This is a genomic window from Comamonas sp. AG1104 (assembly GCF_003350425.1).
Lineage (GTDB): Bacteria > Pseudomonadota > Gammaproteobacteria > Burkholderiales > Burkholderiaceae_C > Comamonas > Comamonas testosteroni.
On sequence record NZ_QQAS01000005.1, the window covers coordinates 461,443 to 516,631 of the forward strand.

Below are 55,189 nucleotides of genomic sequence, written 5' to 3' on the forward strand. Positions count from 1 at the left end.
AAGGCCTGAGCACTGCTGCCAAGGTGCACCAGCCAGGGGCTGAGCTTGCCCTCCTTGCTCGCGCGCGTGAAGGCAAACAAGGCCTCGGCACCGCTTTGCGGCACCTGCGCCAACAAGTCACGGTTCTGTGCCGCATCCAGCAACAGATACAGCTGCAAGGGCTTGTTTGCTGGCTTGCCGGTCGAATTGAGCTGCGACCAGCGCAGAGGCCAGCTCTTGCGTGCAGGTCTTGCTTGCGGCCAGAGCGGCCCGGCGCTCATGGCAACTCCTTGTTCACAAATGCAGAGCGCTGCTGCGCCCGACGTGCCAGGCACTCCAGACACACATTGCGCGGTGCAGCCTGGGCGACAGCCTCTGGCCCACAGGCTGCTGCAGGAAGACTCCATGCACCCAGCCCGCCTAGCAAGGCGGCTGCGAGAAGCTGGCGTCGCGGCAAGTCGTGGGCGGGACCGCCATCCGATAGCGAGGGTGGCGAGCAATCGCAAAAACCAGGAGCTGAAGGCATGGATGTCAACCAATGGCACCAGAAAAGGCACAGGCAAAAAAGCCATCATCTCACGATGATGGCTTGGCTCCCGCCGGGCCGGGGGGCGATCAGGCTGCCGAGGGCAGCTTGTAGTCCTTGAGTTCCTCGCGCAGACGGGTCTTGAGCATCTTGCCCGTGGCGCCGATCGGAATAGCCTCCACAAACACCACATCATCAGGAATCTGCCACTTGGCCGTCTTGCCCTCGTAGAACTTCAACAGCTCCTCACGCGTGATTTCCGCGCCTGGCTTCTTGACCACGGCCACGATGGGGCGCTCGTCCCACTTGGGATGCGGCATGCCTATGCAGGCAGCCATGGCCACGGCCGGGTTGGCCATGGCGATGTTTTCAATATCAATGGAGCTGATCCATTCGCCGCCGGACTTGATCACATCCTTGCTGCGGTCGGTGATCTGCATATAGCCGTCGGGGTCTATCGTCGCCACATCCCCCGTCGGGAACCAACCGTGGCCGTCAGCCCCACGTACCAGGGGGTTGCCGCTGCCTTTGTAGTAGCTGTCGATGATCCAGGGGCCGCGCACCAGCAGGTCGCCATAGCTCTTGCCATCCCAGGGCTGCTCGTCGCCGGCGTCGTTGACGATCTTCATCTCCACACCATAGATCGCGCGCCCCTGCTTCTGCCGGATCTTCATCTGCTCTTCCTTGGGCAGTTCCAGATGCTTGTTCTTGAGCGTGCACAGCGTGCCCAGCGGACTCATCTCCGTCATGCCCCAGGCGTGCAGCACCTCCACACCATAGTCGTCCTGGAAGGCCGTGATCATGGCCGGCGGGCAGGCGGAGCCGCCGATCACCGTGCGATTGAGCTTGGAAAAACGCAGGCCACCCGGCTTCATGTAGCCGAGCAGCATCTGCCAGACGGTGGGCACGCCAGCTGCAAAGGTCACGCCTTCCGACTCGATGAGTTCGTAGACCGACTTGCCGTCGAGCGCCGGGCCCGGGAAGACCATCTTGCAGCCCGTGAGCGCCGCCGAATAGGGCAGGCCCCAGGCATTGACGTGGAACATGGGGACCACGGGCAGCACCGAATCACGGGCCGACAGGCACATCACATCGGGCAGCGCTGCGGCATAGGCGTGCAGCGTGCTGGAGCGGTGGCTGTAGAGCACGGCCTTGGGGTTACCCGTAGTGCCGCTGGTGTAGCACATGCTGGATGCAGTGTTCTCGTCAAACTGCGGCCAGCGGTATTGATCGGACTGACCCGCAATCCAGCTCTCGTAGCTGACCAGGCCTGGAATGCCGCTGTCTGCCGGCAGCCGGTCTGCATCGCACAGCACCACCCATTGCTGCACCTGCGGGCATTTGGCATGCACGGCCTGAATGATGGGTAAGAAGGTCAGGTCAAAGCACAGCACCTTGTCTTCGGCGTGGTTGACAATCCAGGCGACCTGCTCGGGGTGCAGGCGCGGGTTGACGGTGTGCAGCACCCGGCCCGAGCCGCTGACGCCAAAATACATCTCCATGTGGCGATAGCCATTCCAGGCCAGGCTGGCCACTCTGTCGCCCTGGGCCAGGCCCATGGCATCGAGCTTGTTGGCAAGCTGACGCGAGCGCGCCGCCAGATCCTTGTAGGTGTAGCGGTGGATATCCCCCTCGACACGGCGGGAGACTATCTCTCCATCGGCATGGTTGCGTGCGGCAAACTCGATCAGGGAAGAAATCAACAGCGGCTGGCTTTGCATCAGACCCAACATTGGCAGTCTCCTGGATATCGTTGTGAAGATCGGGAAGCATCCTAGCGCGGGCTTCCGGGCCGTCATCTGAGGACTGTCACCAATGCGTAACCTTGGCGACCTTTGTCTGCATCCTCCCTCTGAACGATGTGCGCGCACTCAGGGAAAAACCTAGGCCGCTCTCCAACCGAAACCAACTCAACAACCCTGCAAGCCCTGTCCCTGACGCCGCTCAAGCACAATGCCTGCATGAGCGAATCCCCTGCCCCGCAATGGCGCAAGCCCGGCCGCTTCGAAGCCCTGGGCCCGGCTTTTTTCACCTATCTCCAACCCACGCCCGTACCCGAGCCGCACTGGATTGCCACCAGCGTCAGCACGGCCCGCTGGATGGGTCTGAACCCCCAATGGCTGCACAGCGCCGAAGCGCTGCAAATCCTCAGCGGCAATGCCGTCTCCGACCATGGCAACGGCGGCAGCAAGCCGCTGGCCACGGTCTATAGCGGTCACCAGTTCGGCGTCTGGGCCGGCCAGCTCGGCGACGGCCGTGCCATCCTGCTGGGCGAGACGGAGCAGGGCTTTGAAGTCCAGCTCAAGGGCGCAGGCCGCACCCCCTATTCACGCATGGGCGACGGCCGGGCCGTGCTGCGCTCGTCGATTCGCGAGTTTCTCTGCAGCGAAGCCATGACAGCCCTGGGCATTCCCACCACGCGCGCGCTGGCGCTGACGGGCTCGCCCCTGCCCGTGGCCCGCGAGACCATGGAAACTGCCGCCGTCGTGACCCGAGTGGCCGAGAGCTTCATCCGCTTCGGACATTTCGAGCATTTCGCCGCACGCGACATGCAGGCCGAACTTAAAGCCCTGGCCGACATGGTCATAGACCAGCATTACCCGGAATGTCGCACGGCCGCTGCACTGAACGGCAATCCCTATGCCAACTTTCTGCAGGCGGTGAGCGAGCGCACGGCCCGATTGCTGGCCCAGTGGCAAGGCGTGGGCTTTTGCCATGGTGTGATGAATACCGACAATATGAGCATTCTGGGGTTGACCATAGACTACGGCCCCTTCCAGTTTCTCGACGTCTTCGACCCCGGTCATATATGCAACCACAGCGACAGCCAGGGCCGCTATGCCTTTAACCGCCAGCCCCAGGTCGCCTACTGGAATCTCTATTGCCTGGGTCAGGCCCTGCTGCCGCTGATCGGCGACGAAGAGCTGACGATCGCCGCGCTGGAGTCGTACAAGACCGTCTTTCCTGCAGCCTATGCACGCCAGATGCTGGCCAAGCTGGGCCTGCCCGAGAACGAAGCCGGCACGCCCGCCACTGAAGGCCGCTTTGCCCTGCTGGTCAACCCTCTGCTGCAGATCCTGGCGGACAACAAGGTGGACTACACCATCTTCTTTACCCGCCTGACCGATGCCGTTGCACAGGGGCAGCAAACGAAAATCGACTTTGAGCCGCTGCGTGACATCATTCTTGACCGGGCCAGCTTCGATGCCTGGTCGCTCACTTATTCAGAGCAGCTAGCACAAATGGACAAAGCACAGACCGTCGATTTGATGCAAAAATCCAATCCGCGCTTTGTGCTGCGCAACCATCTGGGCGAGACGGTGATTCGCGCCGCCCAGGCCGGTGACTTCGCCCCGGTACAGCAGATGCTGGCCGTGCTGCAGACGCCTTACGACCCGCACCCGGACCACGCTGACTGGGCCGGCTTCCCGCCCGACTGGGCTTCCTCGATTGAAATCAGCTGTTCATCATGAGCTTTCCCATCCAGAAATCCGACCAAGAATGGCAAGCACTGTTGCAGGACAAGGGAGCTGAAGCCACGGCCTTCCAGGTCACGCGCCACGCAGCCACCGAGCGCCCCTTCACCGGCAAATACGAACAGTTCTGGGCCGATGGCAGCTACCACTGCGTCTGCTGCGGCAACAAACTGTTCGACTCGCATACCAAGTTTGACGCCGGCTGCGGCTGGCCCAGCTTCGACCAGGCCGTGCCCGGCGCCATCACCAATATCGTGGACCGCAGCCACGGCATGGTGCGCACCGAGACGGTGTGCAGCAACTGCGGAGCCCATCTGGGCCATGTCTTTCCCGATGGCCCCACCGATACCGGCCTGCGCTACTGCATGAACTCGGCCTCGCTGGATTTCCACAAGGAACCGCAAAAATAAGAGCTGACAAGGCTGGTGCAGCAAGGGCCTGCGGCTTCCGACCTGGCCCGCCGCCCTGACCTTTAGCATCAGCTTTGATAGCTGAATCCGTCCGGCGTACAAGGCTTTGCCCACGGTAAGGCCCGGGCTTTGGTGCATGATGCGACTTTGCTCGCAGCACCGGGAACCTTGCCGCTGCTGCGCAGTCTGAATTTCAGAACGACTACCATTTCGCGCATGAAGCTGCTGATTGATTTCTTCCCCATCATCCTGTTTTTCGTGGCCTTCAAGGTCTGGGGCATTTACACCGCCACAGCGGTGGCCATTGTCGCAACCGTGGCGCAGATCGCCTATCTGCGCTTCAAGACCGGCAAGATCGAACCCATGCAATGGATGAGCCTCGGCGTCATCGTGCTGTTCGGCGGTGCCACGCTGCTGGCCCATGACGACAACTTCATCAAATGGAAGCCCACGGTGCTGTACTGGCTCATGGGCGGCGCGCTGCTGATCGGCCAGTTGGTGTTCAAGAAGAACCTGCTGCGCTCCGTCATGGGCGCGCAACTTCAACTGCCCGACGCCATCTGGCTCAAGCTCAACTGGGCCTGGACCGCATTCTTCGCCGCCATGGGCGGACTCAACATCTGGGTAGCCTACAACTTCGACACCGATGCCTGGGTCAACTTCAAGCTGTTTGGCGGCATGGGACTGATGGTGGTGTTTGTGATTGCACAAGCCATCTACATGAGCCGCTACCTGCCTCAGGACGGCGTGCCCAGCACGGCCGAAACCAAGGACAAGCAGCCATGAGCGTGACGATCAGCGCCCAGGCCATGGACGCTGCCCTGCGCCAGCGTCTGGCCCCGACCCAGCTCGAAGTCATCGACGAGAGCTATCAGCATGCCGGTCATGCCGGTGCCAACGACAGCGGTGTGGGCACGCATTTCCGCGTCCGCATCGCTGGTCCGGCCTTTGATGGAAAAACCCGCGTGGCACGCCACCGCCTTGTGTATGATGCACTGCAAGACTTCATTGACCAGGGTGTTCATGCCATCGCCATTGAAGTACTTTGAGAACGCACTGTTCTGACCACAGGCTCCTTGACGGGAGCCTGTTGCGTATGGACTGAACTTCACTTACTTTTCTCAATCACAACTCGAATGAGCATGAAACAAAAACAACTGGCCCGCATCGTGGCCGCCGCTGTTCTGGGCGCAGCCGCCCTGTCCGCCTCGGCCCAGAATGTGGCCATCGTCAATGGCAAGGCCGTTCCCATGGCCCGCGTCAACGCCCTGAAGGCCCAGATCGAAGCCAGCGGCCAGCCCGTGGCCCCCGAAATGGACAAGATGATCAAGGACGAGGTCATCGCGCGTGAAGTCTTCATGCAGGAAGCCAACCGCCGCGGTCTGGCAGCTTCCGAGGCCTACAAGCAACAGATGGACATGGCCCGCCAGACCGTGCTGATCCGTGCGCTGTTCGAAGACTTCCAGAAGAAGAACCCCGTGACCGATACCGAAGCCAAGGCCGAATACGACAAGTTCGTTGAGGCCAATGGTGGCAAGGAATACAAGGCCAGCCACATCCTGGTGGAATCCGAAGACCGCGCCAAGGCCATCATCGCCGAAGTGAAGGCCGGCAAGAAGTTCGAGGACATCGCCAAGAAGGAATCCAAGGACCCCGGATCGGGCGCCCGCGGCGGCGACCTGGACTGGGCCAACCCCAACAACTACGTGCCCGAGTTCACCGAAGCACTGATCAAGCTCAAGAAGGGCGAAATGACCGACGCCCCCGTCAAGAGCCAGTTTGGCTGGCACATCATCCGCATGGACGACGAGCGTCAGGCTGAAATGCCCAAGTTCGAGGACGTCAAGCCACAGATTACTCAGCAGCTGCAACAGCAAAAGCTGCAGCAATTCCAGGATCAGCTGCGCAAAAGCGCAAAAATCCAGTAACATGATCTAACGTCAGTACCCAAAAGTACTGGCCAGACCATCACCCAAGCCCGCGTCAAGCGGGCTTTTTTTGTCTCATCGCTGCGGTGTTGCTACATCTTCTGCAGCATCTTGAGCAGACTCAGACTTGACCGGCGGCAATTGTTCGGGCTTTCGTGGACGGCAATGCGGGGATTTGCGTGCCGTGCCCGAGCCCTTATCCGCCCCCTCTGTTGCGGCTTGCCGACGGGCCTCTTCTTCGGTCTGCAAGGGGCACAGCGGCAATTGCGCAGACAGACGAGAGTTTTGTGGTGCCACCGCATCGGCCGTCGGTGCAACAGGCTGCGCAGCGTCCGAACTCCGGGAAAGCGCCCGGGCTGACGGTGCTCTGCTTGCTGCCGCTGCCGCGCTGGAGGCTGGCGCAGCCTCGGATTGCGGCGCAGTGGCCGACGCCTGCACATCCTGGGTATGCGGCGCCTGCTGCGCCTTTGCTGGAGTCCGGCTCTGCCTGGATTTCTCAGCCGGCGAAACCGAACCGGCTGCACTGGCATCTGCGGCCACCGGAGCAGAAGCGATTGCAGGCGCCGGTGCAGACGCCTGTGCAGCCGGGTCTATATCCGCAGGCTGGGCAGGCTCGGCCACGACTTCGGAGCTGGAGCCGGATCCGGCGTCCGGCCCGCTCCACCAGGCACCATGCTGCAGCATCAGCCAGCCCACCAGTCCGACAGCTGCCAGTCCGCCCACAGCATGACGCAGCCAGAAGCGGTCGTTGGCTGCAGGTTTGTCCGTCCGTTCCCGGGGCTGCTGCCCCACACCTGCCACACGCTGGCGTGCGCGCTCAAGAATGGCGGTGCTGCTTTGCGCACTGGGGCCACGGTCCTCTGCCACGGCCTCGTGGTAGAGCTCGCGCAGCGCATCGGGCTTGTCGTCGCCGGACGGGGTTTCGGGGTGCATATTCATGCCAGTTCCTCCAGCGCGGCGCGCAGTTTGGCACGCGCATAGCGCAAGCGGCTCTTAGCCGTTTCCTCGGCAACGCCAGTGGTCTGGGCAATTTCGGCCAGTGTCAGATCAGCCTCGACCTGCAGCACAAAGCACTCGCGCTGCTCAGCCGGGAGCCGGGCCAGCGCAGCCAGAATGGCCTGGGCCATGAGTTGACGATCGAGCTGCTGCTCGGGCTCGAAGCCCGAGGCCGCAAACAGGCTTTCGGCCAGCCGCATGGACTCTGGCGTGTCTGCCGAAAGGCTGATGCCCGGCCGCTGCCTGCGCCAATGGTCGACCAGCCGGTGATGTGCCATGGTGAACAGCCAGGTCGTGAACCTGCTGCGCACCTCATAGCGGCAGGCACTGTCCACCACGGCAAACCAGAGGTCTTGCGCCAGATCGTCGGCCAGCGCCGCATCGCCCGTGTTGCGATAGAAATAGCGCCACATGCGCAGGCTATGCCGGGTATAAAGCGTCTCGAACGCCGTGGCCTGCCCTGCAGCATAGCTGCGCATCAGGGCTTCATCGGCGGGTTGGGGTTGGGCAAGCGGCGGTGCAAGCATGCCCGCGATTATGCAAATTCCGGCGACAGCGCAACCAACTCAGTTGCGGGGCGGATCCGGCACAAAGCCGTTGTCCCCGGGGAAGGGATTGGGCGCGCGCGGCTGGGACGGCCGTGGACGGGGCTCGCGAATCACGCCTCTGGCGACCAGATTGGCATAGCTGTCGTAACGGATGCGCACCATCTGCCGGGGCTGGTCGGTATCGGCTTCGAACTCCACCTGGGTGACTTGCGAACGCTCCACCGCGCCATGGCCCGTGCCCAGCGAAGGGGCCGGTGATGCCTGGGGCGCACGGCGCTCGGCGCTGCGGCTCTTGCTGGCGGCCTGCGGCATGGCACTATCGGCTGCGGCAGGCTCGGCAGCCGATGCAGCGCTCGCGGCGTCCGACTCATAGACTGGCCCTTGGTATCTGGCCGGCTCGGGCAGCTTTTCACGGTACAGAGCCACGCCAATCACGCCCACATCCTGCGGCCGGCCGGTTCTGGCGGCATAGGACATATCGCTTTCGGAAAAATAGAACGCAGCCACGTTGTCATTGCTCTTGCGCCAGCCCCTCACGTCATAGCTGTCGGCCGCATCCAGCACATAGCCGCCTTCGGCGCGGGAGCTCGCCGTGCGGCCGTTGATGGCATTGACCCCGTCGACGCTGATGACGCCCATGATGCGGCGGCTCTCGAGGTTGCGGATGCGCACCGCATAGTTGGCACCGGGGCGGCCCACTACCCACAGCTCCCCCTCGTGACTGTACTGGGGCAGTACCCGACCCGTGGCACGTTCGACGATGCTGATCTGGGCCAGCTTGTGGTTGCCGCGCGTCCAGGCCGAGGCCGGCGCGGCGGCCACCATCGCGGCAGCGCAGAGCAGAGAGGCGCGCAGCAGACGGCCGCGCGACAGCAAGAAACCAGGAACCGGGGGTTCGATACGGACGGACAGCATGGACAAGGCCTCCTCAAGATACAGCCACAGCGGCTGAAACAAACTTGTCGGAGGCTGAAACGCAGCAGCAGAGCCAACGGGGTCAAGTCAGGCGCCCTGATTTGCAAGCATTTGCAACACCATCTGCAACATCATTGGCAACACCGCTTGGCGCCGCATTCCTGCTCCGGCCCGGCATGTCTGGCACAATCGCGCTCGCTGCAGCCCAAGGCTGGCAGCCATGCTGGGGGTGTCCTGACCATGACCGGTCAGGGCTGAGAGAGTCCCTTTGAACCTGATTGCGCAAGCGGTGTCCTGACGACCGCTTGCCCGAGATCATCCTCGCGCAGGGAAGCTGTCCAAGGTGTCATGCCGCGACTGGCCATGTCTTTGCTGGCCCGCCGCGCAAACCATGCGGCCCCTGCTTCGTTTTTCTGGCGGAGCATTCATGAATTCATCTTCTTCCACATCGGCCAATCGGGCCCTGGCCCCGGTGACGGAGCAGGAGCGCGTCTTTGCCTGGCGCGACCATGCCTCGCTGTGGTTCAGCCTGGGCGTGGGCCTGCTGGTCATGCAGATGGGGGCCTATCTGCTGCCAGCGCTCAGCCCGCTGCATGCGCTGATCGCGATAGCCATCGGCTCGCTGATCGGTGCCGGCCTGCTGGGCTGGGTGGGCAAGCTCGGCTGCGACAGCGGCCTGTCCAGCGCCGGGCTGATGCACAGCGTCTACGGCCGCCGCTTCGCAAGACTGCCAATCGTGCTCAACATCGTCCAGTTGCTGGGCTGGGGCAGTTTCGAGCTGGTGGTGATGCGCGACGCCACCGTGGCGCTGGGCAAGCAAGGCGGCATCATGGGCGCTGCCTACTGGCCCTGGCTGGCCACGCTGCTCTGGGGCGGCGTGATCCTGCTGCTGATGAGCGGCTCCATGACCACCCTGGTGCGCCGCATCATCTCGCGCGTGGCCTTGCCGCTGGTGATTGCCTCGCTGCTGTGGCTGAGCTGGCAATTCCTCAAAATGGCCGGCGCCACCGGCCTAGGGACCTTGCTGGCCCGCGAAGGTGCCGGCGGCATGAGCATGCTTGGCGCCGTCGATCTGGTGATCGCCATGCCCATCAGCTGGCTACCGCTGGTGGCCGACTATGCGCGCCACGGCAAAAGCGGCAAGTCCGCGCTGACGGGCGCCTGGACCGGCTTTGCCCTGGCCAATATCTGGTGCTACTCCCTGGGCGTGCTGGTGGCCCTGACCCTGCCCAGCGAAGACCTGGTCACGGCCCTGCTGCTGGCCCAGGGCGGGCTGATTGCCCTGTCGCTGATTCTGATCGACGAGGTGGACAACGCCTATGGCGATGCCTACTCGGGCGCCATGTCGGCCCACAGCCTGCAACCGGGCTGGAGCATTCGCCGCTGGGGCCTGCTGATCGCGTCCCTGTGCACGGCGCTGGCCATGGTGCTGCCCATGCACAGCCTGGAGCCGTTTCTGCTGCTGCTCAGCTCCTGCTTTGTGCCGCTGTTCGGCGTGATGCTGGGTCGCCTGGCCTTTGGCACCGATGCCGTGGAGCTGATGCAAAAAGCGCCCGCCGTGCGCTGGGATGCCGTGGCCATCTGGGTGCTGGGCATTGCCTTCTATCACCTGCTGCCCTATGTCAGCACGGCCCTGGGCTCGGCCCTGCCCACGCTGGCGCTGACTTTTGTGGTGGCCGTCGCCACACGCCAGCTGCAGCCGCGCTCCGTTGCCGCCTGAACAAGGCTCGAATTCAATAGCAACCAGCGCCCTGCAACAGGTCGTTTCAACCTTCTTTCTTATCTTCTATCGGGCGCCCGCCGCCTGCAACAGCTGCACCACGGCCTGCTGCCCGCGCTGGCGTGCATGGGCCAGGGCCGTCACTCCATCCTTGTCGGGCAGGTTCAGATCGGCCTTGGCATCGATCAAGGCCTGGATGATGGCCTGATGGCGCGGCCCGCCATCGCTGAGCACCACGGCCTCCATCAGGCAGGTCCAGCCCAGCCGGTTGACATGGTTCACATCCACACCTGCCGTGATCAGCGCCTGGGCTGTTTCCAGATGGCCGCGCTCGCAGGCCGGAATCAGGGCCGTGCCGCCATAGCGGTTGGTGCTCTTGAGATCGGCGCCATAGGAAATCGTCATGCGCACAATCTCCAGCCGGCCCTGCGCGCCGGCCAGCAGATAGGCGCTGTCCTGCATCTGGTTCTGGATATTGGGGCTGGCACCATGCATCAGCAGCGAACGTGCGACCTCGATATGGTTGGCCGCCGTGGCCAGCAGCAAGGGGGTATTGCCCCGGGCGTCCTGCACGTCGACAGGCGCGTTGCCGGCCAGCAGATTGCGCACCGCCACGGTATCGCCCTGCGCGGCAGCGGCCAGCAATTGCTGGCCCAGCATCTGCGGGTCCCCGGCTTTTGGCGCCGCAGCGGCGGCAGGTGTTGCAGCCGGAGCATTCGCCGACGCCCTACTCTGGCAGGCCGTGAGCAGCGTTGCTGCGGTCAGAGTCGTCAATGCAAGCGTCAATCGGGTGGTCAACGAGGCACTCCCGTGGGCGCTGGTTGGCTGTTTCATGGCATTCCTTCATGGCTGTCGGGTGTTCAGCCCCTGTCAGCTTTCTACAGGAACTATAGCTAGCCACGCAAGTCCGATGAGGGTTACAGCCTGTTTTCAATCGATAAAAGGAGAATCTGCCCCGTGCCTTGCAACCGCTGGATCCGCACCGCCGCCACTTCAAGCCTGATCGCGCTGGGTGCGCTCACCGCCGGCCTGCTGCCGGCCCTCGCACAAGCCCAGGAATTTGTCAGCATCAAGGGCAAGACAGTGAATGTGCGCGAGCAGCCCAACACCCGCTCCGCAACACTCTGGGAACTGAGCAAGGGCTACCCGCTGCAAGTCACCCAGCGCAAGGGCCAGTGGCTGCGCGTCAAGGACTATGAGTCCACGCTGGGCTGGGTCCACGCCCCGCTGACCAGCAAGAGCCCGCATATGGTGGTGACAGCGCGCACGGCCAATCTGCGCTCCGGCCCCGGCCAGAAGCACAACCGGGTAGGCAAGCTGGAGCAGCATGAGGTGCTGCAGACGCTGAAAAAGCAAGGCAGCTGGGCCCAGGTCCAGCGCAGCAATGGCCAAAGCGGCTGGGTGGCCAAGAATCTGGTCTGGGGCTGGTAAGCCCGGCAACAAGCACACCCCAAAAGCAAAGGCCTGCAGCTGCAGGCCTTTTTTGCGGGAGCCGGAAATCAGCCTTCGACGATCAGCTGTGCACGCGGCGCATAACCATGATTGAGCGGACCGTGACCCTGGCCGGTATAGACCTCGGCACCCGCCTCGATGGCGCCCAGAATATAGCGCCGCGCCTCGGTCACTGCGGCCTCCAGCGCCAGTCCCTGGGCCAGGAAGGAGGCAATCGCCGACGACAGCGTGCATCCTGTGCCATGGCCGTTATGGGTGACGATGCGCTGCGACTGCAGGCGCAGATAGTCGCTGGCCTGCTGGCCTTGCCGGCCCAGCACATCCATGACCAGATCGCCGCTCAGATGCCCGCCCTTGAGCAACACCGCCGGCGCCCCCATGGCCAGCAGATCGGCCACGGCCGCATCCAGCGCTCCAATGCCGTCGATGTTGCGACCCAGCAGCAAAGCTGCTTCATCCAGATTGGGGGTAATCACCGTCGCCAGCGGGAACAGCTCCTGGACCAGCGCCTGGGCCGTCTCGGGAACGATCAGGCGGTCGCCGCTGGTGGCCACCATCACGGGGTCCAGCACCACGTTCCTGATCCGATGGCGGCGGATCGCATCCGCCACCACGCTCACCACATCGGGAGTGGCCAGCATGCCGATCTTGACGGCATCGACGCCTATGTCCTGCACAACGGCATCGATCTGGCCGCGCACGGTATCGAGCGGAATGCCGTGAATGCCCGTCACGCCCAGCGTGTTCTGCACGGTGATGGCCGTGATCGCCGTCATGCCGTAGCAGCCCAGTGCCGCACAAGTCTTGAGGTCGGCCTGGATGCCGGCACCACCGCCGCTGTCCGAGCCGGCAATGGAGAGCACGCGCGCATAGCGCTTTTTTGCGGCGCCGGAGATGGAGGAAGAAGCAATCACTGTCATGGCAAAAATTATCGCCCATGCGCATGGTCAATGCGTGCTGTTTGCGGTTGTGCTGTAATGTCCAACGGACGAAACAGGGGTGTCCCGCAGGCAAGCAGCCTGTGTGGACTGAGAAACACCCTGGGGCAGCGCCAGCCACCGGCTGCGCACCAGAGCACCATCCGTGCCCTGTGCCCCCTGCACCCGATCCAGGTCATGCTGGCGTGGGGAGTTTCACAAGCCGCAAGGCATGCCGCGTTTTGTCCTGCACATGGCCCTGTTCCTGTGTCCGGATGGAAAACGATTTGCACATGTCATTGCTACAAGCTTCTTCAAAGATCGCAATTCTCGGCGGCGGCCTCATGGGCCGTCTGCTGTCGCTGGCCCTGGCCCAGCGCGGTCATGCCATCGACCTCTATGACGCCCATGGCCCGCAAGGCGATGGTGCTGCGGCGCGCGTGGCGGCCGCCATGCTGGCTCCGCTGGCCGAGTCGGCCATTACCGAGCCCGGCGTGGTGCGCATGGGCCAGCATGGGCTCAAGCGCTGGCCCGAGCTGATAGCCCAGCTCGAGCAGCATGTGTTCCTGCAGCAAAACGGCACGCTGATTCTCTGGCACCGCCAGGATCAGGGCGATGCGGCACGCTTTTTCGGTCTGCTGGAGAAAAACCGGCGCATCAACCCCAGCCTGCCGGCCATGCAGGAGAAGACCGGCGCAGCGCTGCAGGACTGCGAGCCCGCGCTGCAGGGACGCTTCAACCAGGCCGTCTATCTACCCGGCGAAGGCCAGCTGGACAACCGCCAGCTGCTGACAGCGCTGGTCGACAAGCTCACCGCCCTGGGCGTGCGGCTGCACTGGGACAATCCTCGCGAGGTTGGCGACTTCCGCCCCGGCGAGGCTGGTCAGCCCGACTTCGTGTTCGACTGCCGAGGTCTGGGTGCCCGCAGCCAGTGGAAGCAGCTGCGCGGCATTCGCGGCGAAGTGGTTCGCATCCATGCGCCCGAAGTCACGCTGCAACGCCCCACACGCCTGATCCATCCACGCTACCCCATCTATATCGCGCCCAAGGAAGACCATCTGTTCGTGATTGGCGCGACCGAGATCGAGTCCGACGACATGTCGCCGGCCAGCGTGCGCTCCACGCTGGAGCTGCTGAGCGCGGCCTATACCGTGCACTCGGGCTTTGCCGAAGGCCGGATTGTGGAGATCGCCACCCAATGCCGCCCCACCCTGCCCGATAATCTGCCCGCCGTGCGCCTGCTGACTCCGCGCGTCATGGAAGTCAACGGCCTCTACCGTCACGGCTTCATGATCTCGCCCGCCATGCTGGACGTGGTGCTGGAGCTGCTGGACCACAACGACTCGCCGCTGGCGCGCGAGTTCGATGTCGCCGTGCATCGTGGCTGAACTGCGAGCCCGAACTTTGGCGCACAGCACTTGCACCCCCGGCGCACGCAAGCACCGTCGTGCAGAGGTTTAACTTAGCACCCGCTTTATTTTCCGTTTCCATGCCATGAAGATCACTCTCAACCAGCAAGCCGCCGAGCTGCCAGCCCATGCCACCGTGGCCGATGCGCTGGCGCAGATGCAGGCCAAGCCCCCGTTTGCCGTGGCGGTCAACACGGTGTTCGTGCCCAAGACGCAATACGCCGACCATGCGCTCAATGAGGGCGACAGGATGGAAGTCATCTCTCCGGTGACTGGCGGCTAGACATGAATCCCCCTGAGTCGCTACGCGCCTTCCCCCAAGGGGGACGACACCTGCGCTGCGAGGCGGCTCTTGCTGGGTGTCTCTCACTTGGCAAATGCTCGTTTGAAGTCCATTTAGCTTGACGAGCATTGCGGTACACAGACAAAAGATAAAGACAGACCATGAATACAAAAACTACCGACGACGCCCTGGTTCTCTACGGCCAGCGTTTTGAAAGCCGCTTGCTGCTGGGCACCTCGCGCTACCCCTCGCCGGCGATTCTCGAAGCCGCTGTGGAGCGCTCAAGGCCCGCCATGGTCACGGCCTCGCTGCGCCGCCAGGGCAGCAATGCCGCCGAGACCGGCGCCAGCTTCTGGGAGCTGCTGCGCAAGCTCAATGTGCCCGTGCTTCCCAACACGGCAGGCTGCATGACCATCCAGGAGGCCGTGACCACGGCCCAGATGGCGCGTGAAGTCTTCGACACCCCCTGGATCAAGCTGGAGCTGATCGGTGACGACTACACGCTGCAGCCCGACACGCTCAATCTGGTGGAAGCGGCCTCCATCCTCATCAAGGACGGCTTCCAGGTGCTGCCCTACACCACCTACGACCTGGTGCTGTGCCAAAAGCTCGTCGACGTGGGCTGCCAGGCCGTCATGCCCTGGGCTGCGCCCATCGGCACCGGCCGCGGCCCCATCAATCCCTATGCCATGCAGATGCTGCGCGAGCGCCTGAAGGTGCCGCTGATCGTCGATGCCGGCCTGGGCCGTCCCTCGCATGCCTGCACCGTGATGGAATGGGGCTATGACGCCGTGCTGCTGAACACCGCCGTGGCCCTGTCCGAAGATCCCGTGGCCATGGCCGGCGCCTTCTCCGATGCCGTCAATGCCGGTCACGCCGCCTGGCGCGCAGGCGCCATGGCCGAGCAGAACGCCGCCCAGCCCAGCACGCCCGTGCTGGGCACCCCTTTCTGGCATCAGGAATAAAGGCCGCCCCATGGACTCCGCTGAAATCAAGGCCCTGGCGCAAGCCATCATCCACCAGCACAGTGCCAACTTTGGCGCCCAGTTGCACCACGATGCCAACTCGGTCGAGCTGACGCCCCAGCCCGTACCGCCCGCGCTGCGCCAGGACCCAGCCTATCTGGCTGCGCTTGAGGCCTGCAGCGAGCTGGGCTTTATTGCCGTGGATGCGCAGACTCTGGCCCAGGCCTGGCAGCACCAGAGCGAGCGCACCGACCAGTTCGATGTCACCCACTGGCCCGACGACCCACGCGACTTCGGTCTCGGCAAGGCCGACCCGGCCCTGGCCTTTGCCCATTGCCCGCGCGAGCTGGGCCTGTATGGCGTGCTGCCCACGGCCGAATGGGTGGGCCGCATGGCCCGCGCGGGTGTGCCCACGGTGCAGCTGCGTTTCAAGTCCGGCGACAGGGCCGCCGTTGCACAAGAAGTCAAGGCGGCCGTTGAAGCCGTCAAGGGCACGCAGGCACGCCTGTTCATCAACGACCATTGGCAGGCCGCACTGGATGCAGGTGCCTACGGCATCCATGTGGGCCAGGAAGATCTGGACGTGATCGGCCAGCGCGATCTGCAGACCATCCGCAGCTCGGGCACCCGCCTGGGCGTCTCCACCCATGGCTACGCAGAGATGGTGCGCGCCCATGCCGTGCAGCCCAGCTATATCGCCCTGGGTGCGGTCTTTCCCACCACGCTCAAGAAGATGGCGACGGCCCCGCAGGGACTGGCGCGGCTGGCGGCCTATGTGCGGCTGATGCAGCAATACCCGCTGGTGGCGATTGGCGGCATTTCCGAGGACCTGTTCCCCGCCGTGCGTGCCACGGGCGTGGGCTCGGTGGCCGTGGTGCGCGCTCTGGTCAACGCACCCGATCCGGAAGCTGCAGCCAGGCATCTGCTGGCGCGCATGCAAGCTGCTGCGTAAATCCACGCACTACTAATTCAATAGCTTGGAACGACTGATAGATAAGAGCTGCCAGCTATTTTCACTTAAAGCCACAGATCCATCGCGCCTGAAAAACTCGGCGCATGAAATACCGCAGATGACAAGACTGAATGCCCGCAGCCCGCGGGCGTTTTTGTTTTCCGTCGCGCCGCAGCCCGCATGACTGCTGGGTTTTCTTGATCGGCGCAAGCCCTCTTCGCGTTAGAAGCGGACACACAGGTGACAACCCTGAGTCCCGCAGTTGCAGCACAGCCGGTCCCACACGCGACAATGGGGCGGTTACCAGTCACGCATAAGACAGAACATGGACGAGCCAATTCTTAGTATGGAAGAACGTGAGGCGATCAACTCTGGTCGCTGGTTTTCATCCCTTTCGCCCTCTTTGCGGCACGACATTCTTCGATGCGCTTACGTCAAACGATACAAAGATGGCATGCTCATCTGCGCTCGCGGCGAACCGCCCGAGGAGTGGATTGCCTGTGCACGTGGCGCGGTGCGAGTCAGCTCCACCTCCATCACCGGCAAGCAGATCACGCTGACCTATGTGGAGCCGGGCATCTGGTTCGGGGATGTCGCGATTCTGGATGGCGACAAGCGCACGCACGACGCCTATGCACATGGCGAGACCACGCTGCTGTGCGTATCCAAGGCGGACTTCAAGCGCATTCTGGCAGAGCATGTGGAGTTTTCCGAAGCGATCCTGCGCCTCAACGCACGCCGAGTACGTCAGCTCTACGGTCTGGTGGAAGACCTCAACACCTTGCCGCTGCGCGCGCGCCTGGCCAAGCAGCTGCTGCACCTGACGCGCAGCTATGGCGTGATGAGTCTGTCGGACAGCAACGAGATCCGCATAGGCCTGCATCTGGCGCAGGAAGAGCTGGCGCAATTGCTGGGCGCCTCGCGCCAGCGTGTGAACCAGGAGCTCAAGTCCATGGAGCGCGAGGAAGTCATTCGCATCGAGCCGGGTGGCCTCATCGTGCGCGACCGGGTGACGCTGCTGCGCATTGCAGACACCGACCACTAACCCCCCTGAGCCGCTTTGCGGCTTCCCCCCAAGGGGGGACGACATCTTCGCTGCGGGGCGGCCCTTGCTTGATGTCTCGCTCTTGGGCTGCGCCTGCTTTTGAGGCAGCTAGCTTTGGCCGTCCTCAGCGTTCACGCTTTCTTGCATCTTCGCCGCGTTCTGCGGCAACTCACCCCCATTTCACGCATTCGCTCGCTGCGCCTCCGGTGCGGCACGGCGGGCTGCGCCTTGCCCATCACAAATCGAACAAAGGACTGAGACAGCATGAGCACTTTTGACCATTTCGTCGGCACCCGCGCGGTTTCCGATCAGCATGCTTTTGACACCGATGCCATGGGTGCCTGGATGAGCCAGCATGTCCAGGGCTTTGAAGGTCCGCTGCAGGTGGAGATGTTCAAGGGCGGCCAGTCCAACCCCACCTACAAGCTGATCACGCCCGGCCGCAGCTATGTGATGCGCGCCAAACCCGGCCCTGTGGCCAAGCTGCTGCCTTCGGCCCATGCGATCGAGCGCGAGTACCGCGTCATGAAGGGCCTGGCCGGCACCGATGTGCCCGTGCCGCATATGTATGCGCTGTGCGAGGACGAATCCGTCATCGGCCGCGCCTTCTACATCATGGAGTTCATGGAAGGCCGCGTGCTCTGGGACCAGTCCCTACCCGGCATGACGCCTGCCCAGCGCGCCGAGATCTACGATGAGATGAACCGCGTGATCGCGGCCCTGCACAGCGTGAAGTTTGCCGAGCGCGGTCTGGCCGATTACGGCAAGAGCGGCAATTACTTCGAGCGCCAGATCGGTCGCTGGAGCAAGCAGTATGTGGCCTCGGTCACCCAGCCCATCCCCGAGATGGACAAGCTGATGGAGTGGCTGCCGGCCCATATGCCGGCCAGCGCGCGCGACGAGGGCCGCGTCTCCATCGTGCATGGCGACTATCGCCTGGACAACCTGATGTTCCACCCCACCGAGCCGCGCGTGATCGCCGTGCTGGACTGGGAGCTGTCCACGCTGGGCCACCCGCTGGCCGATTTCAGCTACCACTGCATGAGCTGGCATATCCCTGCCGAGCTGGGCCGCGGCATTGCGGGCCTGGATATCGCGGGCCTGGGCATTCCCGCCGAGCACGATTACATGCAGCGCTACTGCCAGCGCACCGGCATTGCCGATGTGGCGACACTGCAGCGCGACTGGAACTTCTACCTGGCCTACAACATGTTCCGCATCGCGGCCATCCTGCAAGGCATTGCCAAACGTGTCGAGGCCGGCACGGCCTCCAGCGCCCAGGCCAAGGCCTCGGGCGACACCGCCCGCCCCATGGCCGAGCTGGCCTGGTCCTTCGCCCAGCGCGCCTGACTTTCATCCACCACCACGCAACTTGACCGTCCCACAATAAAAGGAGCACTCATGGACTTCGACTACTCGCCCAAAACCAAGGACTTGCAGCAACGCCTGCTCAAGTTCATGGACGACTACATCTACCCGGCAGAAAAGGAATATGCCGACGAGATGCAGGCCAACACGGCCGCCGGCAAGCGCTGGACGCCGCTGCAAACCATTGAAAAGCTCAAGCCCAAGGCCCAGGCCGCGGGCCTGTGGAATCTGTTCCTGCCCGTGGACAGCGCCGAAGCCTCGGGCTACCACGGCGCAGGCCTGACCAATCAGGAATACGCACCGCTGGCCGAGATCATGGGCCGCGTGCCATGGGCTTCCGAAGTCTTCAACTGCTCCGCGCCGGACACCGGCAATATGGAGACCATTGCCCGCTACGGCAGTGCCGAGCTCAAGGAGCGCTGGCTCAAGCCCCTGCTGGAAGGCAAGATCCGCTCGGCCTTCGCCATGACCGAGCCCGAAGTCGCCTCCTCCGACGCTACCAATATCTGCACCCGTATCGAGCGCCAAGGCGACGAATACGTGATCAACGGCCACAAGTGGTGGATCTCGGGTGCCGGCGATCCTCGCTGCCAGGTCTTCATCACCATGGGCAAGACCGACCCCGAAGCGGCCAAGCATTCGCAGCAGAGCATGATCATCATCCCGGCCGACGCCAAGGGCATCCGCATCGCGCGTCCTCTGAACGTGATGGGCTATGACGATGCACCCCACGGCCATATGGAGATGTATTTCGAGAACGTGCGCGTTCCCGTCGGCAACATCCTGCTTGGCGAAGGGCGCGGCTTCGAGATCGCCCAGGGTCGCCTCGGCCCCGGCCGCATTCACCACTGCATGCGACTGATCGGCCTGGCCGAGCGTGCGTTGGAGCTGATGTGCAAGCGTGCCAGCAGCCGCGTGGCCTTCGGCAAGAGCGTGGCCCAACAGACCGTGACGCAGGAGCGCATTGCCGAAGCACGCTGCAAGATCGACATGGCGCGCCTGCTCACGCTCAAGGCAGCCTGGCTGATGGACGTGGCCGGCAACAAGGTGGCCAGGACCGAGATCGCCATGATCAAGGTCGTCGCCCCCAGCATGGCCTGCCAGGTCATCGACTGGGCCATGCAGGTGCACGGCGGCGGCGGCATGTGCGACGACTTCCCGCTGGCCTATGCCTATGCCGCAGCACGCACGCTGCGCTTTGCCGACGGCCCCGACGAGGTGCACCGCAACGCGATTGCCAAGTGGGAGCTGGGCAAATACGGCAGCTACGGCAAGAACGCCGAAGTGCCCATCACGCGCGGCGGCTGAGGCGAGGCAGCAGGAGCACATCGCGCCGCTCCTGCTCCCCGGAAACAAGAACACCCCGTCAGCCACGGCTGCGGGGTGTTCTTGTTTCGAAGGCAGACTTGCTGCCAGCTATCAATAAAGAAGCTTATACCGCCCTCTATCAAATAATTTCAGATACAAAACATCTTGAAATTCAATGATTCCAAGCGATAGAAGCTTCTTAATCAATAGCAGCATAGCTAGCGGCACCGAACCCGGCACCTCGCGCCCGCACCGGGCTTAGAAGCTCTCCCACTCTCCATCGTCTGCCGTTGCGGCCTTTTGCGACTGGGGCGCTGCTGCGCTTTTCGCCGGGCTCAGGACCGGATGCTTGCCTGCAGCCGACATTGCGGGGCGCTTGAGCGCAGTTGACTGGGCCCTGACCGGAGCCGAGACCTTGATGGCGGCCCTGGCAGGCGCGGGCTTGAACGTGGCTGGCGCCAGGGCCGGCGCGGCCTGCAGGCCGGACTGGGCGCTGAGCTTGAAGAAGCTCACCGTCTCGGCCAGCGCAGCGGCCTGGCCGCGCAGCGCATCGGTCGCGGCTGCAGCCTCCTCCACCAGGGCAGCGTTCTGCTGGGTCATCTGATCCATCTGCGTCACGGCCTGCGTGACCTGCTCGATGCCCGAGGTCTGCTGGTGGCTGGCCACCGAGATCTCGCCCATGATGTCGGTGACACGGCGCACGCTCATCACGATCTCATCCATGGTCTTGCCGGCCTCGTCGACCTGGGTGCTGCCTTCCTGCACCTTGCTCACGGAGTCGTCGATCAGTTGCTTGATCTGCTTGGCCGCCTCGGCCGAGCGCTGGGCAAGGGTGCGCACTTCGGAGGCCACCACGGCAAAGCCGCGACCCTGGTCGCCCGCACGGGCCGCTTCCACCGCCGCGTTGAGGGCCAGGATATTGGTCTGGAAGGCAATGGAGTCGATCACACCGATGATGTCCACGATCTTGCGCGAGGACTCGTTGATGGCCGACATGGTCTGCACCACCTGGGCCACGGTGGCACCGCCGCGCACGGCTACCTGGGACGCTGCAGACGCCATCTGATTGGCCTGTTGGGCATTGCCCGCGTTCTGCTGCACGGTGGCGGTCAGCTCTTCCATGGAAGCTGCCGTCTGCTCCAGCGAGCTGGCCTGCTCTTCGGTGCGCGAGGACAGATCCTGGTTGCCGCTGGCAATCTGGCTGCTGGCCGAGGCAATCGAGTCCGTGCCCTGGCGCACCTGGCCCACGATGCGCTGCAGACTTGTGTTCATCTCCTTGAGAGCCTGCAGCAGCTGGCCCACTTCATCGCGGCTTTGCACCGTGATGCTGGCGCTCAGATCGCCAGCAGCCACAGACTGCGCCAGCTGCACAGCCGACTGCAAAGGACGCGAGATGGAACGTGCGATCAGCACCGCCAGCGCCACGCCGATGACGATGGAGCCCAGCAGCAGCGCCATCACCCACCAGCGGGCAGCGGCATACAGGTCGTCGCCCGCCTGATTGGTTTCATCGGTCGCCTGCTGGTTGATCTCGCTGAGCGCCTCCAGACGCGTGTTGATGCTGCGGCTGATCTTGAGAGAGTCGCCGCGCAAGATTTCGCTGGCGTCATCGTTGAGCAGTTGGTGCGACAGATCCACCACCTTGGCCGTCTGCACGGCATAGGCCTTGAGCTCCTCGCCGATTTCGGCCAGCAGGGCTCGTTCCTTGTCGGTTCTCACGTACTTGGCATACGACTGCTGATTCTGGACCAGCTCGTCCCAGAGCTTGGGCATGCTCTTGTCATAGACGGCCATTTCCTCGGACGACTGGGCCATCACATGCTGCATGGTCTGCGAGCGATAGCGCTGCAGCTGGTAACGCATGTCCTGCAGGTTTCGGGCCGCCGGCAGCCACTGGCGCGCCAGATCGGTGGCCGTGGCATTGACGCGTTCCATCTGGACCAGGCCGTACAGACCCGATACCGCACTGATCAGCAGGATCAGCACAAAAGACACCAGCAGCTTGTTAGCCAGCTTGAGGTTGCGAAAGAAGTTCATGGGGGAATTGGGCGCCTGGGCGACCTGCAAGGTCTGGCACCTGCGAGAGGGGGAATAGGGGAAACAGCCTGAAAAGCGCGTACACACTGCGCGCGCCTGCGAATTCTATTCAGAATTTGTTACTTCGAGTAACGGCATCCATGAATAAAACCGATGGGGGCATCAGGGGCATAGCTGGGCTCAAAAAGACACCCCGATGAAGCACTCAAAAACCCTGTCGAAGGCCATTGCATCCTTACAGCCGTCCGGCATGAGAAAATCAGCCCTTATTTATCAGCAAGAACAACGGATTCACCATGGAAGCAGAACGCGTCAACTCTATCGGCAACACCCTCCAAGATCTGGCCGAGCGCACGGCAGATCTCCGGAGGTATCTTTGACTACGATGCCAAGTACGAACGCCTGCGCACGGTAAACGCCTCGCTGGAAGACCCTGCCGTCTGGAACGACCCCAAGAAGGCACAGGAGCTGGGCAAGGAAAAGAAGTCGCTCGACTCCGTCGTGCTGACACTGGAGAAGCTCACCACCGAACTGGCCGACAATTCCGAGCTGTTCGAGATGAGCAAGGAAGAAGGCGATGATGCCGGCCTTGAAACCATCGAAGCCGAAACCGCCAAGCTCAAGCCGCTGATCGAGGAGCTCGAGTTCCGCCGCATGTTCGGCGGCGAAGCCGATCCGCTCAACTGCTTCATCGACATCCAGGCCGGCGCCGGCGGCACCGAAGCCTGCGACTGGGCCAGCATGCTGCTGCGTCAGTACCTGAAGTACGCCGAACGCAAGGGCTTCAAGGCCACGGTCGAAGAAGAGACTCCGGGCGACGTAGCCGGCATCAAGAGCGCCACCATCAAGGTCGAGGGCGAGTATGCCTACGGCCTGCTGCGCACCGAAACCGGCGTGCACCGCCTGGTGCGCAAGTCGCCCTTCGACAGCTCGGGCGGCCGTCACACCAGCTTTTCCTCGCTGTTTGTCTACCCCGAGATCGATGACTCCATCGAGATCAACATCAATCCGTCCGACGTGCGTACCGACACCTATCGCGCATCCGGCGCGGGCGGTCAGCACATCAACAAGACCGACTCTGCCGTGCGTCTGACCCACATCCCCACGGGCATCGTGGTGCAGTGCCAGGACGGTCGCTCGCAGCATAGCAACCGGGACGTGGCATGGCAGCGCCTGCGCTCCAGGCTGTACGACTTCGAGATGCGCAAGCGCATGGAAGAACAGCAAAAGCTCGAGGACACCAAGACCGACGTGGGCTGGGGTCACCAGATCCGCTCCTATGTGCTGGACAACAGCCGCATCAAGGACTTGCGCACCAACGTCGAAGTCTCCGCCACCCAGAAGGTGCTGGACGGCGACCTGGATGTGTTTATCGAAGCCTCGCTCAAGCAAGGCCTCTGATCCTAGAAAGGAATCGATATGCTGCAACTGCGTGACGGGCAAGCCCCGGCCACCGCCATTTACCGTGCCGACTACGAGGCCCCGGCCTGGTGGATCGACACGGTGGACCTGACTTTTGATCTGGACCCAGCCAAGACGCGCGTGCTCAGCAAGATGCGCGTGCGCCGCAACCCCGAGGTGCCGGCACAGGCGCTGCGCCTGGACGGCGACGAGCTGAATCTGGCGCGGGTGATGGTCAACGGCGGTGGAACCTCCTTCAAGATGGACGGCGACCAGCTGGTGCTGGAGAACCTGCCCGAGGGCAACGAGCCCGTGGAGCTGGAGATCTTCACCACCTGCGCCCCCATCAAGAACACCAAGCTCATGGGCTTGTATGTGAGCGAGGACACGTTCTTCACGCAGTGCGAGGCAGAAGGCTTCCGCCGCATCACCTACTTCCTGGACCGTCCCGACGTGATGGCCATGTACACCGTCACGCTACGCGCCAGCAAGGCCCAGTATCCGGTGCTGCTGTCCAACGGCAATCTGGTGGAGTCCGGCGACCTGGAGGACGGCCGCCACTTTGCCAAGTGGGTCGATCCGCACAAAAAGCCCAGCTATCTGTTTGCGCTGGTGGCCGGCAACCTGGTGGCCCGCGAGCAGAAGATCAAGAGCCGGGCCGGCCGCGACCACCTGCTGCAGGTCTTTGTGCGCCCCGGCGACCTGGAAAAGACCGAGCACGCCATGAACTCCCTCATGCACTCCGTTGCATGGGACGAGGCCCGCTTTGGCCTGAGCCTGGATCTGGACCGCTTCATGATCGTCGCCACCAGCGACTTCAACATGGGCGCCATGGAGAACAAGGGCCTGAACATCTTCAACACCAAGTATGTTCTGGCCAGCCAGGCCACGGCCACCGACACCGATTACGCCAATATCGAGTCCGTCGTCGGACACGAATACTTCCATAACTGGACGGGTGACCGCGTCACCTGCCGCGACTGGTTCCAGCTCAGCCTCAAGGAAGGCCTGACGGTGTTCCGCGATCAGGAGTTCAGCATGGACATGGCGGGCACGGCTTCGGCCCGTGCCGTCAAGCGCATCGACGATGTGCGCGTGCTGCGCACCGTGCAGTTTCCCGAGGATGCCGGCCCCATGGCGCACCCCGTGCGCCCCGACAGCTATATCGAGATCAACAACTTCTACACGGTCACGATCTACGAAAAAGGCGCGGAAGTCGTGCGCATGCAGCACAACCTGGTCGGCCGCGAAGGCTTTGCCAAGGGCATGAAGCTGTACTTCGAGCGTCATGACGGTCAGGCCGTGACCTGCGATGACTTCTCGCAAGCCATTGCCGACGCCAACCCGGGCTCTGCTCTGGCCCAGCATCTGCAGCAGTTCCGTCGCTGGTACAGCCAGGCCGGCACGCCTGTGCTCAAGGCCGTGGGCCAGTACGATGCCGACGCCCGGACCTATACGCTGACGCTGTCGCAAAGCTGCGCGCCCACCGTGGGTCAGGCCGAGAAACTGCCATTCGTCATTCCCGTGCAAATGGGTCTGCTCACAGCCAGCGGCCAGCCCATCGCCCTGCAACTGCAAGGCGAGGATGCGGCCCAGACAGTCACCAGCCGCATGCTGGTGCTGACCGAAGCCGAGCAGCGCTTTGTCTTCAGCAATGTGAGCGAAGCCCCCGTGCCCTCGCTGCTGCGCACCTTCAGCGCCCCCGTGGTGCTGGAGCATGAATTCAGCGATGCCGATCTGCTGACCCTTCTGGCCCATGACAGCGACCCGTTCAACCAATGGGAAGCCAGCCAGCGCCTGGGCCTGCGTTATGCCCTGAAGGCAATCGCTGCCAGCGGCGAAGCCAGTGCCGAAATCCTGCCGGCAGACTTTATCGATGCCATGCGCCGCGTGCTGCGCGACGACAAGCTGGATGCGGCGTTCAAGGATCTGGTGCTCACGCTGCCGTCCGAGAGCTATATCGCCGAGCAGCTGGCGGAGGTGGATCCGCAGCGCGTTCATGCCGTGCGCGAAGCCATGATCTTGCAGCTGGCGACCGCGCTGCAGTCCGAGTGGGAAACCGCCTGGGAGGCCAACCGCGACACCGGTGCCTACCGCCCCGACCATGTCAGCGCCGGCCGCCGTGCTCTTGCAGGCCGCGCCCTGTCCATGCTGTGCCTGCAGGCAGCCCGGACTGGCGACACAGTATGGCCCGGCAAGGCCTACCAGCGCTGCAAGGACGCCGGCAATATGACGGACCGCATGGCCGCCCTCTCCGCCCTGGTCTACAGCGCCAGCCCCCTGGCCGAGCAGGCGCTGCAGCGCTTCCACGCTCTGTTCAAGCAGGACGCACTGGTGCTGGACAAATGGTTTGCGCTGCAGGCTGCCGCAAGCGACCGCGGTGGCGATGTGCTTCCGGCAGTCAAGGCGCTGATGAAGCATGCCGACTTCCAGATCAAGAACCCCAACCGCGCACGCAGCCTGATCTTCAGCTACTGCAACAATGCCGGCGCCTTCCACCGCGCCGATGCGGCGGGCTATGTGTTCTGGGCCGATCGCGTGATCGAGATCGACGGCATCAACCCTCAGGTGGCCTCCCGTCTGGCCCGGGTGATGGATCGCTGGAAAAAGCTGGCCGAGCCCTACCGCTCTGCCGCCCGCGAGGCCATCGCCCGTGTGGCTGCCAAGCCCGATCTGTCCAACGACGTGCGCGAGGTCATCACCCGCGCCCTGGCGGACTGATGGACCTGCACATGCTTGCTCGACACGCGGCTCGGGGCGTGAAGGCCCTTGCCGTCGCTGCGGCGAGCATGTCGCTGAGCACTCAGGCTGCAAAGCCTGATGCGGGATTCGAAGCCCGTTTTGCGCCCCTGTATGCCACTGTCTTCAGCGAAGGCGGCAGCTTCAGCGGGCGAGCCATGAGTGCCGATCTGCAGGCGCTGGAGCCGCTGTTGAAAAAGCCAGGGTTCGCTGCACGCGATATCTTCCGGCTCTACTACACACAGGCCAGTGTCTACGCCCGCCGAAGCATGCCCAAAGAGGCAGCCGGAGCAGCGCAGACGGCACTGACGGCTTTGTCCGGCACTCAGGACCCGGAGCTGTCATACGCTCATTTTTTCCTGCGCTACTCAAGCATCCGCTGGCTGGCGGAGGCAGGGCAGCATGAAGCGGCGCTCAAGTGGGTCAAAGCCTTTGAGGCTTTGTACCCGCTGCCACAGATTGCCGGCCTGCCCGCCGAGATGCGCTGGGACGAGAGCGTGAAGCCTGCACGGGCTCTGGATTTCCCGAGCCAGATGCAGATTCTCGGCGTCTATGAGGACGATGGCTATCTGCTGCATGAGCTGGGACGATTTCGCGAGGCCAGGCAGGCCAACGAGCGGCTGCTGCCCGTGGCGCGTGAACGCCTCAAAGCCATGGGCAAGCTGCAGCAAATACGCGGTGTACTCACCAATATTGCGCAAAATTGCTATGAGCTGGGCGACCTGAAGCAGGCTGGCGCCTATCTTCAGGAACGTCTGCAGATTGCGCAGGCAGCGCAAGACCATGACACCGTCTACGACAGCTATTTCCAGCTCATGGTCCTTGCCCATGAGCAAAAGCAGGAACCGCAGGCCCGCCAATGGCTGGCCCGCTATGAACAATACGCGCTGAACCAGAAAGACAGCCAGCAGCAAACCCGTGCAAAGGAACTGCTGGCAGAACTGGAACAACGCAATGCAGGGCGTCCTGGCAAGTGATCGTGCCACCCTGCTCTCTGTCCATTTCAGATTTGCATCGAATTTCAAGGAGTTGAAACATGAAGAAAAACATCAGCCTGACCCGCTATCTGGTCGAGCAGCAACGCGTGGACGGGCTCATCCCCGGCCAGTTGCGCCTGCTGCTGGAAGTGGTGGCCCGCGCCTGCAAGCGCATCAGCTTTGCCGTGAACAAGGGTGAGCTCGGCGATGTCATGGGCACAGCCGGCAGCGAAAACGTACAGGGCGAAGTACAGAAAAAGCTGGACATCATCGCCAACGAAACCCTGATCGAAGCCAATGAGTGGGGCGGCCACCTGGCGGCCATGGCTTCGGAAGAAATGGAGGGCATCTATGTGGTGCCCAACCGCTATCCCCAGGGCGAGTACCTGCTGATGTTCGACCCCCTGGACGGCTCGTCCAACATCGACATCAACATGTCCATCGGCACCATCTTCAGCGTGCTCAAGAAGCCTGAAGGCCACCCCGGCGTGCACGACAGCGACTTCATGCAGCCCGGCACCCAGCAAGTGGCTGCCGGCTACTGCATCTACGGCCCCCAGACCACCCTGGTGCTGACCGTGGGCGACGGCGTCTCCATGTTCACCCTGGACCGCGAGCAAGGCTCGTTCGTGCTCATCGAGGAAAACGTCAAGATCCCCGAAGACACCAAGGAATTCGCCATCAACATGTCCAATATGCGCCACTGGGATGCCCCTGTGAAGCGCTACGTGGACGAATGCCTGGCGGGTGCAGACGGCCCGCGCGGCAAGAATTTCAACATGCGCTGGGTCGCTGCCATGGTGGCCGACGTCCACCGCATTCTGTGCCGCGGCGGCATCTTCATGTACCCCTGGGACAAGCGCGAGCCGCAAAAGGCCGGCAAGCTGCGCCTGATGTACGAAGCTAATCCCATGAGCTGGCTTGTCGAGCAGGCCGGCGGCATGGCCACCAACGGCCGTCAGCGCATTCTGGACATTCAGCCAACGCAATTGCACGAGCGCGTGAGCGTCGTCCTCGGCTCCAAGAACGAAGTGGAACGCGTGACCAGCTACCACCTCGAGGCCGATGAAAAAGCGCTATAATCTATAGCTTATCGCCGGTGTAGCTCAGTCGGTAGAGCAGCTCATTCGTAATGAGAAGGTCGGGTGTTCGATTCATCTCTCCGGCACCAAAATACTACCAATTCATTGGGTTTCAGGCAAAAAGTGGGCGCTAATTGGGCGCTGAGAAAAAAGCAGCGTCAAACAGCTCCCACGCAAAGCCGCCCTGAAGAGGAACACAAAAAAGCCTGCAATCGCAGGCTTTTTTCTTTTACAGCAGAAAGTCGCTCCACCGAATGCTGCCGTGGCCCCACTTCAAGGCGCAGGAGACTCAAAATCCCCCGCCGCAAGGCGTGCCGGTTCGATTCCGGCCCCGGGCACCACGGATGTGGCGCTATAACTTTTGAAGACGTTCCGGGAGATGTTCCGGCATGTGTTCCGGTTTTTAGCAAAAAGATTGCCTGCACGATGACTCATCTTGCAGCCAATTTTTTTACAGCTTCCAAAGTTCAAGACTGCAGATACCCAAGCACATTGATCATGCATTGGTAAGCCGCTGATCGAAGTGCCGGCGCGGCTCTTTTGAGACGGTCAAAAGTCGCGCCGACACAAAGCCTATCCCTTACCTACTTGCTTTCAACCAGCGCCTCAGAGTTCAGGACTGGCGCAACTGTTTCGGACTCAGCAGCTTTGCGCTGAGCCTTCTCAGCCTTCTTTTTCTTTTTCTCGAGCTCCCGCTGCCTTTTTTCGAATTGGTAGTTGGGTTTTGGCATCAGGCGATTCCTTAGTGGTTTAAGTTACCCACCATAACCGATGAACCGTCCTGGAAAGCCTTAGTTCGCCTGGAACTGTTGTTCGTTTGGCTTCCTGCTCAACTTGACGACCTGCATGCTGATGCCAAGGATGAGCGTCACAAGCATGTGATGTTGCGACCTTGCCATCAGCCCGCGCAACCACAAGCTAGACCTAACACGCTGCATTCCTCAAAACCCGCACCTCATAGAAGGCCCGCGAGCAGTCTGCAAGCCGTAGCAATCGGCCCACTCACTGAAACAAAAACGCCCTCGAACTGAGGGCGTCTTCTTGAGTTCGCAACTAGATCAGTAGCCGCCGCCATAGCCATCGTTGCCATAGCCAACATTGGGACGAGAGCTGGCACGAAATTCGCGGTTGCCACCGAATCCACGACCTTCTTCACGAGGTTTCGCAAGATTGACAACGATCGAACGTCCATCGACGGACATGCCATGCAAACCCGAAATAGCTGCCTGGCATTCGTCCGCAGACGTCATTTCTACGAACGCAAAGCCCTTGGAGCGTCCAGTCTCGCGATCTATCATGACTTTGGCAGAGGTTACCGTTCCGAACTCTGCAAAGTTGCTTCGCAGGCTGGAGTCGGTCACGGAGTAAGGCAGGTTGCCAACGTAAATTTTAGTGCTCATGGGAGCCTTTTCTAGTGGTGACGCATCAAGGATTGACGCATCGTTTGAATGTGGCGGCGCTAGTGGGAATCCACAGCAACCGGATTAAGTGGAGAGCTCGTTAGCGGCTCAGCACGCAGATGGCTGCATGGTGGTATGCAACCAACCTTGGGTTACAGCAAAGATCTTTGCCGCTTCGGTCGAGGCAAATTTTTTGTCAAAGCGAAAAACACGGCAGTAGTTGCTGTTTTGCCTTGTGCGCTGAAGTGCGAAGGAAGCTTGAAAGCGACCGCAATTGGTCTTGTGTGATGTGGGCGTAACGAAGTACTTGCCCATGGCGATAGGAGTCAGTGGAATCTAGTTCAATCAGAGCAGGCCGATCGACCCGCATGAGCTTTCGATAACTCGATTGGCTGCTGCTCTACAACCAACGGTGCGAGATGTCTCGCGAAAGTTTTCTTACCGGAGGATTTTTTGCCTTCTGGAAGACGCTGCGAGAAGACTAGCTAAGTCTGCAGCGGAACTTATTATAATACTTTTATATAAAAAACACAACTTTTATTATTTTTGGCTTTAATTTGCTGTGCTTGATGCGCTGCACATCTGCAGACTACTGCTCCAGCCTCAGTGGCTCCCGCGTATCGAGCCTCTGCCGTTGGCCAGTTGTAGCCGATCATCAGGGATCTAAAGCTAGGCTGAGGCTGCATCAAATATGCCGAATGGCGCCAACACCAACAACTGCTCAGCTTCCTTCACTGTCCCTTCCAGCAGCAACCCTCCTTGCCTTGTAGTGGACACATCAGATAGCAACGCCCTGACTGTCAGCCTGAGAGAAGCCTGGGTTTCTTACTAGGGATTGGCGGCACACACGCTACTCCAAAGTACCGCAGCAACTTCTACCTCAATGCCTATGCATCACATGGAACTATTCCGTTGACAGAGCAAGCGACGTATAAACGGGCCACTCCCAATTCTTCTTCTCCGAATGTTCAACTTGAACATGAATGTGCGGAGGCTCACTGATCACGCTGCCAAATATGGTTGCGAAAGCCACATCTGCGGCATCCCGCCCTGTTGCAATTCGCATCAGCCCCATGGGAATTGACGTTCCTGATGGGTCAAAAATATACCAGCGATATCCCAGATAAACTTCCACATAGGCGTGGAAATCGCTTGGCCCTAGAGCCGGATCAGCACCATAGTCAGTACCTGTCACAAATCGCGCAGGTAAGTTGATTGCTCGGCAAATTGCTATCATTAAATGAGCGAAATCACGACACACACCTACCCGCTCGATCAGCGTGTCGACTGCTGAAGTTGTACCAATGGACGTATTCGACCGAAATGTCACGTTTTGCCTCACCCAATCACAGATCGCTTGGGCTCGGGCGTAGCCTTGCGGCAGATGACCAAACCGGTCGACCGCAAACTTCGACAACCGGTCCGACTGACAGTAGCGGCTGGGATAGACATATTGCAGCACCTCTAACGGCAACCGCCGAACAGGCACCTCTGAAACGTATCCTGGCTCAGCTTTATGGTGAGAAATCTCTACGATTGCCTCGTAATGCACAGTCAGTGTGCCAGGCATAGCACTGACCCTTAGACAACGTTGCGTGACGTCTTGACATTGTTGAATCTCCCAGTCAGCACTTGCCTCACTTAATGTCAAATGCTCAGATGACACTTGTTGATGAGAAGTATTAGCAGCATGTATGTAGAAGAAAAAATCTGCACCGTGCTCTAAAACTTGGTAGTTCAACTTCAGTTGAAAATTAAGTCTGATCATTGCAATCCCGGGCACCCAGAACATCAAGGAAAACTCCTGTCGCTGATCAAGCATTCATCTGCGCCGCGCATTCTGGGTTGCCATTGGAATATGCGCTTCAAGCAGTAGTTCCGGGAATGCCTGCAGCATGCCAGGGGGATATGAAAAAACTTTTCGGCAGAAGATCACCTCCTAAACCCTCCACTTTTACCAAGAGCAATATTTCTACATTGAATCTCAATGAACGGTAGTGAAATCAATAAATCCACGCTCAACCGAGGTAGAAACAAGCTTTACCTTCACTTTTTGACCCACATTAAGACTAGGGAGGTCTCCCTTCAAGCGACCTTCTACGGGAGGTGTAAAAATACGCACCCAAGTTCCGCGCTCCCCTACGCCAATGATGAGACCAGCAAATATTTCACCTATTCGATCATGCAATAACAGGGCAGCCTCCGACTTACGCACCTGCCTTTCTACTTTTTGAGCCGCATCCTCTTGAGTGGTGCAATGCGTGGCAAGAGCCTCCAATTCATCGTAGGTATAGGGAGGCTTTTCCCCAGCAAGTGCAGATTTGAGTAGACGCAAGGTAATAAGGTCTGGGTAACGTCGATTAGGGGCGGTCGAATGCATGTAGTCTTGCACCGCTAATCCGAAATGGCCGATAGATTGCCCGCGCGGGCGCTCAACTACATATTCACCTCGCCCCATCAACTTTATGATCACCAACGATAGATCCGGAAATCTCAAGGGATCTGCCTGGTGCTGCATTGAAAGAAATGCCTGTAAAGCCTCTCCATCAGGCTCATCTGGCAAGCTCCAGCCGTAGTTTTCAGCGACTTCGACAATTCTCTGCCAACGCTCTGGTGAACGGACTACCCTTCGCATTGAAGCGGTGCCTTGCGCGGCCAAGAAGCGCGCCGTGCAACCGTTAGTTGCAATCATCAACTCCTCAATCAATTGACGAGCCCGATTGTGTGGCTGTTGGCGAATGTCGATGATGATGTCGCCGTCAAACACAGCATGAGGCTGAAAAGTTTCTAACTCCAGCGATCCTTGCGATCGCCTTAGCAATCGCAGTTTCTGAGCGAGTTCATCTTGCATCCTCAGCTGGGTATCCATCCCCGCAACGTTCTGCGCTGGCTCTGGCAACTCCCCGACTCCCTCGAACCATTCCGACACTGCGTCGTATGCAAGCTTTGCTTTGTTCCGCACAACTGCCCGATATATGTTCGATTCAATCAGAAGACCATCGCCACTGAAAGTCATCTCTGTGATAAGAGCCAGGCGATCTTGATCTTGGTTCAAAGAGGTGAGATCTGTACATAGCTGCTCTGGCAGCATGGGAAACACTCGAGCAGAGCTATAGACAGAAGTTGTATTTAGCCTCGCATGCTCATCAATCGGAGAGCCTTTCTTGACCACGCTGTCAACATCAGACACGGCAACGAAAACCCTAACATTGCCCTGCTCTAGCTGCTCAATTGATGATATTTGGTCAAGGTCGCGTGAGTCATCGTTATCAATTGAACACCACAGCAGTTGAGTCATCTGATGAATTCCATGGCCAGACTCTTTAGCGTGACCAGATAGGAGAGACAACTGTTCGAGAACGCTGTGCGAGAACTCTGCTTCCAAGCCTCGGCTATACATGGCCCAGGCCGCGAGGGTTGAGATATTTTCTCGGTGATTCGATAGAACGTCTTGCATAGTGCCTTGACCTTCCATTTTTTCAATACATTTTGAACCGAAATAGCTCATTGTCAAAGATATATTTAATTATCTATAACACTACTACAGCCATTAGCAGACATAAAATTTCTAATTGAGAGCAATCCATACAATATTCAAACTCAAAATTATATAAACTCAAAAAATCAATACTTAAAAGGCTAAACAACTATCTTCAAAATGTATTTTTCACGCTAAAAATTAAATAAAAGTAATATTTTGTATTATTTTTATTTAATTACAAGAAATGGAGTACCCTAATAAGAAAAAACAAAATAACTTTCAATAAAAGATAACATTCAAAAACTGAATTTAATTCAACCGAGATAAATCATGCGCATCCCTCAATTCTTATCCAGCATAGATACTGAATATGGGAAACCGTTTGAAGGTGGATTCTACGGTGGATTAATAAACATTAACTCAAACATTTATGCGATAGTTTGGGCTCCAAAATCCACTCAAATCAAAGAAAAAATTGACGTTGAAAAAGCAAATGCATTTGATCCTGCTGACAGCAGCAGCAATACTATCGCTTTAGCAGATGCAGGAAGCCCGCTTGCTAAAGCTGCACTTGCAGCAAACATCAATGGATATAACGATTGGCTGATACCAGCACGTGACGTATTGGAGCTGGGTTATCGCATGCTAAAGCCATCTCGAAATCGTAACTATGCGAACTATTTTGATGGTGTGAACCACAATAGTCTTCCCGAGGGAAAGCACTACTCTGATTCTTTCCCCGCTCAAACCATCGCACCAGATTTCCTTGACGGAGGATCTGAGTCTTTTGATCTTGCTTGGTACTGGTCTAGCAGTCTGCACTCCGGAGGTGTAGCGTTCTGCCAGCATTTCGAAGATGGCTATCAAAGTCACTATCACTCAGTGTCAGCGGTCGGCCTCGCTAGGTTTGTGCGCTTGGCCCAAGTTCCTGTCCAAGCCCTGACAACTACGCCCATAGACGCACAGCCCATCAATTTGCACCATTGACTTATGGGAATTGGCCGAACGGCGCGACAGGTTGCCTTATCAGTTGCGTGTGCATCTACTGAGACACTGTTCGCGTAGCTTGCTGACGATGCGGACTTGTCTGCTTGAAGACCGGCATGGCTACTGTGGCGCTCCAGTTCTCTATCCAGAGGCTGTTTGCAAAGTAATTCCAATGAGGCGTCACCATTGAAATCGTCCCCAACGTGATGCGTGCGGTCGATGGGCTGGAAATACCTTTGGTCGATGGCTACTGATCAAGCTCCAAACGCAAAAAGGCGCCCCGACACCAATCAAGGTATCGGGGCGCTTTTAGTTCATCTGCTCGAGCAGCGTTCGGTCGGCTGCGATCTGTCCGCGCAACAGGCTCACCTGGGCGTCTCGCTTTTGGACCAGGCTACCAAGCTCTCCAACCAGGCTCGCGCCTTCTGCAGCAAGGGCCGCGAGTCGCTGGTGCTGATCTGCGAGATCTCTGCAGGCAGCGGCGTCATCGGCAAGCTGGGCGTTGCGGGTGGCGGCCCTCCTGATGTCGTGCTGCAGGCCTGCAATGCGGGCAGCATCAGCAACGCGGCCAGCCTCCAGGCGGGCCATTTCTTGCGCGTAGTCATGGGTGTTTTCCTGTTGAGCTGCACCGTGCGCGATCACGGCTTTCGCTTTCTTTTCGATAGCTGCTTGCGACTGCTGGGCCTGTGCAGAGGTCTGCTTTGATTGAGCGACCTCCACACGAGCAATCCGCGCATCGGCGCGCCAACCATTGACGAGCCAACCTGCAGCAAATGCGAGCACGAGCAGTAGCCCGTAAGCGATAGCCGGAGCGCGGGCCTGCATCAGTTGTCCTCCGCTGCGAACAGCAGGTTGTCGGCGCCGCGGTTCGTCCAGCCACGCCCGAAGGTGTCGAACTTGGCCAGGCTGGCCCAGAACTTGAAGCGGTATCCCATGAAGCGCAGCAGCACATCGTTATGGCCTCGCAGGTTTTGCATGCCATCAAGCGCCGCCTGGGAACGCGGCCCCCATGCGCCATCGTCGGCCACCTGAACGGCACGCTGCAGGATTCGAATGGCGTTTCCACGCCCATGATTGACGGCTGCATCGAAGAGCTGGAACTTGATAGACTCATGGGCTTTGCCAATCACATCCCAGAAGTCCTCACGGTAGACAGCCTTGGCCTGCTCTACGGTCAGATTTTTGATATCCAAGTGCGGATAGGTGTTGGCAGCAATGCCGAACTTGGTGCCCTTGAGCTCACCCCTGCCCTGCTTTCCGCCTGTCCAGTTGCCATCGTCTCGCGGATCTGCAGTGAACTTGCCCTCATGGCCGATCAGCCGGCCAAATGCTTTATCGAAATCCATCGCGCACCTCCTGTGCAATTTCGTCAATCCCCTGCCCTTCGCGTTTGCGGATCGCATTGAACGTCCAGCGCACCAGGGCCCAGCCAGGCAGGCCACAGGTAAAGCACAGACCGAGTAGAGCAATCAGTCCAAAGTGGCTGTTTGCCCAATGCTGGATGCCCAGGTACTGCACAACTGCAGAGCCCCCTGCAAAGCTGGCCATTACCGTGCTGATGAGTCCTACGGCCCACTCCTTGGGGTCGCGCGGCGTAGTGATGCACATCACGACGATGGCTGCCAGGCCTGCGCCGATTGCGCCCAGGCCGGCCAGGCCGCCGATCAATTTCCAGCCTGCGATGCCGGCTGCACCGGTGCTTGTTGTTGGTTCCATAAGCCCTCCCTGGGCCGTTTGTTTGAGATTGAAATCGATGCTATGGAGAGCCCTTGGCGCGGCCGCGGGCAACAAAAAACCGCCCGGAGGCGGTTGGTGGTGAAACGCTTATCAGGCTTGAGGCCAGCCCTGAGTCTCGTCATAGCTGCGCAAGGCTTCGAGATCCTGCAGCGCCTCGATTGCGTCCTCATGCGCCTGGCGCGCGCCTGTGAGCTGCCCGGAAATAAAGCGGTAAGCGGAATCCTTGGTCAGGATGCGCTGGGCCAGCTCGCTGCACTCCAGGCCGCGCTGGGCGGCACAGGCATCAATCCAGGGCGTTGCGGCCGCAGGATCTGCCGCCAGGGCCTGAGCCTCCTGCAGCTGTATGGGCCAGGACTCGCGCTCATATTGCGGATAAGGCAATGCCACCGCACTCATGCGCTTGGCGTATTGCTCATTGACGAGCCTGTGGAGGCGGTCTCTTTCCACCTGCAGCAGCTCTGCGGCCGTGGGCGCGGCCTTGCGCAGCGTCCAGTCAATCTTGCTCATGAGACTCCTCCTCTACAGGTTCCGGCGACTCCTCCTCCACAGGCTCCGGCTCTACTACCGGCCCGGAAAAAACGGGCGGCGGGGGCGCGTCATGCCCACTGTCTGGCAGCTGCACTGGGCCATCCTGAATGACCGTGATCGGCACGGGAAAGCGCGCGGTCTCTTCGGCATATGCGCCATGAGGAAACAGCAGAGACACATGCAGCACGCCGCCAACGCGCGTCACATCACCAGCAAACCAGGGCGAGTCGATGGCTGCACGCGGCAGCGTGTCACCGTCCTGCAGAGGCGAGAAATCAAATACCTCTTCATTAATTGAAATAGTATTCCCATTCACTGAAACGGAAATACTAAAATCGCTCCGAACGGGGCTTAGATTAATAATCATTATTTCCAACTTCCGATTGCAATAGGTTGTAGCGCTACCGAGTTAATATCTGAAGCAACGAATAGCTGTGTAGACAGACAGGACACTGCAGCTCCATTACTGTCAATACTATATGCCGTTGTGAGATGAGCCTTTGCTACTGCAAGATCACCGCCAACCTCATTAACCACTACGTTAGGAGCATATATAAATGGTGAAGGGAATGTCCACTGGAACAGCAGATTACTGGAATTTGCAAATGTAGGCCTGCGGGAAGCAAAACAGAATTGACTTCCTCCTGCAAATTTGACGTACTCGCCGTTGGCGTTGCTGCCGCGCTCAATGATCGAACCAGAGGCAATAGCTCCAACTGCAGAAGTGGTATCGATCACCTTATCCCATGGGCCTTTAACGCCGTTGTTAGTTACTCTTTTGAATGAAGTACCTTCACCAACTGCTCTGCATGTCTGGATCATGTAAACATCATCAATCCGCTCCACAGTGAGATAACCATAGAACGAAACGTATGGGCCATTAGATGCATTGTTTACGTAGTAATGAGACACACCAGTTGGGTATTGAGTAATGGCATTCATGTCCATATTGCCAACAATAGTAGGCTTACCCAAACCAAATGCACCTACGGCCATCAGATGCCCAGCCGTAACGTCAACCTGACTTGACTGCACGTTACGAGAAGCAGCAGTACCTGCATCGCTGATAGTGGACAGAGGCTGCGTACCGTACATGTTCGTCCGATGCGTAGTCTCCCTCCATGGAGACCATGTATCTGCACCAGTTGCATAGCAGGTATAGCGACGACTATCCGTACTCTCAAAAGAGCGCATGACACCGTAGCCTGCCGTGGCGTCGAGCCATTGAGCGTCAACCCTACAAATGCCGAATCCCATTTCAGGGATACCGACTTCGGAACCGTGGGCCAAACCAACGCAGCTACCCTTATTGAAGAAAGCACTAGGAGGCAGTCCGAACGGCACTGGGTCGTGGTTTCGCATCGGATTGGCTATACCGAACCCATTGAAGCCGCCTGTATGGTTGGAGCGCTCCAGCAGCACAGCATCAGCAAGGTTCTTAGTTGCCAGCGCCTGGATGTTCTCCAGCTTGACGCGCTCGTCATTCGTGAAGTTGTTGGACGACAGGCCCATGCCCGCGACCTTGTCCACCTTCCCCTGGTCCAGATAAACAAAATTCGCCTGCGACTTGCGCATGGCTTCGCGCAGGTTGTCGCCCGTGCCGTCATTGGCTGCTGCGCCATAGTTGATGGGTTCAAGTGCCATGAAAAGCCTCACAGACCCGTGATGTCGATCAGGATGATTTGCGTCACCCCGTCGTTGAGGAGGTACGTTTCATCCAGGATCGGGCCAGTGCCTGTTTGGACATAGCCGACACGGATGTTGCTCCCCTCAAACTGCACGCCCTCAACAAATAGCGGCAGCGGCGCCGGCACGCCTACGTACTGAAACCGTGCCTTGGGCGAGGCAATGCATGCAGCAACCCCAGCCGGCACGGCCTGAATCACATCACCACGCATGCTGGTCGTCTCAGGATCTGCAGGCGTGGTCACGATGCTCTTGATGCGCATCTCGCTGGCGTTGCTGTTGTAAGCCAAGCGACCAGAAGCGTCATAGACACTAATGCCCGGGCCGACATCCAAGGTGGGCCGGCCAGCATCGAACACGAACCAGTCCACCGTCGCCGGGCCATCGCTGCGCAGCGTCCACTGCGTCGTGCCGCCCTTGGCAAAGCTCATGCGGTCGATGACCACCTTGTTTCCCGTGGGGCGGATGCAAAGCACCGGCGCCAGTGAATTGGTGGTGCTGACCGTCACCCCCGCACTGCCAACTGCAGATTGCCCGCGATTGACCAGGAGATAGTTGAAGTAATCCTGGTCGATCTGTAGCGTCCCGAAATCATTGACCGAAGAAAACCCAGCCGGCATGAACCCCTCCTTGTATTGATTGGTGGATGCAGCTGGCTGCTCGACCTGCGGCGCCTCGCTCTCACCACCGCCACCGCACGCGGCCAAGCTAATAGACGCCAATAACGAAATAGCCATCAGTCGGATACTGCGTTTGCCATTTCCACCAGTTGAACGTCGCCCCTGAAAAATTGAACCGAACATGGTGTCCTCCCTGCGTCGGAATAAAGATTGCGAATGGCGTGCCGCTTAAAAGCAGCTCGCTGTAGAAAGAGCCGTTGACGGCCGTGCCCACATAGACCGAGGTGATCACCCGCGACAAGCGCGCTGTGCCATCGACCTTGATGGCCGTGTTTGGATAGAAGACTTGGAAGCCGCCCTGCATCACCAGATCCCCAAGCGCACGCGCAGCACGTTGTTGGCATCGAAGACCTGAATCAGGTTGTTGGTCAGCGTCATGCGCCCGCCGCCCGAGACAGGCGCATTGAGCTGGATCTCCCCTGTGCGGAAATTCAGTCGCAGCACCGGCACCCCGCCCGGCCCCTTCGCGTCCGACTCCAGCCAGTCCGCAAACTTGGCGCTGCCGATGGATGCCGTCTTGATGAAGGCCGAGTTGATGTAGGTCACCCCGTCCTGAATCACGAATGGCACGCTGGTGGAGCCGTTGGCCTCGTTGAGCACCGCAACCCGCTGGGCGGCCAGCAGGATCTGGCTGGTGATCACGCCCTGGTTGTTTTCCACCCCGACACCGATGCCGGCCATGTACGGCTTGCCATCCACGGTCAGCTGGGTCTTGATGGTGTACATGGCCGCGAGAGCGCTCTTGAGCGCCTCCACCTCGACCAGGGAGCCGTCATCACTCTCGATCTTGTCCAGCAGCGCCTGAGAGAGCTGGGTCTCCGTGATCTGGTCCCGGAGATAGTCCAGGATCAGCGATGCATCCGAGCTGGCCTTGCCCTGCACGCCCGATACCGTGGGATACCACGGCCCGGCCAGGCCGTTCTTGTCCACCAGCCGCGCCCAGAAGAAGAACGCGGCGCCGGCGGCCAGGCCCATCATCGTGTGCGTGTTCTGCGGGTAGGAGAAGTCGCCCAGCTTGATGGCCTGCGCCAGGTTGTTGGTCTGGCTGTACCAAAGCTCGGTGCGCTGGATGATGTTGGCGCCTTCCGGGAAGCCCCAGGACAGACCGATACCGAACACTTGGCTGACGGCCGTCAAGTTGGTGACCGCTGGCGGCGCCGACAGAATGCCGGCCAGCACCGTGGGCGCCGATTGCGTCCAGGCGCTGGGCACCTCGATGGCGTTGACGGCACGCACGCGGGCCACATAGGTGCCCGCATAAGCGCCGTCGATCTCCAGGCCCGTGGTCGTGGTACGACCAGCGCGCACCCAGTCGCTGTCATTGCGGCGCCACTCCACCTCATAGAGCACTGCGGACTCGGCCGCCTCCCAGCGGATGGCGGCTGTCTGCGAGCTGATGCCCTGGCGCACCACATTGAAGCTGCTGAGCGTGACGCTGCCAGGCGCGGGCTGCACCTTGGGCGGCACCACCGTGATGGGGCGCGGGTCCAGGCGGGTGCCGTGGTCGATGGCAGAAAACTTGCCTGGCTCGTGCTGCACGGCCGTCACGTCAAACGTGATGCCCTCGCCTTCGGTCACGCTCATGACCGTGTAGACCTGGGTCTTGAGCGTGGGCGCCTCCAATGCCCAGACCGACTGCGCACGCGGCGCGGCCGAGAACTGAGTCTCTACCTCCACGGTCATGGTCGTGCCTGGCAGCGAGATCATGTCGGCCGTCAGCTCCGAGCTGTCCACGGTATAGCTCGTCATGTCACTCGTGAGCAGCACGCCGTAGGCCTTGCTGACCTTGCGCGTCTCGGCCACGCCCGAGGGCAGGATCACGGTGAGCTCGTCACCGTACTGGATGCCCAGCTCGGCATCGATCTCGATGGTCGACTTGGTGGCGGAGCGGATGCGGCCGCCGATCCGGCGACCGGCGCGCATGTTGTCGGCAATGCGAATGATCTGGCCAGGGGCGCACAAGGTGCCGTCAAGCCCGACCGAGAACGAGACCGATTGCGTCTCGCGCTTGGCCGTGAGCAAGGCCCACTGGCCCACGCGGTAGGCCTGAGACTCGCTGGTGCAGCCAAAGGCCGAGATCTCGACCTGGCGCACGCCATAGCGGGCCACACCTTCATCGTCCTGCACATAGACCAGCTTCTGGCGCGCCATGTCGTCCATGTCGTTGTACGACACCAGGGCCACGGTGTTGCGGTCCTTGCGACGGCTGCCTGAGTAGACAAAACGGCCGTCGATCACATTGGCCTGTGTATACGTGTACACAGGATCGCGCGGCATGTCGGCCACGGGCACGGCCGTGCCGGCAGCCCAGTACACCATGCCCCGGAACACCGAGCACAGATCCTGCAGCACGCGGGTGGCATCGCCGCGCTGCTGCAGGTAGACATTGCAGGTAAAGCGCGGCTCCGTACCGCCACGGCCATCGGGCACCAGCTCATCGCAGTAGGCGGCGATCTGGTACAGCGCCCACTTGTTCAGCCAGGCTGCGGGGATGCGCTTGCCCAGGCCGTAGCGCTCGTTCAGCACCAGGTCATAAAACACCCAGGCCGGATTGTTGCTGTAGGCCGTCTTGAAAGTGCCATCCCACACGCCCGTGTAGATGCGCGTGGCGGGATCATAGTTAGCGGGCACTTTGATGATGCGACCGCGCACATGGTAGGCACGCGCCGGTACAGCATTGAACTGGCTGGCATCGATCTGCAGACCGATCAGGGCCGACATGGGGTAACGCAACCTGGCATCAATCACCTCGGCCAGGCTGTCGATCACCGTGGTGTCGCTGATCTTGTCAGATGTGGCATTGGCCGTGAGCCGGCGCACGCGCACCACCCAGCCGCTGGCAGCCACAGGCAGATCAATACGGTGCGTGCGGCGATACTGGGCCGTGGTCTTGCCGCTGAAGGAAGTGTTGATCACCTCCACCCAGGCGCCGCCATCGGTTTGCAGGTCGATGGCGTACTGCACCGAATAGCCATTGATATCGCCCGTACTGGTGTCCACCGAGCGCAGGCCGTTGACTCCCAGAGTCACGCGCACGGCCGACAGGTTGCGGTTGTTGACCGCACGCACCCAGGGCACGCCGAACTTGAGCTCCACATTCACGCTGGCCGTGGACTCCGAGGCCGGAAAGCCAGGGACAGGATCCTGCCACTGCGTTCCTGCCCGGAAATCAACCTGCACCCCTTCAAAATTCATGCTGCCATCGGCGTTCTGCAGCGGCGTCTCGTTCAGGTAGATGCTTTGCAGGCCGTTGACCAGGCCGGAGATCTCGCCCTCGCTGAGCAGATCGAGCACGCGGGCATAGCTGGTGCTGTGCAGGCTGTCGGCCGCTTCCACGGGCTGGCGAGCGCTGCCGCCGCCCTTGCCTTTGTAGCCGCGCAGGCTCCAGCCGCCCTGCACAGGCCGAGGCCCGGAGCGCACCACATCGAGAACGGTCATTGCTGGTCTTCCGCAAAGATGCCCGCGCTGATGGCGGCCGAGCCAATGATCAGCTCGCCATACAGCAGCGGGACGGGGTTGCCTTGGGCCGAGGTGTTGACCGGCCCGTTGAAGTTGTAAGAGGCCCCGTTGTCGGGGCCATCGGCCGTGGACAGGCCTTTTTGCTGAGGAGAGAGCAGCTGGGTGACGCCCGAGAGCATCAGCAGCTTGCCCATGCTGCCAACCCCTGCGCCGAACACCATGGCCCCGCCCTCACCCAGCAATCCCGCCGTGGCGGGGTTGACCAGATACGGCGCCGCAAAGAACAGCGCAGCCCCGAGCACCAAAGTGAACAGGCCACCACGCTTGGCGCCCTGCACCATGGGCGCAATGCGAATGTCTTCCTGGCCGGCGAGATCAAAAAGCTGATCGTCCGCAAGATTGCGCCGCCCCAGAAAGCAGGCATAGCCCACGCCGCGATCCTTGCTGGTCATCAGTTCCCGCTCGAAGCCCGGCAGCAGCACGCACAGCGCCTGCACGGCCTCGGCGCAGCTGGCAACAGCCAGGCGATGCACCCGGCCGAACTGAGCACCCAGGTAGCCATAGAGGCGAATGGTTCGCAGCTGGTCACTCATGGGAGAAATCCTTATGAGCCATGTCCTTGTGACGGACCACGGCCCGCGTGCATTCCTGCCAGTAGCCGCCATAAACCACGCGCTCAGACAAGCGCCCATAAAGGTGCTGCAGCATGGCGTTGGGAACGGGGTGCAGACCAGGGGCCTCGGCCAGCGGCCGGCTGCCCAGGTAAATGCCGGCGTGATTGGCTACCGGCGAGCGCACGGCCATCAGGATCACGTCACCAGGCTGGATCTGCGCTGCATCGGGAATGCGAGAGAAGCCGGCCTGAGCGAACTGCTGCATATAGAGGTCTTGGCACTGGTTCCACCAGTCGTCAGCACGCTCAAAATCCGGCAGCTCGATCCCTGCCTCCCGGCGATACCAGTCCCGCACCAGCGTGTAGCAGTCCAGAACCCCATGGAAGAACTGCCTCCCCAGCAGCGGTGCCTGCCAGCCCGTGGGCGCGAACTGGTGCAGCTCCTCGAACTGACCCTCGCGCACGCTCACAATCACCCAAGGCAGGCCCGTGGCCTCGCAGGATGCGCGGTCGGCCTCGCTGGGCTGGGCGGGCGCGTCTGGATGGCTATGCACCACGGCCAGGATGCGGCCGGCGTCCTCGGCATCAGCCCAGTCGTCGGGCGCCATGCGGAATTGCTCGGTGCCCTGCGCCAGATTGACGCAGGGGCGGTAAATCTCTTTACGACCCTGAGCGATCAGCAGGCCGCAGCACTCGCGCGGATACTCAGCCAGGGCGTGCGCCTTGATGGCGTCTACCGTCTTTTTATGCAGCATCAGTAGCCTCGCAAGGTATCGGCGCTGGGGAAGCCGCCGAAGTTGATGGGTTCCCACTCGCCAAAGCGCTTTTTGCACGCGCTCACTAGGCCGGGACAGCGGTCCTTGGTGGGGTCGGTGACGGGATTGCCGTCACGGTCAAACATGGCTGCGCCGGTGTAGCCGCAGTACGGCCCGCGATAGCCGCCATTGCTCAGCCAGCCGCAGAGGTTGGCTACGATCTGGCGGCCCGGCAGTTGCTGACCATCGAAGTCCAGAGCACTGGCCAGCTCAAACTCGACCGTTTCCTTGTCCTCATGGGTCTTGCACTCCACCAGCCAGATCTCGGGAGCCAATTCCTCATTGGGGTTAGCCGATGGATTGCCCTCGGCAAAGTTGCGGGCGTCCAGGTACTGCGCAAAGGTGCGTCGGCGCACCACGCGGGCACCGACCAGGTCATCGAGTGCAATGCACAGCGCCGAGATCACGCCGGAGACCATGCCGCCCTTGCCGTCGGGGCCGATGTTGCCCACGCGTAGGGTCGGCGTGGGCTGCTGGCCAGTGCCGTTGCGGGCAAAGCCCTCGGTCTCGATGGCCCAGGGCTTGTATTCCTGGCCCTGCCACCAGATAGACCCTGCCTGCGAGTAGCCGTGACAGCGCCAGATCTCGTCGCCCAGCTCGCTCAGGTCCAGCTCAAAGAGCTGCACCAGCTTGCCCGGCTCCAGGCCTTGGATGTCTGCTGTGATCATGGTCGAGGGGCCTCCTTAAACGTCACCGAAAGCGTGTAGCTCTTCATCAACCGATGACCACCGTGGGGCTGCAGGCGATAACCTTCCTTCGCCACGTAGTGGCCCTGCACGCCCATGGGCGGCGTCCACAGGAAGGCCCTGGCGCCGGCATGCTTGTCGAGAAATGCCTTGATCGGCTTGATCTGCGATTCGCGGCCGCGAAACACCAATGGCCACGACTGCTGCAGGTTGTTGATGCCATCCTCAGCAATCTGGGCATAGCCATCCCCAAACTGAGCGCTCAAGATGGCATGCGTAAAAACGCCCTCGGGCTCAGCCAGAGGGCGCCAATGGAACAACTCAGGCATTACGCCCTCCCGTTTTGTCTTGCCCAGATCAAGCCGCCAGGGCGCATTTCTTTTGCGATGGCCTCTTTGACCGCATTCCCGGCCAACTTGCCCAGCTGGGTCATAAAGCCTTCGGTGCCGGTCGCATTGACTTGCCCCGAGCCGCTTTGCTGCAAATGGACATCCACATCGACCAGCATCGAGGCCGCAGCAGGAGCGACCAGGCCAGTGCCTGCAGCCGGCCCACCCACCAGCCCGCCCTCGGCGTAACCATTGAGGCGATTGAGCAAGCCGAGGCCGACACGCTTGGTGCTTTCAGCATTGATGACGTACTCGCCACGGTGCACCACACCAGCCGGCTCATACTTGCCACCGTCGCCCGTGTAGCCACCCGTGGCAAAGCCCAGAAGGCCGCGCGCGCCCGTAGCCAGTCCCGCGAGCATCTGCCGAGCTTGAATCCGCACCAGGTCAGCAATGATCGAATTCGCCAAGGACTTGAAATCCAGCTTGCCGGTCATCACAAAGTTGACCAGCGCATCCTCCATGCCCTTGAACGCATTGGTAAATGCATCAGCCGTCTGCTGCGCCACGTTCGCAGCTTGGTCGACATAGTTCTGCAAGGCGAAGCTGGCACCCAACTCCCACCTTGTCTGCAGTTGGTCCAGTTCTGCATAGGTGGCCTCAGCGATGCGGATGCGCTCTTCCTTCTCCACCTTTAGGTCAGCTAAGCGCTGGTCAATCTGTGCCTGCTGCTCCTTGGAGAGGTTCGGTGTGTACATGCGCCGGTCCCGCAAATTGCGCTCTTCGGCAAGGTAGCTGTCCTTGATGCTCCATATGCCTTCAGCACGCTGGCGATCCTTGGTGCCCATCCATGCCGAGCTGATAGTGCGCTGCTGCTGCTCCCGCATCTGCTCCATGGCACGCTTGTGCGACTCCGCCAAAGCCTCCATTGCCATGCGCTGGCGATCAGTTGCCAGGGTTTCCTCATGGGCCAAAGCCTTGAGCCTCTCGCCCGTCTCCAGGCGCTTGGCGGCCAGCTTGGACTCGGTATCCGCAATCTGCTTCTTGACGGCCAGGGCATCGACTCCCTTGACCTTCTCCTGTTGCAGGCGGGTGATCTGCTCCTGCAGGGCGGACTCCTCGACCTTGCTGGACTCCTCGATCAGGGATCGTCTCTGGCTGTAGTAGCCCTGGTCATCAATCAGCCCTGACTGGCGCAGGCGCTCCAGATCCTTTTGCTTGCCGTCGATGATGCGGACTTCTTCACGGGCGGCATTCTGGATCTCGGAGAGGTCAAGGCGACGGGAAGCGGGTGCCGTGCTGCCCCCCTTCTTCTCCTTCTCCTCGTACTTCTTATTGATGCCAACAATGACAGTGTCATATTGCTTCTGCGCCTCTGCGCTGGTCTTGGCCGCCTCTCCGTATTTCTTCTCGGCAGCAGCAAGCTCCAGGCGCTTCTGAGTCTGCTTGTCATAGTGCTTGCTGGCTTCAGCACTCAGATTGATCAATGCCTGCTCACGATCACGAGAGCCTTGCACATAGGTGTTGGCCGACTCGGAGAGGCCCAACATCTCGCGCGCTTTGTCGAGCCTGTTCTGCCGGGTCTTGAGGCCCTTGGCATAGCTGCCTGTACTCTCGGTCACAGAGTTGGTCGGGCCACGGTCCTGGTAGTCGTTGACCTCTTTCCGCAGCCGTTCCACCACAGCATGCATGCCCTCCTGACGGCCGAGAGACTTGATCATGTCGATCACCTCGGCGCCCACATTGCGAATGGCAATCCAGCCCTTCTCAACTAGGCCCAAGTTGGCAGTGATCGTGCTGGTAGCGCCGGCAATGGCCGAATCGTAGGCATCCTGGGCCACGCGGGCGGCATCCGTCTCGCGCCCCACTTCCTGCAGTGACTTGATCTGCTCGAAGGTTGCCGACGTCAGGAAGTCCATTTGCTTGTTCAGCTCGAGCACCGCCTTGACGGGGTCTTCGCCCAACTTCTTGAAGTCCTTGGCCACCTCCTCCACGGATTGTCCGGTGGCACGCTCCCACTCAATCGCTGTCGTGGTGTAGCGCTGCAGGCGTTCAGCACCAACGCCAGCATTCGCTGCAAATATGACCAGGGCCTCAGCCGCTTTGGCCTGGGTAATGCCTGCCACGTCATCCATGGCAGCCGACATGTCCACCAGTTGCTGGACACTGGTGCCAGCCTGGTTGCCAGTCTTTTGCAGCACGACCAGGAATGCATGGGCCTCCTTGGCGCCTGAGTACAGGCCGTAAGCCAGTACGCCAGCTGCTGCGGCAGCAAGCGTGAACGGGTTCACCATCCCCAGCACATAACCGCCCAGCGCCTTGGCGGCCTCCCCTGCACCACCAAACATGGACATCAGCTGAGAGCCCTGCTGCAGGAATACCGTCATGGCATTCTGCCCGCCCTGCAGCGACACGATGATGTCTTGGAACTGTGCAGGCACTCCACGCATCGCTGCAGAGTGAGCGCGGTCACTCATGACGTACTGTCCAGACTGGCTCAGGCGCTTTTGCGCTGCCTCGGCCTGACGCAACTGGTCGATATAGGGCTTGAGCACATCACCCGAGATACCGCGCTGCTTGGCCAGAATCTCGTAGTACTCCGAGCCGGCCTTGCCGCCCGACTGCAGAGCCACGGTGGCGCGCTGGATGCTGCCCACCATGTTCTTCTCGGCCCGAGACATGGCAGCAGCAGACTGCTGCGACTGAGTCTCCAGAGGCTTGAGGCCAGACGCAGCCTTGCGTCCAGCCTCCTCCACGCCAGCAGCCATGCCCTTGGCTGCCGCCACGGCATCGGTGGCGCCTTCGCGCACGCCGGTGGCGTCCAGCGAGGCCTCAATCTGGACTTTACGGCGGTCGGTATCGCTCATTTTTCAGCCTCAGCATAGATTTCTTGAAGTGCGGCAGCCTCCATGACGCGAACCTCGGCGCGCAGCCGGTCGTGGTCTTCATGGGGGATTTCGCGGGCGCGAAGTTCATCGGCCAGCACGCCGTAGTCCAGCCCCACCACGCCGCCGGCGCCGACGCGCCACTGCGTCTGCAGGGCATCGAAAAGGCACCAGGCAGTCCAGTTTTCGGGCCAGACCTGGACACTGAACATGTCGGCGTACTGGCTCACCGGCAGCCCCCATTCCTTGAGGTACTGGGCATCCGGGAGCTGCATGTATCGCGCACGCGCTGCCGCAATCAGTTTCCCAAGCGGCCCTCCATGCACAGCTGCTTGTAGGTGTTCATCACGGCCTGGGTCGCTGCTGGCAGTTCGCTTGCCAGCTGGATGCAGTTGTCCAGGGTGAACGGTGCATCCAGCCCCCATTCAAGTAAGCACCCATGGATGTACTGCCCGTTGATCTGCACCACGCCGCGCTGCTGCTGAGTGGACGGCTGGCCTGCGGTGGGATCAAAAGCCGGAGGCTCCACTGAAAAGAGACCGTCAAGGAATGCACCGAATTCCACGCGGTCTCGGTATCGAAAGGTCACGGGAAGCAGACCATCGGTGCCATCCGGCATGGCGACCTTGAGGGAATGGACGATGCCCTTGGGCCGCTGGCCCAGCACGATCTGGCGTGCAATCTGCTCGCTCATAATCAAGCAGCCTTAGCCAGAGTGGTCGGAGCGCCACGCAACAGCACCGTGGACTTGGTAGTCATCTCGGCACCCTTCTCGGTGCTCGGTGTGTCGTCATAGGCCAGCTCGCCCACGTAGTAGCTGGCGGAGCCGTCCTTGAAGTCCAGACGATGCACAGACTCCATGCCGTCAGACGCCTTCAAAGCAGCACGAGCCGCACCATCCTGTTTCCAGCTGTTGGTGTATTCCAGGCGGCGCGCCGAGCGACCCTGACTGAATTCCTGCTCGTCTTCAACATCCAGATAGCTGCTGCTGCCAGTCTTGAGTTCACCACCGCTCAGCGCGAAACTGGGGACATAAGGCAGGCGCTGCCAATCGTTGGCAACCAGAGGGATCAGCGATACCTCTCCACCCATCGGAAATTTTGTGAGATCGCTGGTATCAACACCGTCCAGAGTCACGCTGTCAGCCGTCGCGGCCTTGACGCGGGCCACGCGCCCCTCCAGCTCCGGGTAGTCCTCGCTGGTGATGACGACTACAGCCTTAGCCTGCAAAGTATTGGCCACTGTCACCATCGCATGTGCTGCATTGGACATTGCACCAGCGGCCAAGGCGGTAAGAGCCGCGGTGTAAAGATTGAGTTTTGCCCCATCGGGCAGAGGAACTTTGCGCATGGTTGTGCCCCTTTCAGGCAAAGAAAAACCCGCCTGGTTTCCCATGGCGGGTTGTTTGGCCCTTGCGGGCGTTGAAGTCAGTAGCTGACGCGGATGTCCTGGTCAGCTGTGTAAAGATCCATGTCGTGGTCGTAGTCGTCGCTGAAGTTGCCTATCGGCCGGACAACGAGATCTCGGTGGGCGCGCAATGCGCTGACAAGCAGCTGCATTAGCCGCTTCGGCTCCAGAATATCTGGGCTGAAAATCCGGATCTGCACATCGGCAGCATCAACCTGAGAATCCTCGTTGTCCAGGTATTCGCTGGTATCTCCACCAAAGCGCTGCCAGATCACATAAGGCGTTTGCGCGTTAGCCGGGGCCACAGTGCCGTAGCAGCTCGGGATTACGGCCGCAATGGCTGCGTGTAGAGCTTCGTCCATCACTTCACCTTTTCCAAGGCTTGCCAAAGCACATCAGCCGAGGCCAGCACAGCAGCCGGCTCCGCGCGCTGCGACCCGCGCATGAAGGCCTTGCCCGGTATGTAGACCGGCCCACCCGGGCGGGGCAGATAGTACGCATCCTTCTCGGCCTGACTGGCTCTGCGCCGCGGCTTCTTCTTGCCGGCGCTCTCCGGCCGCGCCAGCGTCACCCAGCCCTTTCGGGTCATCACCACCTGATAGCGCTGCCAATGGCCGTTCTCCAGCAGCTGACCATGCGGCGCAGTCTTGGCGTTCCAGCTGATGTGATACTCGGCAACACCCTGCCCGCTGTTCTCTGGCGAGAAAGCCTGATAGATGGCCTTGTCCAGGTTGCCCGAGAGCTTCTTGATCCTGGCGACGTTGGCCTTCGCTGTGTCGTAGAACACCTGGGCGGCGGCCTGTGCCGCCGGCCTGGCCGCCTCCTCTGCCGCGTCACCCAGATCATCAAACAGCGACTCAACCCCCGAAAGATCGATAGAGGCAATGAGTGAATTGCTCCCCCTAGCCATTGGTCACCTCACACACCAGATCCACATACTCGCGGCGCTGCCGCTCTGGCAAAACGGCCTTGATGCTGTATTCCACGCCTGCACAGACAGCACGCATGTCAGCCTTGATGTCCGTGCGCCATCGAATTCGGATACTGGCCTGAGCTTTGCTGGCCACCTGCCCCGCGCGCACGGTTTCGCTGCCCGAGGCAAAGCGAATGTTTGCCCAGACCTTTGCAACCTCTTCCCAGTTGTTCGATAGCTGGCCAAGCCCGCCACCAGTCAAGCGGCGCTGGATGTGTATGCGGTCTCGAAGACTTCCTGCGTCCATGGTCAAAACCCCGGTTGCACGTTGATACTGGACAAGAGAGCGGCGCTGATGTGAGGAGGAGCCTTCGCCCCTTCGCGCTGTCCCATCAGCTCACGATTGGCATACAGCCAGGCGACAACCAGCAGCATCCAGGCGCGCACGCCGGCGTGCACCGCGATGTCGATACCCGCTGTGTATGTGATTTGCGCTGCCTTGCCGACAAATCCCGATGCCTGAACCAAGGTGCGCCGGCCACTCTGCGCAACGACAAAAGGCACAGCGTCGCCATTGACCGTGACAGCCTCCACCTCAATCACGCGGCCGCGGGCAAGCACCGAATAACCTGCATCAATGGCCTGCTCGATGTAGCGCGCCTTGCGGATGGCCGCGCCGCTGACCTCTTCTGCCAACGCGCGTGCGGCCGGGATAAGGATGCCTTCAAAGTAAGCATCCTCTTCATCACCATCCACTCGGCATTGCAGCTTCACCTCGGCAAGTGTCAAAGGCTCATCGCCAAGGTACTGGGAAATCATGCCTTGGCGCTCTTGGGTGCTTTGCCTGCTGGCTTGGACTGCGGCTCGGAAGCCAGGAGCGCTTGCTGCGCTTCCGCTGCAGGGTCCTGCTCGGGCGCCGGCTCCTGCAATTGCTGCTCAGCAGCAGCGCCAACGTGGGCAGGCTGGAGACCATCCAGCTCTTGCTCAACTTGGTCTGCATCGGGTTCAGCATCAGGCCTGGCCACACCCAGATTCCTCAGGTGCTGGGCGGCGTCCGCATCAAAGCCCGCACGATCGCCTTTGGCGTAAGCCCCGAAGGGCTTGGTGAATAGCACGACTACTTTTTTCATTACACACTCCTTGAACGCCCCGGCCAGCGGCCAGAGCAGATCAACACAAGGCGGGCTTAGCCGAAGCTGGAGCCCCACTGAACGTCCTTGAGCACCACGATGGATTCGACGTGGCGGGGGCCAAAGTCGTGCTTGGCGATCACGCGAATCAGCGTCTGGTCGCGCTGGAAGGCGGAGATCACATTGCCCTGGCCGTCCTTGTAGGTGGCCTCCTTGGAGTAGTCGATCACCAGACCTTCGTCTTCGCCGATAAAGCAGTCACCGAAGTCGGCTAGGTACAGTTCCGAGCCGTTGGAATCCGCGCCCACGGTCAGGTTCGCCGGAATCTGCGTGGTGAACGCCACGGCATAGCCCTTGAGGAAGCCGTTATCCAGCTCCGGGTAGGCCTTGTTGCCATTGCCATCACGGATGGAAGCCAGGAAGCGGAAGGTGCGAGGGTTCATGACCCAACCGACGCTGGTCATGTTGGCATTGGCGTTTTCCAGGCGGAACAGAGCCTTGTTCAGGTCAGAATCCACCTCTGCCAATGTCGGCGTGGCCGAGGTCGGTGCAAACACATTGGCTGGCAAGGCCCAGTGGCGCAGGCCCTTGGGCGTGTTGGAGGTGCCGTCGTCGCGCAGAAAGGCCTTGTCTTCACGGGCCGCCAGCGCGCTGGTCAGGTCGCCCACCACGATGGCGTCCACATTCGGGTTGGCCGAAGAGTTGGCCAACAGGTCATTGCTGATGGGCACCAGTGCCGCCAGCTTCTTGCCCGACAGTTTCAGGTCGTCGAATTCGCCCTGGGTTGCAGGCACGTCGGAATCAGAGCCGATATAGCCAACCACCGCACCACCCTTGAGGCGCGGGATGGTCATATTGCCGTTGTTCAGAGGCAAGGGCCGCGTCCCCATCTTGCGCACGGTGGACTTGGGACGCAAAAGCTCAATCACCTCGCTCGAGAGATTGGTGGGCACCAGCACACCGCCGGCGGCCGAGGTCAGCGTATTCAGCGAAGCAGCGATTTGCTCGCCGTAGCCGCGCTCAATGGCCAACTGCGCTGCAGCCTGGCGATTGCCTTGGGCTGCGGCCAAGGCAACTACCATCTTGGCCATGCCGGCGCCAGGCGCTTCAGCCTGCTTGGGTTGGGCGGGTACGGTCTTGGTTGCAGTCACATCCACAGCAGCAGAGACAGGCACTGCGGCCGCCGCATTCATGCGTTCGGCAGACTCCAGGCGTGCGATCTGACCGGACATGCTCTCGAACTGCGCCTGCAGCTCGCCAAACTCGGCCTGCTGCTCGGAGGTCAGAGAGCCGTTTTCGGCCTCCTGCTTGGCCAAGGCTTGCACGCGGTCGTTGATCTTGGCGCGCTCGCTACGGATTTCATGGATTTTGGACATAACGTCTCTTTCAATAAGAAAACCCGCTCCAGGCGGGTTCAGTGATGCCCATGGCGGGCGCAAGTAAAACTGCCAGGGCAGTAAAAAGGAGGAAACGACTGCGACGTACAGCCTCTTGTGAAGCGGATGCCGAGAATTAAGACTGCATCTGACAGTTCATAGCGGCCGCACGCGCGCTAAAACTACGTACAGGCTGTGGCTTACGGCTGGAGTGAACGCTTGCAGCAATACGATTGATGGCTGCTTGCGGTGGTTCGATGTGGTCAGCAAGGCCCATCTCGATGCCCTTGGCACCAAAGTACACACCAGCCTCGGTGCTGCGCACCGCAGCCACGCTTAGCCCACGATTACGCGCTACCAGCTCTGTGAACTCCACATAGTTCTGCTGCACCAGTTCATTGAGCCACTGCGCCGCCTCCGTACTCAGCGGGGCATCACTGGCCAGATCCGCCTTGCGCGCGCCGGCAAAGATGGTGGTGACCTTGATGCCCTGCTCTTCATAGCGCTTGCTCATGTCCACATGGCGCGCGATGACGCCGATGGAGCCCACCCCCGAGGAGTTGCTGAGCACGATCTCGTTGGCCGCGCTGGCAAGGCCGTAGGCCGCTGAGTAGCAGGAGAAGTTGACGATGGCCGTGATGGGTTTGATGGAGCGGGCCGCAAAGATCTCTTCGGCCAGGTCAGTCATGCCGGTGGCTGAGCCGCCGGGGCTGTCCACATCCAGCGCAACATGTTCCACCGCATCATCAGCCAGCGCGGCCTGCAGCTGGGTACGAATGCCTTCGTAGCTGGTCATGGTGGTGCACATGTCCATGTGCGCGGAGCGCGAGACCAGGGCGCCATGAATGGGCAGGACGTAGACACCGCTCTCTCGGGCTGCGTTGAGGCGGCGCTCTGCCGGCGAGATGGCGTTAACTGGCTCGTCATCCTCCATGGCCATGATCTGACCGCCGGGGTTGAGGTTGACGATGTTCAGGTTCATCGCCTGGTTGGCCCAGTTCACAGCCATGTCCAGCCAGTCTTCGCGCACCATCTGCGGGGTGTTGAAGATCATGCTGGCGATGCGAGGGAAGTTTTTCATGTCAGGGCCTTCTGGATATCGCGGACTTGCTCGTCCGATGCATCAGTGAATTTTTCCGGCATCTGCGTGCCGGCCCCGACCATATTCAGGGGCTGCAGGTACACATCGCCGCCGGTGACTGGCGGCAGGTTTTCCAGGCGGCGGATGTCGTTGACCGACAGCCAACCCCACTGGCGGGCCACGGCGTACGCCTTGAAGCGCGCTTCCTGGTTACCGCGCAGCAGGCCGCCGATGTTGAACTCGATGTAGTAGCGGCTTCGCTCGGAGGGCAGCAGCAAATCGCGCTGCAGCGCCTGCTCATGGCGGCGAAGCCATGGCATCAGGGTGTAGATCACGAACTGGATCTGGAGGTTTTCCACGTTGTTGTACGTGGCTGCCTCCATCATCCCGACCATGGGCGGCGGCATCTTGTAGATGCGGGTGATATCCACCGCGGCCAGCTTCAGCGCGCCGATCAGCTCTGCGTCCACGTTGTTCATGGACAGGGCTTTGAAGGTCATGCCCTCCTGCAGCAGGGCCACCTTGCCCGCATTGGGCGCGCCACCGAACTTGGCCTGCCAGTTGTTGGTCAGCGCATCAATGGCACTTTGCTCCTTGATGGCAGCAGCTTCCTTAGGACGCTCCAGTACCCCGGACAGCGCCGTGCCATGCAGAAAGGACTTGCTGCCGTACTCTTCCAGCGCCAGCGCATAGCCAATGCTGTTGGCGTGCAGGGCGATGGGCGACAGGCCGGTGTACTTGTCCAGCGATACCCAGCGCACGTGGTGAACAAAGCGGGCAGGCACTGGCTCCTTGCCGTCAATGGAGTAATACGGCTTGAGGTCAGGCCCCTTGAACACCTGAACATCACCCGGGTTGAGCGGGATCAGCGCCGTGGGGTTGCCGCGGCCGTCGCGCTCAATGAAGCTGTAGGCGTTGCCGCGCAGCCCCAACGCTGTTTGCGCGTACTCACGTGACTCGAACGGCGTCTGCCAATCATTGGGGGCGAACTTGAGCAGCGCATAGGCCGGGTGGGCATCTGCAGGCTTGCGGGAGCCGTCCTCCAGGCGCTCAAACACCTCCAATGGCAGTTGCGCCACAGACTCAGCCAGCAGCGACACACAGTTCTGCAGCACAGGCAAAGCCAAGGCCGTCTGCGGCGTAACCAGCTGGCCGGCGGCCGACTGCTTCGCTCCACCAATGATGGACGACAGCCAGCCAACGCGGGTGCCCGCCTGCTCGGCGGTTTCTCGTTTGTTGAACAGCATCAGCTCATCCGATCAATGGCAATGCCGGCAGCCAGCAGCAGGCCACCGCCCACCATGGCCGCGACCGATATAGAGAAGTGCGCTGCGATACCGCCCATCAGGCACGCAAAGCCCACCGCCATGAAGGCCAGGCCCACGTGCTCGCGGGTTATGAGGTTGAGGAGGTTTTTCATGGCGACGAGGGAGAAGCTGCCGAGGAGCTAGCGCGGGCGGCGGGAATAAAAAAGCCACCCGAAGGTGGCTACTGGAACTGAAGCGAAGGCTGGATTCGCGACATCAGTACATCTGCCGCTCGCTGTAGCGGCGGCTTCCTAGT

General features: G+C 60.8%; 59 protein-coding genes, 2 tRNA genes and 1 riboswitch (2 of these 62 running past the window's edge). Of the genes, 21 read left to right on the forward strand and 40 right to left on the reverse strand.

Going from position 1 to position 55,189, the window contains the following annotated elements; translation table 11 throughout:
• Positions 1-260, reverse strand: partial view of a DUF4123 domain-containing protein gene (locus DFO48_RS16800; RefSeq protein WP_114864156.1) — the beginning only. It extends 763 nt beyond the left edge of the window; only the first 260 of its 1,023 coding nucleotides appear in the window; it begins with the start codon at positions 258-260; its stop codon lies beyond the left edge, outside the window.
• A gap of 334 nt (positions 261-594) precedes the next feature.
• Positions 595-2,238, reverse strand: coding sequence for a 3-(methylthio)propionyl-CoA ligase (locus DFO48_RS16805; protein ID WP_114864157.1), 1,644 nt, complete (start codon positions 2,236-2,238; stop codon positions 595-597).
• Between the two features lie 228 nt (positions 2,239-2,466).
• On the opposite strand from DFO48_RS16805, the gene DFO48_RS16810 reads away from it, so the two are divergent.
• The 5 genes from DFO48_RS16810 (at position 2,467) to DFO48_RS16830 (ending at position 6,319) form a co-directional block, all read left to right on the forward strand.
• Positions 2,467-3,978 (forward strand): YdiU family protein, encoded by a 1,512-nt coding sequence (locus DFO48_RS16810; RefSeq protein WP_114864158.1) that lies wholly within the window; start codon positions 2,467-2,469, stop codon positions 3,976-3,978.
• Positions 3,975-4,391: a peptide-methionine (R)-S-oxide reductase MsrB gene (gene msrB / locus DFO48_RS16815; protein WP_114864159.1), complete on the forward strand. Its 417-nt coding sequence runs from the start codon at positions 3,975-3,977 to the stop codon at positions 4,389-4,391. The genes DFO48_RS16810 and msrB overlap by 4 nt, the downstream gene beginning before the upstream one ends.
• A 216-nt stretch (positions 4,392-4,607) precedes the next feature.
• On the forward strand, positions 4,608-5,177 hold the full coding sequence (locus DFO48_RS16820; protein WP_034349351.1) for a septation protein A: 570 nt from the start codon (positions 4,608-4,610) through the stop codon (positions 5,175-5,177).
• Positions 5,174-5,440, forward strand: a complete 267-nt coding sequence (locus DFO48_RS16825; protein WP_114864160.1) for a BolA family transcriptional regulator — start codon at positions 5,174-5,176, stop codon at positions 5,438-5,440. Before DFO48_RS16820 ends, DFO48_RS16825 begins: the two co-directional genes overlap by 4 nt.
• Before the next feature lie 87 nt (positions 5,441-5,527).
• Positions 5,528-6,319, forward strand: coding sequence for a peptidylprolyl isomerase (locus tag DFO48_RS16830; protein ID WP_370449585.1), 792 nt, complete (start codon positions 5,528-5,530; stop codon positions 6,317-6,319).
• Positions 6,320-6,394: 75 nt separating this feature from the next.
• On the opposite strand, the gene DFO48_RS16835 is transcribed toward DFO48_RS16830, so the two are convergent.
• Genes DFO48_RS16835 through DFO48_RS16845 form a run of 3 tightly spaced genes read right to left on the reverse strand, consistent with a single transcriptional unit; the run spans position 6,395 to position 8,778 of the window.
• Positions 6,395-7,258 carry a hypothetical protein gene (locus DFO48_RS16835; RefSeq protein ID WP_114864161.1) on the reverse strand — a complete coding sequence of 288 codons (864 nt, stop codon included), beginning with the start codon at positions 7,256-7,258 and terminating at the stop codon, positions 6,395-6,397.
• Positions 7,255-7,842, reverse strand: coding sequence for a sigma-70 family RNA polymerase sigma factor (locus DFO48_RS16840; RefSeq protein ID WP_114864162.1), 588 nt, complete (start codon positions 7,840-7,842; stop codon positions 7,255-7,257). The genes DFO48_RS16835 and DFO48_RS16840 overlap by 4 nt, the downstream gene beginning before the upstream one ends.
• 39 nt (positions 7,843-7,881) lie before the next feature.
• Entirely contained in the window at positions 7,882-8,778 is an 897-nt protein-coding gene (locus DFO48_RS16845) for a hypothetical protein (RefSeq protein ID WP_114864266.1), read from the reverse strand.
• A gap of 427 nt (positions 8,779-9,205) precedes the next feature.
• Between DFO48_RS16845 and DFO48_RS16850 the strand changes: the two genes are divergently transcribed.
• A complete protein-coding gene (locus DFO48_RS16850) occupies positions 9,206-10,498 on the forward strand; it encodes a cytosine permease (protein ID WP_114864163.1) in 1,293 nt (430 codons plus the stop codon).
• Positions 10,499-10,564: 66 nt separating this feature from the next.
• Here DFO48_RS16850 and DFO48_RS16855 read toward each other — a convergent pair whose 3' ends face one another.
• Complete coding sequence (locus DFO48_RS16855) at positions 10,565-11,332, reverse strand: ankyrin repeat domain-containing protein (RefSeq protein WP_114864164.1); 768 nt, start codon at positions 11,330-11,332, stop codon at positions 10,565-10,567.
• A 123-nt stretch (positions 11,333-11,455) separates the two neighbouring features.
• Here DFO48_RS16855 and DFO48_RS16860 point away from each other — a divergent pair, with 123 nt between their 5' ends.
• Positions 11,456-11,929: an SH3 domain-containing protein gene (locus tag DFO48_RS16860; RefSeq protein ID WP_003077863.1), complete on the forward strand. Its 474-nt coding sequence runs from the start codon at positions 11,456-11,458 to the stop codon at positions 11,927-11,929.
• A gap of 68 nt (positions 11,930-11,997) precedes the next feature.
• Here the strand turns inward: DFO48_RS16860 and thiD are convergent, their stop codons facing one another.
• Complete coding sequence (gene thiD, locus DFO48_RS16865; RefSeq protein ID WP_114864165.1) at positions 11,998-12,870, reverse strand: bifunctional hydroxymethylpyrimidine kinase/phosphomethylpyrimidine kinase; 873 nt, start codon at positions 12,868-12,870, stop codon at positions 11,998-12,000.
• A gap of 65 nt (positions 12,871-12,935) precedes the next feature.
• Positions 12,936-13,097: riboswitch (TPP riboswitch) on the forward strand.
• Between the two features lie 63 nt (positions 13,098-13,160).
• Between thiD and DFO48_RS16870 the strand changes: the two genes are divergently transcribed.
• The 7 genes from DFO48_RS16870 (at position 13,161) to DFO48_RS16900 (ending at position 20,197) form a co-directional block, all read left to right on the forward strand.
• Entirely contained in the window at positions 13,161-14,255 is a 1,095-nt protein-coding gene (locus DFO48_RS16870; RefSeq protein WP_114864166.1) for an FAD-dependent oxidoreductase, read from the forward strand.
• A gap of 106 nt (positions 14,256-14,361) precedes the next feature.
• A complete protein-coding gene (gene thiS / locus DFO48_RS16875; protein WP_003077866.1) occupies positions 14,362-14,559 on the forward strand; it encodes a sulfur carrier protein ThiS in 198 nt (65 codons plus the stop codon).
• Between the two features lie 161 nt (positions 14,560-14,720).
• The gene (locus DFO48_RS16880) at positions 14,721-15,524 is read left to right on the forward strand and encodes a thiazole synthase (RefSeq protein ID WP_003077867.1); all 804 of its coding nucleotides are present in this window, start codon (positions 14,721-14,723) and stop codon (positions 15,522-15,524) included.
• A 10-nt stretch (positions 15,525-15,534) separates the two neighbouring features.
• A complete protein-coding gene (thiE, locus tag DFO48_RS16885) occupies positions 15,535-16,476 on the forward strand; it encodes a thiamine phosphate synthase (protein ID WP_114864167.1) in 942 nt (313 codons plus the stop codon).
• Between the two features lie 325 nt (positions 16,477-16,801).
• Positions 16,802-17,521: a Crp/Fnr family transcriptional regulator gene (locus tag DFO48_RS16890; RefSeq protein ID WP_034349335.1), complete on the forward strand. Its 720-nt coding sequence runs from the start codon at positions 16,802-16,804 to the stop codon at positions 17,519-17,521.
• A gap of 264 nt (positions 17,522-17,785) precedes the next feature.
• The gene (locus DFO48_RS16895; RefSeq protein WP_114864168.1) at positions 17,786-18,871 is read left to right on the forward strand and encodes a phosphotransferase; all 1,086 of its coding nucleotides are present in this window, start codon (positions 17,786-17,788) and stop codon (positions 18,869-18,871) included.
• A gap of 51 nt (positions 18,872-18,922) precedes the next feature.
• Positions 18,923-20,197 (forward strand): acyl-CoA dehydrogenase family protein, encoded by a 1,275-nt coding sequence (locus DFO48_RS16900; RefSeq protein ID WP_087082196.1) that lies wholly within the window; start codon positions 18,923-18,925, stop codon positions 20,195-20,197.
• Between the two features lie 258 nt (positions 20,198-20,455).
• Here the strand turns inward: DFO48_RS16900 and DFO48_RS16905 are convergent, their stop codons facing one another.
• A complete protein-coding gene (locus DFO48_RS16905; RefSeq protein ID WP_114864169.1) occupies positions 20,456-22,234 on the reverse strand; it encodes a methyl-accepting chemotaxis protein in 1,779 nt (592 codons plus the stop codon).
• A 296-nt stretch (positions 22,235-22,530) separates the two neighbouring features.
• On the opposite strand from DFO48_RS16905, the gene prfB reads away from it, so the two are divergent.
• From prfB to DFO48_RS16935, 6 genes are all read left to right on the forward strand, one after another.
• A protein-coding gene (gene prfB / locus DFO48_RS16910) for a peptide chain release factor 2 (RefSeq protein ID WP_100086375.1) occupies positions 22,531-23,635 on the forward strand; the annotation gives its coding sequence in 2 pieces (ribosomal slippage) (positions 22,531-22,611 and positions 22,613-23,635; 1,104 coding nt in all).
• Positions 23,636-23,653: 18 nt separating this feature from the next.
• Positions 23,654-26,356, forward strand: a complete 2,703-nt coding sequence (gene pepN, locus DFO48_RS16915) for an aminopeptidase N (RefSeq protein WP_003077874.1) — start codon at positions 23,654-23,656, stop codon at positions 26,354-26,356.
• Between the two features lie 11 nt (positions 26,357-26,367).
• Positions 26,368-27,351 (forward strand): hypothetical protein, encoded by a 984-nt coding sequence (locus DFO48_RS16920; protein ID WP_233506426.1) that lies wholly within the window; start codon positions 26,368-26,370, stop codon positions 27,349-27,351.
• A 59-nt stretch (positions 27,352-27,410) separates the two neighbouring features.
• Entirely contained in the window at positions 27,411-28,433 is a 1,023-nt protein-coding gene (locus tag DFO48_RS16925) for a class 1 fructose-bisphosphatase (protein WP_003061245.1), read from the forward strand.
• Between the two features lie 13 nt (positions 28,434-28,446).
• Positions 28,447-28,522: transfer RNA gene (locus DFO48_RS16930), tRNA-Thr, on the forward strand.
• Positions 28,523-28,692: 170 nt separating this feature from the next.
• Positions 28,693-28,774: transfer RNA gene (locus DFO48_RS16935), tRNA-Leu, on the forward strand.
• A 243-nt stretch (positions 28,775-29,017) separates the two neighbouring features.
• On the opposite strand, the gene DFO48_RS25460 is transcribed toward DFO48_RS16935, so the two are convergent.
• The 5 genes from DFO48_RS25460 to DFO48_RS16955 form a co-directional block, all read right to left on the reverse strand.
• Positions 29,018-29,164 carry a hypothetical protein gene (locus tag DFO48_RS25460; protein ID WP_199407014.1) on the reverse strand — a complete coding sequence of 49 codons (147 nt, stop codon included), beginning with the start codon at positions 29,162-29,164 and terminating at the stop codon, positions 29,018-29,020.
• A gap of 327 nt (positions 29,165-29,491) precedes the next feature.
• On the reverse strand, positions 29,492-29,833 hold the full coding sequence (locus DFO48_RS16940) for an RNA-binding protein (RefSeq protein ID WP_114864171.1): 342 nt from the start codon (positions 29,831-29,833) through the stop codon (positions 29,492-29,494).
• Positions 29,834-29,941: 108 nt separating this feature from the next.
• Positions 29,942-30,148, reverse strand: a complete 207-nt coding sequence (locus DFO48_RS25880) for a hypothetical protein (RefSeq protein WP_080692945.1) — start codon at positions 30,146-30,148, stop codon at positions 29,942-29,944.
• 589 nt (positions 30,149-30,737) lie between these two features.
• Positions 30,738-31,625, reverse strand: a complete 888-nt coding sequence (locus tag DFO48_RS16950; protein ID WP_370449586.1) for a transglutaminase family protein — start codon at positions 31,623-31,625, stop codon at positions 30,738-30,740.
• A gap of 192 nt (positions 31,626-31,817) precedes the next feature.
• Positions 31,818-33,131, reverse strand: a complete 1,314-nt coding sequence (locus tag DFO48_RS16955) for an RNB domain-containing ribonuclease (RefSeq protein WP_233506427.1) — start codon at positions 33,129-33,131, stop codon at positions 31,818-31,820.
• Positions 33,132-33,644: 513 nt separating this feature from the next.
• Between DFO48_RS16955 and DFO48_RS25195 the strand changes: the two genes are divergently transcribed.
• Positions 33,645-34,301: a DUF1566 domain-containing protein gene (locus tag DFO48_RS25195; RefSeq protein ID WP_147282748.1), complete on the forward strand. Its 657-nt coding sequence runs from the start codon at positions 33,645-33,647 to the stop codon at positions 34,299-34,301.
• Between the two features lie 309 nt (positions 34,302-34,610).
• On the opposite strand, the gene DFO48_RS16960 is transcribed toward DFO48_RS25195, so the two are convergent.
• From DFO48_RS16960 to DFO48_RS17085, 27 genes are all read right to left on the reverse strand, one after another.
• The gene (locus tag DFO48_RS16960; RefSeq protein ID WP_114864173.1) at positions 34,611-35,126 is read right to left on the reverse strand and encodes a hypothetical protein; all 516 of its coding nucleotides are present in this window, start codon (positions 35,124-35,126) and stop codon (positions 34,611-34,613) included.
• Entirely contained in the window at positions 35,126-35,647 is a 522-nt protein-coding gene (locus DFO48_RS16965; RefSeq protein WP_114864174.1) for a glycoside hydrolase family 108 protein, read from the reverse strand. The genes DFO48_RS16960 and DFO48_RS16965 overlap by 1 nt, the downstream gene beginning before the upstream one ends.
• Positions 35,634-36,017 carry a hypothetical protein gene (locus tag DFO48_RS16970; RefSeq protein WP_199407015.1) on the reverse strand — a complete coding sequence of 128 codons (384 nt, stop codon included), beginning with the start codon at positions 36,015-36,017 and terminating at the stop codon, positions 35,634-35,636. Before DFO48_RS16970 ends, DFO48_RS16965 begins: the two co-directional genes overlap by 14 nt.
• 111 nt (positions 36,018-36,128) lie before the next feature.
• Positions 36,129-36,545, reverse strand: a complete 417-nt coding sequence (locus tag DFO48_RS16975; protein WP_114864175.1) for a hypothetical protein — start codon at positions 36,543-36,545, stop codon at positions 36,129-36,131.
• Positions 36,532-36,942 (reverse strand): hypothetical protein, encoded by a 411-nt coding sequence (locus DFO48_RS16980; protein ID WP_199407016.1) that lies wholly within the window; start codon positions 36,940-36,942, stop codon positions 36,532-36,534. Before DFO48_RS16980 ends, DFO48_RS16975 begins: the two co-directional genes overlap by 14 nt.
• The gene (locus DFO48_RS25465) at positions 36,933-38,210 is read right to left on the reverse strand and encodes a pyocin knob domain-containing protein (protein ID WP_199407017.1); all 1,278 of its coding nucleotides are present in this window, start codon (positions 38,208-38,210) and stop codon (positions 36,933-36,935) included. The genes DFO48_RS16980 and DFO48_RS25465 overlap by 10 nt, the downstream gene beginning before the upstream one ends.
• An 8-nt stretch (positions 38,211-38,218) precedes the next feature.
• Positions 38,219-38,989: a hypothetical protein gene (locus DFO48_RS16990; protein WP_147282749.1), complete on the reverse strand. Its 771-nt coding sequence runs from the start codon at positions 38,987-38,989 to the stop codon at positions 38,219-38,221.
• Positions 38,961-39,236, reverse strand: coding sequence for a hypothetical protein (locus DFO48_RS16995; RefSeq protein WP_114864177.1), 276 nt, complete (start codon positions 39,234-39,236; stop codon positions 38,961-38,963). Before DFO48_RS16995 ends, DFO48_RS16990 begins: the two co-directional genes overlap by 29 nt.
• Entirely contained in the window at positions 39,236-42,370 is a 3,135-nt protein-coding gene (locus tag DFO48_RS17000) for a host specificity protein J (protein ID WP_114864178.1), read from the reverse strand. Before DFO48_RS17000 ends, DFO48_RS16995 begins: the two co-directional genes overlap by 1 nt.
• Positions 42,367-42,984: a tail assembly protein gene (locus DFO48_RS17005; RefSeq protein WP_003077419.1), complete on the reverse strand. Its 618-nt coding sequence runs from the start codon at positions 42,982-42,984 to the stop codon at positions 42,367-42,369. Before DFO48_RS17005 ends, DFO48_RS17000 begins: the two co-directional genes overlap by 4 nt.
• Positions 42,977-43,759 carry a C40 family peptidase gene (locus tag DFO48_RS17010; protein WP_114864179.1) on the reverse strand — a complete coding sequence of 261 codons (783 nt, stop codon included), beginning with the start codon at positions 43,757-43,759 and terminating at the stop codon, positions 42,977-42,979. The genes DFO48_RS17005 and DFO48_RS17010 overlap by 8 nt, the downstream gene beginning before the upstream one ends.
• On the reverse strand, positions 43,759-44,487 hold the full coding sequence (locus DFO48_RS17015) for a phage minor tail protein L (RefSeq protein WP_114864180.1): 729 nt from the start codon (positions 44,485-44,487) through the stop codon (positions 43,759-43,761). Before DFO48_RS17015 ends, DFO48_RS17010 begins: the two co-directional genes overlap by 1 nt.
• The gene (locus tag DFO48_RS17020; protein WP_114864181.1) at positions 44,484-44,834 is read right to left on the reverse strand and encodes a phage tail protein; all 351 of its coding nucleotides are present in this window, start codon (positions 44,832-44,834) and stop codon (positions 44,484-44,486) included. The genes DFO48_RS17015 and DFO48_RS17020 overlap by 4 nt, the downstream gene beginning before the upstream one ends.
• On the reverse strand, positions 44,834-47,701 hold the full coding sequence (locus DFO48_RS17025) for a phage tail tape measure protein (RefSeq protein ID WP_114864182.1): 2,868 nt from the start codon (positions 47,699-47,701) through the stop codon (positions 44,834-44,836). Before DFO48_RS17025 ends, DFO48_RS17020 begins: the two co-directional genes overlap by 1 nt.
• Positions 47,698-47,994 carry a DUF1799 domain-containing protein gene (locus tag DFO48_RS17030; protein WP_003063452.1) on the reverse strand — a complete coding sequence of 99 codons (297 nt, stop codon included), beginning with the start codon at positions 47,992-47,994 and terminating at the stop codon, positions 47,698-47,700. The genes DFO48_RS17025 and DFO48_RS17030 overlap by 4 nt, the downstream gene beginning before the upstream one ends.
• Before the next feature lie 23 nt (positions 47,995-48,017).
• A complete protein-coding gene (locus DFO48_RS17035) occupies positions 48,018-48,413 on the reverse strand; it encodes a phage tail assembly chaperone (protein WP_114864183.1) in 396 nt (131 codons plus the stop codon).
• Positions 48,414-48,415: 2 nt separating this feature from the next.
• Positions 48,416-49,069, reverse strand: a complete 654-nt coding sequence (locus DFO48_RS17040; protein WP_114864184.1) for a phage tail tube protein — start codon at positions 49,067-49,069, stop codon at positions 48,416-48,418.
• A 77-nt stretch (positions 49,070-49,146) separates the two neighbouring features.
• A complete protein-coding gene (locus DFO48_RS17045; RefSeq protein WP_114864185.1) occupies positions 49,147-49,488 on the reverse strand; it encodes a DUF3168 domain-containing protein in 342 nt (113 codons plus the stop codon).
• The gene (locus DFO48_RS17050; RefSeq protein WP_114864186.1) at positions 49,488-50,036 is read right to left on the reverse strand and encodes an HK97 gp10 family phage protein; all 549 of its coding nucleotides are present in this window, start codon (positions 50,034-50,036) and stop codon (positions 49,488-49,490) included. The genes DFO48_RS17045 and DFO48_RS17050 overlap by 1 nt, the downstream gene beginning before the upstream one ends.
• On the reverse strand, positions 50,029-50,346 hold the full coding sequence (locus tag DFO48_RS17055; protein WP_233506428.1) for a phage head closure protein: 318 nt from the start codon (positions 50,344-50,346) through the stop codon (positions 50,029-50,031). The genes DFO48_RS17050 and DFO48_RS17055 overlap by 8 nt, the downstream gene beginning before the upstream one ends.
• A gap of 2 nt (positions 50,347-50,348) precedes the next feature.
• Complete coding sequence (locus DFO48_RS17060; protein WP_114864187.1) at positions 50,349-50,858, reverse strand: head-tail connector protein; 510 nt, start codon at positions 50,856-50,858, stop codon at positions 50,349-50,351.
• Complete coding sequence (locus DFO48_RS17065) at positions 50,855-51,169, reverse strand: hypothetical protein (RefSeq protein WP_114864188.1); 315 nt, start codon at positions 51,167-51,169, stop codon at positions 50,855-50,857. The genes DFO48_RS17060 and DFO48_RS17065 overlap by 4 nt, the downstream gene beginning before the upstream one ends.
• A 56-nt stretch (positions 51,170-51,225) precedes the next feature.
• A complete protein-coding gene (locus DFO48_RS17070) occupies positions 51,226-52,545 on the reverse strand; it encodes a phage major capsid protein (protein WP_114864189.1) in 1,320 nt (439 codons plus the stop codon).
• A gap of 136 nt (positions 52,546-52,681) precedes the next feature.
• Positions 52,682-53,626: a S49 family peptidase gene (locus DFO48_RS17075; RefSeq protein ID WP_114864190.1), complete on the reverse strand. Its 945-nt coding sequence runs from the start codon at positions 53,624-53,626 to the stop codon at positions 52,682-52,684.
• Positions 53,623-54,873: a phage portal protein gene (locus DFO48_RS17080; RefSeq protein WP_114864191.1), complete on the reverse strand. Its 1,251-nt coding sequence runs from the start codon at positions 54,871-54,873 to the stop codon at positions 53,623-53,625. Before DFO48_RS17080 ends, DFO48_RS17075 begins: the two co-directional genes overlap by 4 nt.
• Positions 54,873-55,046 (reverse strand): hypothetical protein, encoded by a 174-nt coding sequence (locus DFO48_RS25470; RefSeq protein WP_199407018.1) that lies wholly within the window; start codon positions 55,044-55,046, stop codon positions 54,873-54,875. The genes DFO48_RS17080 and DFO48_RS25470 overlap by 1 nt, the downstream gene beginning before the upstream one ends.
• A gap of 68 nt (positions 55,047-55,114) precedes the next feature.
• Positions 55,115-55,189 carry the 3' portion of a BRO family protein gene (locus tag DFO48_RS17085; RefSeq protein ID WP_114864192.1) on the reverse strand. It continues 429 nt past the right edge of the window, so the window shows 75 of its 504 coding nt (coding positions 430-504); its start codon lies off the right edge, out of view; its stop codon occupies positions 55,115-55,117.

Bases quoted from the DNA above. Each gene is read 5' to 3' on its own strand.
- DFO48_RS17060 (WP_114864187.1), bottom strand. From the start codon at position 50,858: ATGATTTCCCAGTACCTTGGCGATGAGCCTTTGACACTTGCCGAGGTG.
- DFO48_RS16995 (WP_114864177.1), bottom strand. From the start codon at position 39,236: ATGCAGGGCGGCTTCCAAGTCTTCTATCCAAACACGGCCATCAAGGTC.
- DFO48_RS17000 (WP_114864178.1), bottom strand. From the start codon at position 42,370: ATGACCGTTCTCGATGTGGTGCGCTCCGGGCCTCGGCCTGTGCAGGGC.
- DFO48_RS16900 (WP_087082196.1), top strand. From the start codon at position 18,923: ATGGACTTCGACTACTCGCCCAAAACCAAGGACTTGCAGCAACGCCTG.
- DFO48_RS16975 (WP_114864175.1), bottom strand. From the start codon at position 36,545: ATGAGCAAGATTGACTGGACGCTGCGCAAGGCCGCGCCCACGGCCGCA.
- DFO48_RS17035 (WP_114864183.1), bottom strand. From the start codon at position 48,413: ATGAGCGAGCAGATTGCACGCCAGATCGTGCTGGGCCAGCGGCCCAAG.
- DFO48_RS16850 (WP_114864163.1), top strand. From the start codon at position 9,206: ATGAATTCATCTTCTTCCACATCGGCCAATCGGGCCCTGGCCCCGGTG.
- DFO48_RS16870 (WP_114864166.1), top strand. From the start codon at position 13,161: ATGTCATTGCTACAAGCTTCTTCAAAGATCGCAATTCTCGGCGGCGGC.
- DFO48_RS16960 (WP_114864173.1), bottom strand. From the start codon at position 35,126: ATGCAGGCCCGCGCTCCGGCTATCGCTTACGGGCTACTGCTCGTGCTC.
- DFO48_RS16840 (WP_114864162.1), bottom strand. From the start codon at position 7,842: ATGCTTGCACCGCCGCTTGCCCAACCCCAACCCGCCGATGAAGCCCTG.
- DFO48_RS16925 (WP_003061245.1), top strand. From the start codon at position 27,411: ATGAAGAAAAACATCAGCCTGACCCGCTATCTGGTCGAGCAGCAACGC.
- DFO48_RS16810 (WP_114864158.1), top strand. From the start codon at position 2,467: ATGAGCGAATCCCCTGCCCCGCAATGGCGCAAGCCCGGCCGCTTCGAA.
- DFO48_RS16890 (WP_034349335.1), top strand. From the start codon at position 16,802: ATGGACGAGCCAATTCTTAGTATGGAAGAACGTGAGGCGATCAACTCT.
- pepN (WP_003077874.1), top strand. From the start codon at position 23,654: ATGCTGCAACTGCGTGACGGGCAAGCCCCGGCCACCGCCATTTACCGT.
- DFO48_RS16965 (WP_114864174.1), bottom strand. From the start codon at position 35,647: ATGGATTTCGATAAAGCATTTGGCCGGCTGATCGGCCATGAGGGCAAG.
- DFO48_RS17045 (WP_114864185.1), bottom strand. From the start codon at position 49,488: ATGGACGAAGCTCTACACGCAGCCATTGCGGCCGTAATCCCGAGCTGC.
- DFO48_RS17070 (WP_114864189.1), bottom strand. From the start codon at position 52,545: ATGTCCAAAATCCATGAAATCCGTAGCGAGCGCGCCAAGATCAACGAC.
- DFO48_RS16920 (WP_233506426.1), top strand. From the start codon at position 26,368: ATGCTTGCTCGACACGCGGCTCGGGGCGTGAAGGCCCTTGCCGTCGCT.
- DFO48_RS25195 (WP_147282748.1), top strand. From the start codon at position 33,645: ATGCGCATCCCTCAATTCTTATCCAGCATAGATACTGAATATGGGAAA.
- thiE (WP_114864167.1), top strand. From the start codon at position 15,535: ATGGACTCCGCTGAAATCAAGGCCCTGGCGCAAGCCATCATCCACCAG.
- DFO48_RS17075 (WP_114864190.1), bottom strand. From the start codon at position 53,626: ATGAAAAACTTCCCTCGCATCGCCAGCATGATCTTCAACACCCCGCAG.
- DFO48_RS25470 (WP_199407018.1), bottom strand. From the start codon at position 55,046: ATGAAAAACCTCCTCAACCTCATAACCCGCGAGCACGTGGGCCTGGCC.
- msrB (WP_114864159.1), top strand. From the start codon at position 3,975: ATGAGCTTTCCCATCCAGAAATCCGACCAAGAATGGCAAGCACTGTTG.
- DFO48_RS17050 (WP_114864186.1), bottom strand. From the start codon at position 50,036: ATGGCTAGGGGGAGCAATTCACTCATTGCCTCTATCGATCTTTCGGGG.
- DFO48_RS17005 (WP_003077419.1), bottom strand. From the start codon at position 42,984: ATGAGTGACCAGCTGCGAACCATTCGCCTCTATGGCTACCTGGGTGCT.
- DFO48_RS17040 (WP_114864184.1), bottom strand. From the start codon at position 49,069: ATGCGCAAAGTTCCTCTGCCCGATGGGGCAAAACTCAATCTTTACACC.
- DFO48_RS16805 (WP_114864157.1), bottom strand. From the start codon at position 2,238: ATGTTGGGTCTGATGCAAAGCCAGCCGCTGTTGATTTCTTCCCTGATC.
- DFO48_RS16825 (WP_114864160.1), top strand. From the start codon at position 5,174: ATGAGCGTGACGATCAGCGCCCAGGCCATGGACGCTGCCCTGCGCCAG.
- DFO48_RS16955 (WP_233506427.1), bottom strand. From the start codon at position 33,131: ATGACTCAACTGCTGTGGTGTTCAATTGATAACGATGACTCACGCGAC.
- DFO48_RS17015 (WP_114864180.1), bottom strand. From the start codon at position 44,487: ATGATCACAGCAGACATCCAAGGCCTGGAGCCGGGCAAGCTGGTGCAG.
- DFO48_RS16830 (WP_370449585.1), top strand. From the start codon at position 5,528: ATGAGCATGAAACAAAAACAACTGGCCCGCATCGTGGCCGCCGCTGTT.
- DFO48_RS17080 (WP_114864191.1), bottom strand. From the start codon at position 54,873: ATGCTGTTCAACAAACGAGAAACCGCCGAGCAGGCGGGCACCCGCGTT.
- DFO48_RS16820 (WP_034349351.1), top strand. From the start codon at position 4,608: ATGAAGCTGCTGATTGATTTCTTCCCCATCATCCTGTTTTTCGTGGCC.
- thiD (WP_114864165.1), bottom strand. From the start codon at position 12,870: ATGACAGTGATTGCTTCTTCCTCCATCTCCGGCGCCGCAAAAAAGCGC.
- DFO48_RS17055 (WP_233506428.1), bottom strand. From the start codon at position 50,346: ATGGACGCAGGAAGTCTTCGAGACCGCATACACATCCAGCGCCGCTTG.
- DFO48_RS17065 (WP_114864188.1), bottom strand. From the start codon at position 51,169: ATGAAAAAAGTAGTCGTGCTATTCACCAAGCCCTTCGGGGCTTACGCC.
- DFO48_RS25465 (WP_199407017.1), bottom strand. From the start codon at position 38,210: ATGGCACTTGAACCCATCAACTATGGCGCAGCAGCCAATGACGGCACG.
- DFO48_RS17030 (WP_003063452.1), bottom strand. From the start codon at position 47,994: ATGCAGCTCCCGGATGCCCAGTACCTCAAGGAATGGGGGCTGCCGGTG.
- DFO48_RS16855 (WP_114864164.1), bottom strand. From the start codon at position 11,332: ATGAAACAGCCAACCAGCGCCCACGGGAGTGCCTCGTTGACCACCCGA.
- DFO48_RS16990 (WP_147282749.1), bottom strand. From the start codon at position 38,989: ATGGCTATTTCGTTATTGGCGTCTATTAGCTTGGCCGCGTGCGGTGGC.
- DFO48_RS16940 (WP_114864171.1), bottom strand. From the start codon at position 29,833: ATGAGCACTAAAATTTACGTTGGCAACCTGCCTTACTCCGTGACCGAC.
- DFO48_RS16835 (WP_114864161.1), bottom strand. From the start codon at position 7,258: ATGAATATGCACCCCGAAACCCCGTCCGGCGACGACAAGCCCGATGCG.
- DFO48_RS25460 (WP_199407014.1), bottom strand. From the start codon at position 29,164: ATGCCAAAACCCAACTACCAATTCGAAAAAAGGCAGCGGGAGCTCGAG.
- DFO48_RS16845 (WP_114864266.1), bottom strand. From the start codon at position 8,778: ATGCTGTCCGTCCGTATCGAACCCCCGGTTCCTGGTTTCTTGCTGTCG.
- DFO48_RS16880 (WP_003077867.1), top strand. From the start codon at position 14,721: ATGAATACAAAAACTACCGACGACGCCCTGGTTCTCTACGGCCAGCGT.
- DFO48_RS17010 (WP_114864179.1), bottom strand. From the start codon at position 43,759: ATGCTGCATAAAAAGACGGTAGACGCCATCAAGGCGCACGCCCTGGCT.
- DFO48_RS16970 (WP_199407015.1), bottom strand. From the start codon at position 36,017: ATGGAACCAACAACAAGCACCGGTGCAGCCGGCATCGCAGGCTGGAAA.
- DFO48_RS17025 (WP_114864182.1), bottom strand. From the start codon at position 47,701: ATGAGCGATACCGACCGCCGTAAAGTCCAGATTGAGGCCTCGCTGGAC.
- DFO48_RS16895 (WP_114864168.1), top strand. From the start codon at position 17,786: ATGAGCACTTTTGACCATTTCGTCGGCACCCGCGCGGTTTCCGATCAG.
- thiS (WP_003077866.1), top strand. From the start codon at position 14,362: ATGAAGATCACTCTCAACCAGCAAGCCGCCGAGCTGCCAGCCCATGCC.
- DFO48_RS25880 (WP_080692945.1), bottom strand. From the start codon at position 30,148: ATGGGCAAGTACTTCGTTACGCCCACATCACACAAGACCAATTGCGGT.
- DFO48_RS17020 (WP_114864181.1), bottom strand. From the start codon at position 44,834: ATGCCTGAGTTGTTCCATTGGCGCCCTCTGGCTGAGCCCGAGGGCGTT.
- DFO48_RS16905 (WP_114864169.1), bottom strand. From the start codon at position 22,234: ATGAACTTCTTTCGCAACCTCAAGCTGGCTAACAAGCTGCTGGTGTCT.
- DFO48_RS16950 (WP_370449586.1), bottom strand. From the start codon at position 31,625: ATGTTCTGGGTGCCCGGGATTGCAATGATCAGACTTAATTTTCAACTG.